The following is a 55,540-nucleotide window of genomic DNA, read 5'->3' as shown; positions in this document are numbered from 1 at the left end:
ACACAAACTTTGACGTCCTCAAGATCGGCGAATTTCAAGCTCTCCGCGACGGAAAGCGCCAGATCGTCACTGACCGTAAAGACATGCTCACTGTCTTCGGCGGTCGAAAAATCCGCCTCAACTGGTCACTCTGGCCTGCCGGGTTCTCCTGCCTCCACGAGGTAGAGCAGGGCGGGGCGTCCTATGTGCTCTCGTATGTAAATAAAGACCAGTTCACCGCTGAAAAGTCCGAAGGGACTATGCGGGAAAGCAAGTCAGAAAACTTCGCTACTGGTCTCTTCCGCATGAGCAAACGGCCCGGGATCGGGGAAAACTTCCTCATGCGCAAATTCGAAGCTCTCGAAGCCTCCGGCTCGGTGCTTCCCTCTCTCAATATCAGGATCCCGGGTCTGAAGGGCTATTGGCACCCCTCCGGCCTTTGGCGGAAGAAAGTCCTTTGGTGCCTTCTCGCTCTCAACACCCGCGCCCGTTGGGCGACTGGCTGCGATGCTGCCCAGTGGTCCTCTCTCCTTCGCAGCTGCGAAGATAACCAACCAGATTTGGACATTCTCCATGGCAAAATCGACGAAACGGAAAACCCAGAAAACCCCGACTATGAATGCCCGGTCGGCAACGCCCGCAAGCGCGCCGCGTGGAGCGCCGCTGAGCGCCCCCACGCCCATGTCTTCGATGATCGCTGCTGCTCCATGCTATGCGTGCCTCTCGGCTGCCACAGACGAACAACTCAAAAGATGGGGATCTTCCACCTCTGCGCGTCAGAGGGCCGCTCAGGCCAATTCTGGCGTGATACCGACTGGCCTCACGGCTCCCCCCTTCCTGAGGAAGCCGCCTGCATCGAATACGTCTATTCGTCATGACGCTGTTCTCAAGCGTCCAGATGATCGCTTAACGTGCAAATCTCGTCCTGACGATACCACCAGCAAAGCTGGCGGTGGCGGCTCTCGTCCGTTTGTTCCGTGGCGTGACCGTAAGTCATAAATCCCCTAGGGCGATTTCGCCCTCTCTGCAATGAAGCCTTGACCGGCTTCGCACTGCGGCGCCCGTTTCCTGATGGGCAATGCCAGGCCTTTGCTGGACAGGTTTCGTGCGCTTGGCCCCGTTTTCATCCTGGCAGGGGAATGGGATCGACCGGGCTGGACTCAGCGCTGGCGCAGGGCACGGCCGCGCTGATCAACACCAGCGTCGTCGCCGATCGCCATCACCCGGCGGTGGCTGCCATTCATGATCGCACCCCTCGGAGCAATATTCACATTTTTGCCGATCCGCACTGCCGACCAGAGCCGGGTCCAGGGCATGGTGATCGTACCGGGGCCGAACTGCACATTCGGATCGCCCCGGAGCGTAGGCCGCAACGGCGATGAAAGAATTGCTGATCAGCGCACGCGCCCGGTCAAGGACCACACCCGCAGCCTTGTCAAAACGGTATCGGGAGGCCACACGATCATGCGGGACAATCCGGATCATGGAAACCGGCTTCCCCCGTCGGAGACAACAAGCGCCCCGCTGGCCAGCGCATCATAGCAGCGGTCGCTCATGAAGCCCCGCGTCACCCGCTGCGGCAGATGGCTGTTCAGCAGGATGCGGGCGCCGACATAATCCCCGGCCTGCGCCTCAGAAGTCAGGTGCTCGCCCCGCCAGAGAGTGCCGACCACATCCTTCGAGCCCGCCCCCCAGATCTGACGCAAGCCCATGATCCTGCAGCTGTGCCGTGTGCTTCGCCGTGCCGATGAGCCGTGCCTGACAGCGCCGCAACATCCCGATCGGCGCAACGTTCGGCGGACTGATCATCCAGTGGAAATTGGCCATCTCCGCAACGGGCCCTTGCAGATGCTGGCCAACGATCTGCGAGAGAACCCTGACCCATTCATAGCATCTTAACCCGATACGTCCTGGAGCGCCCAGCCGCGCCCGCCGGCAGGACCAGATTTGAGGTCTTTGCGCATAGATCGGGCGCGATGGCAGGCCTTTGCACCCCTGCCCTCGGAAAATACCGACAAACCCATTATAATTCAATACACTACAAGGAAATGGTTGCTGTTTCGGCTTCGGTTGCCGGAATTCCCCTTAAGGCGTCTTTTGGTCGGTCACGCGCCCTGCCCTTGCGCGCGATGGTGGCGCATTTGCAAACCAGACACAGGCCGGGGTTTTATGCCCCGGCCATCGGGTGGCGCTTGAAAGCACAGCTGTCAGACTGACGGCTCCGGCCCCTCGAGCGAGACGGGGCCGAGAGTTGGCCAGAGATCTCCAGGACCGGGATTGGCCCGGTCAGAGCTGCCGCCGAAATGGGTCATGATGCCCCAGACTGCGTTCAATGCGGTCTGGACCGCCCCCTCGACCCAGGCCGGGGTCCAGCTGATGCCGTCCCCGGCAAGGAAAATGCCGCGCTGATCCGCCGGCATATCGGCCTGCATGAAATGCCGGTACATCCGCAGATTATAGCGGTAATGCCCGGGCAGCGCGCCTTTGAAGGCCCCGAGGAAATTGTCATCCGCCTCCCAGCTGACGCAGATCGGATTGCCGCGGATATGGCTGCAGATATCAACGCCGGGATAGATCCGCTCCAGCGCCGCAAGCGCCAGTTCGACCCGCTTTTCCGGCCCGTAAGGCAGCACCTTCAGCGCATCGGTCATCCAGCTGTAGGACAGGCAGATGACGGCAGGCCTGTCGGGCCCGTTGTCAAAGAAATAGGTTCCGCGTGTGTTCCGGTCGGTCAGGGTCATCGACAGTAGCGGCCGCCCGTCGGGACCGGTTTCTTTCCAGAACGGCCGGTCAACCATGACAAAGGTTTTCGCGGCCTGCATATAGCGGGTGCGGTCCAGCGCCATCCAGAGTTTCTGATCGAAAAGCGCCTCATCCACCGCAACCGAAGTGGTCAGAAGATGGCTCTGACAGGTCACCAGCACCGCACTGTAATCGCGCGCAACACCCCATTGGTCGGTGACGGTGAAGCCACCCTGCCCGCTTCGCGCGATATGCGTCGCGCGCCCCAGCGTCGCGCCTCCGTTCAGATCCGCCAGCGAGGTGCCCTCGGGCCAATGCGCCGCGCGCGCAGGCAGACGCCAGAGCCGGTGCAGCACCCCTTCGACCCCGCCGACGATATAGCGCTGATGGTCATCCAGTTCGAGCAGGTTCACCCGCAGGATCTCGAGCATCGAATTCGGAAAGTCACTGTCCCAGCCTCCAGTGCCAAACCCAACCTGGCCAAAGACCTCACGATGCCGGAAGCCAAGGCTCTGGAACGCGCTGGACGAGGTGACGAAATCGTAGAATGTGCGCTCATCCCATTTCGCGACCAGCGGATCCCAGATCGCCTTGAGCCGGACCACATCGCGGTCGCGCACGGCTTCTGTCAGGGCTGCGAAATCGGCATGTTCCTCAAGCGCGGCGCGGTAGGCAGCGGCGACTTCGTGATAAAGCTGCGGCAGATCCTCGGGGCCGCGGGCGAAATGCGTCTCGCCCTCAAGGTCAATCACCGTCGATCCGGCGGCCTCGGTCAGCGGATTGGGGAAGGGGCGGCTTTCGACCCCGAGGAGATCGACATAGTGGTAGAAGGCGCGCGACGAAACCGGAAAGCGCATGCCGCCAAGTTCCGCGATGATATCTTCGGTGCCCTCGAACAGCTCAGAGCGCAGCCGGCCGCCAAATTTGCCGGATTCGTAGATTTCGGGATGGAGGCCCAGCTTCATCAGTTCATAGCCCGCGATGATGCCCGCAGCCCCTGCCCCGATCACAGCGAGCTTTTCACCAAAGCGCGCCTGCGGCACGCTTCCAAGCCCGGCCGGATGCGTCAGCCAGTCATCATAGGCAAAGGGAAAATCTGGGCCGAAGGCGGTTACAGGCTTTTTCAGGGTCATGATATCAGGGACTTCCGGGCAGATGCTTTGCAGATTGAGGGAAACCAGGGCAGATTTGTAAAGACAGTAGCGGAAGTGGGGTTCGGATGAAGGTGGCACTCTGGCAGGCGAAGCCGACCAATGGGAACATTGAGGCGGCATTTTCGGCGATTTGCACGCAGTTGCAGGCGGCGGCAGCGGCAGGGGCCAAACTCCTGCTGGCGCCAGAGCTGCTGCTCCCGGGGTATAACCGGCCGGATCTGCATGAAAGTCTGTCTCAGCCGCTGGACGGCACATGGATCACCCGGCTGCGTGAGATGGCCGCGCGTGCGGGGTGCGGCATCTGCCTGGGCTGGGCCGAGCGAGACGGCGATACCGTCTACAACGCTGCCACGACGATCAGCCCCGATGGTGCGGTGCTGGCGCATTACCGCAAGGTCCAGCTTTTCGGCCCGATGGAGCGCAGATCTTTTCGCCCCGGCGGCCAACTGTGTCCGGTATTTGAGCTGGAAGGGCGAAAGTTCGCCATGCTGGTTTGCTATGACATTGAATTTCCGGCCCATGCGGCTGCCCTTGCCCGCAATGGCGCCGGGCTGATCCTGGTGCCCACGGCCAATCCTGTCGGCTTTGAACATGTTCAGCGCATCCTTGTTCCGGCCCGCGCGCATGAAGGCAATTGCACCGTGGCCTATGCCAATCTGACCGGGCCTGAAGGGGATCTGGCCTTCGGCGGGCTTTCCGTGATTGCAGGGCCGGACGGCCAGCCGCTTGCGACTGCCGGAGCCCGGGGAGAGGCGCTGTTGATTGTGGACCTCGCAGCGTCAGATGCGGTGCCAGAGGATCTGAGATCCGCGCAGACGGCGGATTTCAGGCCGGTCTGACGCTTCGGCACATGAAGCATGTTTACCCAGGTATACATAGCCCGCACCCCAAGTGTTTACCCCGGTATACATCTGGCCGAAGGCGCGGGTCTCACAAGGGAATGGAACACCCGAACGGGGTCTGAAATCCGCGACTCTGTCTTTCGCAGTACCGCGGTGAGATAGGCTCCGGGGCTGCGGATACGACCAAAGGCCTGCACAAGGCCGAGAACAACCAGCGCGCAGCCTTGCAGCCCAAACCGTTCTTTTGCAAGGCCCAGCACGGGATGCGACAAACCGATTGCCGGCGCCAGTGAATCAGAAAGCCGGATAAGATCAGACCAGCTTCGCGGTGGGCCTGGAGCGTAATCTTTCACCGCAGCTGCCATCTCCAGGCATTCATCAATGCTGATATCCTGTGGTTTCTGAGCAGAGTCAGAATCAAAGGTATCTTTTCCTGATCTCTGAATGTGCCGGTCATTCTGGCCGTTTCTGGCGGTCATTTCACCGGATTTTTCAGATGCAATATCGGGCTTTGTCACGTCGTGCGGCGAGTGGTCAGGCGCGCTGTCCTCCCGCAGGGGCAGGGACGCCACGATGGCCCGCAGCTCATCTGGCCCGAGCTTTCGGCGCAGCGCGAGGCGGGCCGTTTCCAGGAGTGTCTCGGCCAAAGCGCTGGTGCAGTGAAACAGCCGGTCGCGGATCACAGCGCGCAGGGCCTTCACTTCTGCAGCTTCCTGATGGCAGGTTTCAGCAAGGGCTTCCAGATGGGGATGCAGGTCGAACAACGGCGTGAGGCTGATACCATAGCTCAGCTGCACATCGGCCTCGGAATTGCGGATCTGATAGCGTTTGCCATTGGGGCTCGGCCTCTTGCTCACCAGCCCGACCGACCGGAGATGGTTCAGCCGGCGGCGCAGGGTGCGCTCATCTATGCCGTCACAGCGCGCGCTCAGAACCCGGTTCGAGGCGAAGACCATCCTCTGATCCGGCTGCGGATCCTGCGGCAAAAGGCTCAGGAGCCCGCGCAGAACCGCAATATCGCGGTCGCGCAGCTGAAGCCGCTCGCGGCAGATCCTTACCAGATCCAGCAGGTGCCAGCGCAGGTCGGGGCTTACTTTGCCTGTCCTCTGCGGCAGGGCATGGAGAGAAGGTGCAAAGGACCGGCGCCCGTCCCGGCGGGGCAGGGGCGAGTAAGGGATCTGTTCCATGATGTCATCGGGCGGAACGAGAAGACGGTCCGATTATGGGCCGCATGCCGGCTGGCACACCGGGAAAACGACAACAGTTTTCCAATCACCGCCTCAGCGATGTTGCATGTGATTCGGGCCTGCGCTAGAGTGCTCTTGCTAGACGTTAAGCATTCTCAGGGTTGGCGCCCTGTGGTTTGCACGGGCCTTCCGGGTGGTTTCCATTCGGAAGGTCTTTCTTTTTCCGACACTGCTCCTTTGTTGTTATCGTTGGGGTTTGGTGTGTCCGGTCAGCTGCGTTTCGCGCGCGCCGCCAGAAATTCTTCATAAAGGCGCGGCAGCAGATCCTGGGCCTCGTCATGCAGCCAGGCCGCGAAACCGGCATTGCCGGCCGTTGCCTCAAAGCTCATCCGGGCCTTTTGCAGCCGGACCGAGCCCAGCTCTGTCCCGTCACGGGCGAGGATCGTGGCGGCGCTGTCGGCAGCGGCTGCTTTTTCCGGTCGCGCTGTCGTCGGGATCGCCCTGACCCACGCCTCGAAGCGCTGATCCGAGGTCAGTTCCGGGGCAAACGGGGCAGGGTGGACCGAATCTGCCGCGATCTGTCCTTCGATGACCCGCAAGGCCAGATCATACCAGCGTTTCCAGCCGACCGAGGGGGCCGCGCCAATCCGTTCGATCACCTCACGCGGCAGCGCCTCGCGCACTTTGCGCATATGCGAGGTATGGCTGCGACTGACATTCAGCGCGTCCTGGATCACGCGGGCCTCATAGCCGGCCTCTTCAAGATCGCCGGCAAACAGCGCCTTTTCGATGAAAGACGGGTCTTTGCGGAGATTGTTTTCCTGGCCCTGAGCCAGCACCGCCTCTTCATCCGACAGCGTGCGGATCAGCGCCTTGACCGGCAGGTCAAGACCGCGGATCGCCGCCAGACGGCGCCGGCCATAGACCACCTGATAGCGCCCGCTGAGCTTTGGATGCGGACGCAGCAGGATCGGCACCTGCTGCCCGTGTTTCGCAATGCTCTCGCGCAGCTCGGCGATGTCGTCGCCCAGATCGCCAAGCCGGTCCCTGAGGCCGGTATCTTCGATCTGGGCCGGATCAATCTCCTGGACCGAGCGGCTGCCGATGCTGCGCAGATCATTGCGGATCGCTGCAATCGGGCCGCTGGCCTGAAAGACCTCGGGCATCTTCGCGGGCTCAGCCACGCCGGCTGGGCGCGGGGCAGGGGAGATGCCTTCGAACATGTTTTTGCGGGCCATGTCAGTTCCTTCCCCAGGCTCTGTGGATGTCTTGCTCCAGCTCGCGCGCGACCGCATTCACGGATTCCATCGCGCGGTCATAGGTATTGCGGTTCATGCTGCCGCGCCCGACCTCGAACAGGGTCTGATGCGTCAGCCCGGCATCAGAGATGGCGGTGGATTTCAGGAAAGTCTCGGTCATCACCCGTTTCCCGAAATTCGCGCGCAAAAGCCCGGCGACCTGGGCCTGCGGCCCGTCCGAGGGTTCGAACCGCGACACCAGGTAGCGCAGGAAATCGTAATCCAGCGTCATGCCCGCGTCCCGGATCGTGTCCAGGAGCGATGCCGCCATGGTCAGGAACTGCGCGAGCGAGGCCACATCGATGAAATTCGGCACCACCGGGATCAGGATCGAAGACGAGGCCACCAGCGATGAAAGCGTCAGAAAGCCCAGCTGCGGCGGGCAGTCAATGAAGACGATGTCGTAATTCGCCTCGACCGACCGGATCGCCTCCCGCAGCCGCAGATAGAACGGCGGCTCGGAACCCTGGCGCAGCGCATAGGGGGTCTCGGTCTCATATTCCGACAGGATCAGCCCGCCCGCCGCGATGTCGAGCCCGTGGAAATAGGTTTTGCGAATGACCTCTTCCATCGGCAGTGGGTCGGTATAGCGGATCGCGTCATAGATCGTGCCCTGATGCGAGAAATCGATCTCGGGGCGCAGGCCGGTCATCGAGGACAGCGAGGCCTGGGGGTCCATGTCGATCACCAGCACCCGGTAGCCATGCAGTGCGAACCACTGGCTGAGATAGGCAGCCGAAGTCGTCTTGGCCGACCCGCCCTTGAAGGACACGCAGGACAGGATCTGCAAGGGCTCCTGCCCGACCCGGCCGCGCAGGTAAAGCGAGGGGTCGCGGGTGGTGCGCGCCAGAGCCAGGCGGATCAGCCCGAGATCTTCGGCGGTGTAAAGCCTGCGGCCGCGTTCGTCCTGTGCCACATCGGGGATCTTGTCTTCGGCATGCAGCTTGCGCAGATGTCCGGGCGCGAGGCCAAGAAAATCGGCGGCTTCCCCCGAAGAAAAGCTGCGCAGATATTTCCGTGCATCCGGCGCAAAATTGCGCTCCAGATGCTGGCGGATGGAATCGTGCAAGGTTGCTGCATCGCCCTGGAGCTCTGCGAATACACGCTCTGCTGTCATGCAGCCCTCATTTGTCCTGTGCGGCGCAGTTTCTCTGCGCTCTGCCCCTTCTACAGGGATGCTCATAATGTCTGTAGCGCAAAAAACCGAAATTCTTGCATTTCTGCGCTACAGAAAGAAATGCGCCAGGAACGGGCGTCGCGCAAGAAAATTCTACACCTGGTAGCGCCTTCCCGGGCCAGCTTGTGGATAAATTGCGCCGCCCGGCAGTCATGTGGCCGAAATGTAACGAAAACAGCCCGGTTCGTCATCCCGACCTGTATCAATATCTTGTAGCATTGCCGCAGCCGCTGGCTGTCGGGTCAAAGCCGCGATTCGTAAGGCGGGCGAGAGCGCTCGCTGCCCGGCCGGTACCTGCTTTGGTCGGCACGCGCTCAATCGCCGGGTCTCGCCCGGGGTTTCGAGAGCAGTGATATCCCCTTCGCCCGCGCTCCGGAGGGTGGAACTGGCCCTGTCCGGCATGCTTGAAAGGAAGGGGGGGAACTGTTATCTTACCTTTGTCTTACATTGGAGCTTTGCTCATGCCGCGGCCACCTGCCACGACCACCACTCTTTCGACCAAAGGCCAGATCATTCTGCCCAAGGCCATCCGGCAGCGGCGGGACTGGGAGGTCGGCACCCGGCTGATCGTCGAAGAGACGGCAGAGGGGGTACTTCTGAAACGCGCGCCGGCCTTTGCCGCAACAAAGCCCGAAGACGTTTTCGCCCTGCTGCCCCATCGCGGCGATCCGAAATCGGTTGAAGAGATGGACGCGGCCGTGCTGGCCGAAGCGCGGCGGCGTCATGATCGCGATTGATACGAATGTGGTGGTGCGCTACCTGACCGGCGATCACCCCGACCAGTCGCCGCGCGCCCGCACCCTGGTTAACGCTCAGGCGGTCTTTGTCGCGGTGACGGTCATTTTGGAAACCGAATGGGTGCTGCGCAGCGCTTACGGCTATAAACCGGCGGAAGTGGCGCGCGCGCTTCGCGCCTTCGGCGGGCTTGCGACCGTGACCATCGAGGATGCGGTGATCGTCGCGGATGCGCTGGACCGGGCCGAACAGGGCATGGATTTCGCCGATGCACTGCATCTGGGAAAATCGGCGCAATGTGATGGTTTCGTGAGTTTTGACCGCAGGCTTGTCAAACTGGCGCAGGAGGCGGGGCTTTCAGAGGTGCAAAGCGCCTGACCCGCCGGGCGCCATCTCACGCTTTATGGCAATATGGGTGCGGTGGCGTTGGGGCCGGCGCGACCAGGGTATTGGAGCATGCCTATGACCATTACCCGCCGCAGGTCTCTCTGCGCCCTGCGACCGCAGGATCTGGCGAATGACCCGCGCAATCCGGGCATGCCGCTTGAGACTGCGATGTTCTATGGCCATGCGGTCAATCGCTCTGCCACAGAGCGCCGGGCCGCTTCGCTGGGGGCGCGCCGCACGGTCAAGAAAGAGTGTCAGGCCGCCTGGCTGATCAATGCGATCCGCCGCACTGATCTGACGACGCTCGTGGGCGACGATACTGCTGCGCGGGTCCGCCGTCTTTGCGCCAAGGCGCGCCAGCCGCTGGCCGCGCATATCACCAAGGGGCTGGGGATCGGGGATCCCGGGCTTACGACCGGCGCGGTCTGCGTTTATCCGACCATGGTCGGCGAAAGCCCTGCCGGGATCTGCCATCGACCGCATGGCAAAGCTCTATGTCGGTGGTAAACAGACGCGCCCCGACAGTGGCTATTCTTACCGTGTCGAGGGGCCGAAAGGCACGGTTGGCCTTGCGCCGCTTGGCAGCCGCAAGGATATCCGTAATGCGGCCCATGCTGCCAGGGGCAGGGGTGGGCAGACCGGGCATAATCGCGCCCAGGTGCTGTATTATCTGGCAGAAAACCTCTCGGTCCGCTCGGCGTGGTCGGGCTGGTCTGCCCGACAGCCCTGCCGCTTCTGGGCCTTGTTTCGCTGGCGGAGCATGACGATGTCGATGGACTCTGGTACTTCGGCACCGGAGAAGGGGCTAAGGCAGTCGAAATCGCTTCTGCCGGCAATCTGAAACAGACCTGGACCGAGGATGGCGCGGCCCGCAACTGGCTTTCATCCGAGGGTCAGGGCCGGCAGTTCCTGACCCGCGCCACACTGGTCAAAAACATCTGGGTTCCTTACGGCGAATGATTATCTTTGATTGTGACGGTGTGCTGGTCGACAGCGAGATCCTCTCGAATGCGATTGACGCAGAACTGATGACGACGGCTGGCTGGCCGATCACGGCGGCAGAGATCATCCGCGGCCATATCGGCCAGCCAAAAGCGGTGATCTGGGATCAGATCGCCGCGCTGCGGGGCGCGCCCTGGCCTGAGGGTCTGATACAAGAGGCCGATGCGTTGCTCCTCGCGCGGATGGAGACCGAATTGCAGCCGGTCGAAGGCATTCGGGCCGCGCTGGAGCGCCTGCCGGGGCGTAAAGCTGTAGCCTCGTCTTCGGCGCTGCCGAAACTGCGCCGCTCGCTTGAGATCTGCGGGCTGAGCGATTTTTTCGCGCCGCATATCTATTCCGCAAGCCAGGTGGCACGGGGTAAGCCCTTTCCGGATGTGTTTCTGTTCGCCGCCAGCCAGTGCGGTGTCGATCCGGCGGATTGCGTGGTTGTCGAGGACAGCGCCGCCGGGGTGAAAGCGGCGCTGGCGGCCGGGATGCGGGTGGCTGGCCTGACCGCAGGGCGTCATTCCTGGCCGGGACATGGTGACCAGCTTCTGGCGGCGGGGGCGGCGCGGATCTTCACCCGCACATCCGAGTTGACCGAGGCTGCGTTACGGGCGCTTTGACCCGGCGCGCTTGCGGGCCTCCGGCAGCACCCTGACCGAAGCGGCGAAAGCTCCGGGCCGCAGTTTACGGGTCGGATCCGGCCCATTGCACATCACTGCCCTCACGCTGACCCCAGGCCCCGGCTAACCGCCGGGGGGCCGCTTTTCGGATGCTGGCGGGATTTTCAGCACGCGCGGTCAGGAAAATGAAATTGCCTGTGCGGAAAACAAGCTGGAGATTGCGCTTGCCTTGGGAGAGGTATGACCCGCATCCGTCGGGCCAGTTTGTGTTGCAGGCCTGTGATGAGACCTGCGATGCCGGGGAGGGGGAGAAAAGACATGTCCTTGAGAGAACCGGCACAGGCCGGACGTCACCGCCGTTTCCGGCTGACCCAGGAGGGCGTGGTCTCACTGATCGCGCTGACGCTGTTTCTGGCTTTCGCCCTGTTTCTGAACAACTTCCTGACCCAGGGCAATCTGCTCACCTTGCTGAAAAACGTGGCCATCCTTGGCACGCTTGCGGTGGGGATGGGGATGATCGTTGTCGGGCGCGGCATTGACCTGACCATGGTTGCGGTCATGGTGGTGGGCGTGGCTTTTGCCATCTGGCTGTCATCGCAGGGCTTTGCCTTTGGTGAAGCGGTGCTGATCGGCGCGGCCCTGGTGGCGTTTTGCGGGCTGATCACCGGCATTCTGATCGCCATTGCCGAAGTGCCGCCGATCTTTGCCACCCTTGCCATGGCGTCTATCGTCTATGGCGGGGGCCGCGTCGCCTTCAGTTCGGATGTGCTTTATGCCCCGGCGGGGATCGGCTGGCTGGTGGCCATCGGCTCGGGCACCTTCCTGGGCGTGCCCTATTCCATTCTGATCCTTGCAGGCATCGCGGCGCTGGTAGCACTGTTCCTCAGCCTGACGCGGTTTGGCCGCTTCATCTATGCGACGGGCGACAATCCGCATGCGGCGCGGACCATGGGTCTTCCGACCCGGCCGGTGCAGATCAGCCAATATGTGCTGGCCGCGCTGATCGCCTATGCCGCGGGAATCCTGATGACCGGCCTCGTGTCCGGGATCAACACAAGGCTTTATAATTCCACGCTGATCTATGATGTGCTGCTGGTCGTGGTGCTGGGCGGGATCAGCCTTTCCGGTGGTCAGGGCGGCGTGCGCAACGTTCTTGTTGGCACGGTTCTGGTCGGCATTCTGATCAACGGCATGACGATCATGAATTTCAGCTATACCAGCCAGAACCTGATCAAGAGCGTGATCCTGTTGGTCGCGCTGGCGCTGGATGCGGTGATCAACCCCCGCGACGAGCAGACCTCGCAAAGCGGCGATATCTGACCCATCACGCAGACAAGAAAGTTTCAGGGAGGAGACACTATGAAAGTTCTGAAGAATACCACCTTCGCGGCACTGGCGGCTTCTGCGCTGCTGGCAGCGGTTCCGGCGCAGGCCGATGATATCGAACAGGTTGGTCGTGCCGCCTATCTGGAGGCCGTGACCGGCAAGAAGGTGATTTTCGTGCCGCTTTCGCAGGGGATGGATCTCAACCAGGCCTGGACCGCCGTCTGGCAGCGCCATGCCGCGCGCTATGGGTTCACCTTCGAAGTGCGTGACCCCAATATGGACACCGCCGCCGGCATCCGCGCACTGCAGGGTGCGATTGCCGAAAAGCCTGATGTGCTGATCGTGCAGAACCCCGATGTGCAGACCTATGCCCGTGCGCTGAAACAGGCGCAGGATGCCGGGATCAAGATCCTGCAGATCAATATGCAGTCGATCACACAGACCGACAGCTATGTCGGCAATGACTGGATCGAAATGGGCCGCCTGGAAGCAGGCGAGCTGGCCCGGACCTGCCTTGCCCCCGGCGCGCCTTCGGGCAAGATCGTCTGGCTGGCGGGCGTGCAGACCGGTGCCGCAAATATCTATATGCGTGAAGGTCTCAACCAGATCCTTGCGGAAAATCCCGGCCTCGAACTGGTCTCGGATCAGCCCGCTGATTACGACAGCGAGAAAGCCCGTCAGATCACCGAGACCGTGCTGCAACAGCATCCCGATCTCTGCGGGATCATGGGCATCTGGGACAATGCCGAAGTCGGCGCCGGTGCCGCCGTTCTGGCCGCAGGCAAACAGGATCAGGTGACCATCGTCACAAATGGCGCGGGCGCCCATACCGCATGCGAGAGCATTGAAAAGGGTCTGCTGGACGTGGTCTATAATTTCAACGCGCCGATCCAGGCCGAGATTGCCGCGCAACAGATTTCTGAATTCCTGCAAAATCCCGACCGCCCGGCCGGATCCGAGAAAACCGTCTTCTTCGGGCCGATCACCCGTGTCGACAAGAACAATGCCAGCGGTCGCAACTGCTGGAAAATTGACGAGCTGAAGTAAGGACCTGTCTGCAATGAGCCTCAGCGAAAGCCTTGTCCGGTTGCGGTACCGGGTTCTGCCCGATCACGTTCTGGGCGAGCTTCTCACCAAGAAATGGGTGGACAGCGCAATTCCCTTCACAGCCCTTGTGCTTGTGATTGCGATTTTCGCACCGATCGTGCCGCGCTTCTTCGAGTTCGGGACGATCTCACTTCTTTCCGGCGAGATGGCCGAGCTGGGGCTCGTTGTTCTGGGCCTGACCATCGTGATGATCTCGGGGGGGATTGACCTCTCGGTCGGGTCCACGTTTGCGCTTGCGGTCACCACCGCGCTTTACACCATGAATGTCATGGGGCTGAGCCTTGGCGGAGGGCTGGCCGCCACCCTGGGGGTCGGCGCGGTTTGCGGCGCGATCAACGGCTTCATGGTCGGTATCCTCAGGATGCGGGCCTTTCTGACGACACTGGTGACGCTGATCATCTTCCGGTCGGTTTTCGATATCGTCTTCCCGCAGATCTCGACCGATATCGTGATGAACTACCCGGATTCCCCGGCCTGGGATTTCCTTGGCATGGGGCATGTTCTGGGCCTGCCGACCCCCTTCTGGGTGCTGGCCGCGATTGCGCTGATCCTGCATATCGTGCTGTCGCGTGGCCGTTATGGCTGGCGGCTGCTGGCGGTTGGTGGTGCGCGGCGCTCGGCGCATAATGCCGGGATCAATGTGCGCTGGACGGTGTTTTCCGCCTATGTGATCTGCTCGGTTCTGGTGGCGCTTGGCGGGTTCCATTTCGCGGCGCGGATCGGGTCGGCTGCATCCGACATCGGCGCGGGGATGGAACTTCAGGCGCTGACCGCGACGGTATTGGGCGGCATTTCGCTGGGCGGCGGGCGTGGATCGGTCGCGAAAGCGCTGATGGGCGCGCTGTTCGTGCTGATCCTGTCGACGTCCTTGCTGGCGCTGGCCATTCCGGGCCCGGTCAATGCGCTGATCCTTGGCCTTGTGCTGGTCACCGCTGTCTTCCTCGACGTTCGCTGGGTGAAGAACCGCCATAAACTGCTGCGCGCGGTCTATATCTCGCCCACCTTCAACAAGCTGCCGCCGGCGATTTCCACGACCGAGGGGCCGCTGGTGCCGAATGACCGGCTGCGCGCGTCAGAGCCCATCGGCCTTGGCATCATGGATGGCGCGGAAGATGCGATTTTCGACCGCGAGGGCAATCTTTACACCGGCTCGCGCCATGGCGACATCATGCGCTGGTTCGGGCCGGATTATACCCGTTACGAGATCTTCGCCCATACCGGCGGCGCGCCTCAGGGCATGGCGTTCGACGCCGAGGGCAATCTTGCGGTCTGTGTCGGCGGCATGGGGCTTTACCAGGTCTCGCCCCAGGGCGAAGTCACGCTTCTGACAGCGGAAACCAACCGCAGCTGGACCTCGATCGCGGACGATTCCGTGATGAAACTGGCCGATGACTGCGACATCCTTCCCGATGGCCGGATCATCTTTTCCGAGGCCACCGTCCGGTTCGAGATGCATGACTGGTATGCTGATGCGCTGGAAAGCCGCGGCAATGGGCGGCTGATCGTCTACGATCCCAAAACCAGAACCACCCGCACCGTGTTGTCGAACCTGATCTTCCCGAACGGGGTCTGCACCTCTTATGACGGGGAATCCGTGCTGTTTGCCGAAAGCTGGGCCTGCCGGATCAACCGCTATTACTATGCAGGGCCGAAAAAGGGCAGGCTGGAACGCGTGATCGAGGGATTGCCGGGCTATCCGGACAATATCAACCGCGCCTCCGACGGCACCTACTGGCTGGCCCTGATGGGCTCGCGCACCCCGGCGCTGGATCTTTCGCTTGAGATGCCGTCTTTCCGCCGCCGCATGGCGCGCCGTGTGTCGCAGGACGCCTGGCTGATGCCGAACCTCAACACCGGCTGCGTGCTGAAATTCAATGAAAAAGGCGAGATCCTGGAAAGCTTCTGGGATCTTGGCGGCACCCGCCATCCGATGATCACCTCGATGCGCGAGCATAAAGGCACGCTGTATCTGTGCGGCATTTTCAACAACCGCATGGGCGCCCTGAAACTGCCCGGGGCGGATCAGGACTGGTGCGGCGTCGACAGCTATTGGGGGAAACCGAAATGAGCGCGATCCGCCGCTTTATCGACCGCCGCCTTGGCCGGGGCGAGGCCGCGATCACGGTACCGGTGCTGGATGGCCCTTTGCTGCCGAATGCGGGCCTCGATGAGGCGGCCGAGATCGCCTTGCTTAGGGATGCCGACAATCTCGTCGTGACCGGCAAGGGGCTGGTGGCGTCTTCAGGCCCGCGCGTGATCCGGGTTGAGACCGGCGAAGAGATCGCCGCTTTCGACACCGATGTTTCGGCGCTGGCTTATGGCAAGGGCATGCTTGCCGTGGGGCTTGACGGCAAGGGCGTGACCCTGCGCGGCGGCACCCATGACGGCAAAAGCTTTGCCACGCCGAAGAGCCCGAGCGCGCTTGCCTTCCTTGATGCCGATACGCTGCTGGTGACGGAAGGCGCAAGCCAGCGCCGCGCCGCAGACTGGCGCCGTGATCTGATGGAGCGGGGCCAGTCCGGTGCGCTCTGGCGGCTGAACCTCGCCACGGGCGAGGCGGTCAGGGTGCTGGGCGGTCTGGCCTGGGCGGGGGGCGTTGCCGCGACGGGGTCGCAAAAGGTCTGGCTTTCGGAAAGCTGGCGGCACCGTGTGCTGGCGGTCGATCTGAGCACCGGCAAAGCCGAACCCGTTCTGGAACATCTGCCCGCCTATCCGGCCCGGATCGCCCCTGCGGTCGAGGCGGGGTTCTGGCTCAGCTTCTTTTCGGTGCGCAATCAGCTGGTTGAATTCATCCTGCGCGAACCGGCCTATTGCAAACGCATGCTGGCCGAGGTGCCGGAGCCGTTCTGGATGGCGCCCGCCTTCGCCTCGGGGCTGTCCTTCTCCGAACCGATGCAGGGCAGCCAGCTCAGACGGATGGGCGTAACGAAACCTTTTGCCGAGACGCGGTCTTATGGGCTGGTGCTGCAATGTTCGCCGCAGATGAAACCGCTGCGCAGTTTCCATTCGCGGGCCGATGGTCAGGCGCATGGCTGTGTTTCGGTTGCGGAACAGGGCGATGATCTCTGTGTCGCCTCGAAAGGCCATGGCAAAATCCTGCGCCTTGACGGCGCCGCCCGGGGGATCTGATGGCGGGGGATCTGAAGATGGAAACCGTGGTTGAACTGCAAAATGCCACCAAAAGCTTCGGCGGCATTGCGGCGTTTCGCGACATGGATTTCACTTTGCGCAAGGGCGAGGTCCATGCGCTTCTGGGGGAAAACGGCGCCGGGAAATCGACGCTGACCAAGGTGATTGCCGGTGTCTACCGGCTGAGCCAGGGCCGCATGCTGCTGGACGGGCGCGAGGTCAGCTTTGCCTCGCCCGCTGAAGCGCTGAAAAACGGCGTCGTCATGGTGTTCCAGGAGACCAATCTGGTTCCCGCCATGACCGTCGCACAGAACATCTATCTGGGCGACGAAAAGATGTTCAACCGCCTGCGCGGTCTCTATATCGAGGCGCGGCAATTCCTTGTCGGCATGGGGTTTCAGGTTGATCCGACCGCCCAGGTCTCGACGCTGGGGGCGGCGCAAAAGCAGATGGTCGAGATCGCCCGCGCGGTGCATCACAATGCCCGTGTCATCATCTTTGATGAGCCGACCGCGACGCTGACACCCGAGGAAAAGCGCCATTTCTTCATGCTGATCGAGCGGCTGAAGGCAAAGGGTGTGGCCATTGTTTTCATCACCCATGCGCTGGAAGAGGCGCTGGAGGTCTCGGACCGCATCACGATCCTGCGCGACGGCCAGCTGGCTGCGACCGGCGCGGCACACGACTTCACCCGCGAAAGCATCGTCCAGGCGATGGTCGGGCGGACCCTGTCGGAAAGCCTGCATGGCAGCGTGAAACGCAAGCCCCGGCCTTATGGCGAAAAGGTTCTCAGCGTCGAGAACCTGTCCTGCGGCGCCATGGTCCGGAACTCGTCCTTCTCGGTCTTTGGTGGCCAGGTGACGGGGATTTTCGGCCTTGTCGGCGCGGGCCGGTCAGAGATGGCCAAGGTCGTTGCGGGCGTCCTGAAACGCGATTTCATGCATGGCGGCGAGGTGCGGCTGAACGGCAAACCGGTGCGCTACCGCGTGCCACGTCCGGCGATGCGCGATGGCATCGTCTACGTCACCGAAGACCGCAAACATGACGGGTTTTTCGAAACCATGACGGCGGGGCAGAACCTCCTGCTGGGGGAATTGTCGAAACAATCGAACCCGCTTTCCGTTGTCTCGCCGCGCCGTGCGCTGGAGCTGGCAAAGGAATGGGGCGAGCGGCTCCGGCTGAAGCAGATCTCGGACCGGGCGCGGATGATCGAACTGTCTGGCGGCAATCAGCAAAAAGTGGTGATCGCGAAATCGCTGATCCAGGAGCCGAAGCTGATCATTTTCGATGAGCCGACCCGCGGCGTCGATGTCGGCGCGATTGTCGAGATCCATCAACTGATCCATGATCTTGCCGATCAGGGGCTCGCGGTGGTGGTGATATCGTCCTATCTTCCTGAAATCATGGCGGTTTCCGACCGTATCCTGGTGGCCAAACGCGGCAAGATCGTCGAAGAGATGATGGCCCTTGACGCGGATGAAGAAAAGATCATGTTCGCGGCCGTTCACTGAGCCGCCCTGGCGCGGGGCGCGTATCAGCCCCCGCCGGCGGCGCATAGGCATCCGGATAGACGAAGCGGCGGCCAGGCTCAGAGACAGGGGTTTTCGGGAAAGGCTGACAGCAGCCCGCCCCGGGGCTACGATCTTGTCACAGGGGGGCCGTCATGGCTGCAAGCAATATCAATCTTAAATTGCTGCAGACCTTTCTGTTGGCGGCAGAGCATGGCAGTTTCCGCCGCGCGGCCGAAGAAAGCAACCGCTCGCCCTCGGCCGTGTCGATGCAGATCCGCGATCTCGAGGCGCAGGTGGGGATGAGCCTTTTCATCCGTACGCCGCAACGCGCCAATCTGACCTCGGAAGGGCGGGTGCTTTATGAACAGGTCAGCCATGCGATGGCCGAGGTGCAGGCCGGCCTGGCGCGCCTGTCTGAGGTCGCGGCGCAGCGGCGTGGCCATGTGCGGATAGCCTGTGCGCCCACCCTCGCCTCGACCCGGCTCGGGCGTATCCTTGCGACCTTCAAGCTGCGTTATCCGCGCAGCCTGGTGGATCTGAAGGAAACGCCGCCCAATGGCGCGCTTGCGCTTTTACAGGAGCAGGAGGTCGAGCTTTATATCGGGCCGGAAGTGCCCGGGCTCAGCGATTTCCAGTTCGAGCCGATCCTCGAAGACCATCTCGTCGCCTGTATCCCCGCCGATTTCGACGAGGGCGCGCAGCGTTTCATGCTGTCAGAGGTGGCGCGTTTCCCGCTGATCCTGCTGGACCGCCAGACCGCGATCCGGGCACAGATCGACCGGCTGGCTGCAGATCAGGACATCTCGCTGAACCTGCAATATGAGGTTCAGAACGCCTATACTGCGATTGCGCTGGCTTCGGCCGGGCTTGGTGTGGCGCTGGTGCCGGAAATTGCGGTGCCGATGATGCCGACGGCCGAATTCCGGGTGGTGCGGATCTCGGATCCGGGCTCGACCCGCGCGGTCGGGATCCTGACCGCGAAGGGCTATGTCCAGCACAGCTATTCCGAACAGCTGATCGAACTGATCCGCACCGAACTGGGCCGCATCTAGTCGGTATTGATCCAGATCGCCTTGGTCTCAAGATATTCGCTCAGGTGCTCCAGCCCGCCCTCGCGGCCATAGCCCGACATTTTCATGCCGCCAAACGGCACGGCGGGGTCGATGGCGTGATACATATTCACCCAGACCGATCCGGCACGGATGCGCCGCGAAAGTTTATGCGCGGTGCCCAGATGCGTCGTGAAAATTCCCGCCGCGAGGCCGTAGGGCGTGGCATTGGCGCGCTGCACCACCTCGTCCAGCGTGTCAAAGGGCATGGCGGAAATCACCGGGCCGAAGATCTCTTCGCGGGCGATGGTCATCTCATCGGTGACGCCACCAAAGACGGTAGGCGCGATGAAATTGCCGCCCTCAAGCCCCGGAAGCTCAAGCCTGTTGCCGCCGGTATAGGCCTCGGCGCCCTCTTCCAGGCCGGTGTGAAGGAACCCTTCGATCCGCTGGCTCTGCCGGGCCGAGATGATCGGGCCGATGTCGGTTTCCGGGGCGATCCCGTCGCCGATCCTGAGCTTCGCGGCATAATCCGCGACGCGTGTGACGAAATCGTCATGGATCTCGCGCGCGACAAACAGGCGCGATCCGGCGATGCAGATCTGGCCGGAATTGGCAAAGACCGCCATCGCGGCCACGGGGACCGCCTTGTCGATATCCGCGTCGCGGCAGATGATGACCGGTGATTTGCCGCCCAGCTCCAGTGAGACATGTTTCAGCGTGCCGGTGGCGGCGCGGGCAATGGCCTGACCGGTGGCGGTCGAGCCGGTAAAGACGATCTTGTCGACATCGGGATGTGCCGCCAGCGCCGCGCCGGCATCGGCTCCGGTTCCTGTCACCACATTCAACACGCCTTCAGGCAGGCCCGCCTCTGCCATCAGCCGTGCGATCATCAGCACGGTCAGCGAGGCTTCCTCTGACGGTTTCAGTACCACCGTGCAGCCGGTTGCCAGCGCCGGTGCGATCTTCCAGACCGATCCCGCAATCGGGGCATTCCAGGGGATGATCGCGCCGACGACGCCGATGGGCTCTTTCACCGTCTGTGACAGGATCTCGCCGGGAAAGGAATTCGGGATGGTCTGACCATGGATCGCCACGGCCTGACCTGCGTAGAACCGCAGCATTCCCAGGACGCGCCGTGAATTGCCCAGGGTGCGGGCAATCGGCATCCCCATATCCAGCGTGTCCGAAAGGCACAGATCTTCCCATTCCGCTTCGAACCGCTCGGCAATACGCAACAGAAGCGCCTGGCGTTCAAAGGGGGTGAATTTCGACCACGGCCCCTCAAAAGCGCGGCGTGCGGCCCGGACGGCGGCGTCGATATCGGCAGCGCCGCCTTTCGGGACGGTGGCGAGCAGGGCGCCGGTGGCGGGATTGCGGGCTTCCATCACCTCGCCCGAGACGGCGCCGACCCATTGGCCATCAAGGAACATCGGGCGGAAGCCGCCATCGTAAAGCGCGCGCGCGCGGCTGGTCCAGTCAGTCATGTCATTCCCTCCGGCCGGTCAGATCGCCGGGTCTCTGCGGCACAAAATACCCGGCGCGCGGCTGCGCTCAAGGAAGGAAACCTGATCGCGCGTTCAGATAATGCGGCTGTCACCGGCGCCGGCTTTCCCCCATTCTGCCGGCGTTTGGCGGGGGGGCAAAGCCCCGCGAAGGAGATATGATGCGACTGAGTGGTAAGATTGCTGTCGTCACCGGCGGCGGTTCGGGCTTTGGCGAAGGGATCGTGCGGAAATTCGTGGCCGAGGGCGCGAAAGTCGTGCTGATGGACCGCGATCAGGCCAATGCTGAACGGGTGGCGGAAAGCCTTGGCGCTGATTGCCGCCCCTTCATCGGCGATGTGGCAAGCGCCGAAGGCATGACGGGCGCACGCGATCTGGCGCTTTCGGTCTTTGGCGGGCTGAATGTGCTGGTCAACAATGCCGGCGTGGGCCATCTGCCAACCCCGCTTGATGAGCTGGGCGAGGCGAATTTCGACCGGATCGCCAATGTGAACATGCGCTCGATCTATCACGGTGCCCGGGCGATGGTGCCGCATTTCAAAGCGCAGAAAGCCGGTGCGATCCTGAATGTGGCCTCGACCGGCGGGGTCTCGCCGCGCCCCAATCTGACTTGGTACAATGCCTCCAAGGGCTGGGTGATCACTGCGACCCGCGCCATGGCGGTGGAGCTTGCCCCGTTCGGGATCCGCGTCAATGCGATCAACCCGGTGGCGGGCGATACGCCGCTTCTCTCCACCTTCATGGGGTCTGACACGCCCGAGATCCGCGCGAAATTCCTCGCTTCGATCCCGCTTGGCCGGTTCTCGACGCCCGAGGATATGGGCAATGCGGCCGCGTTCCTGTGTTCCGAAGAAGCTTCGATGATCACCGGCGTCGCGATGGAAGTCGATGGCGGGCGCTGTATTTGAGGTCTGATGATGAAAGAGACCTATGATATTGCGGTCGTCCCCGGTGACGGCATCGGCCCCGAAGTGGCGGCCGCCAGCGTCGAGGTGCTGCGCGCGGCCTTCGGGAATGACTGCCCGCTGCGCTTTGCCGATCATCCGGCGGGGGCCGAGCTTTATCGCCGAACCGGCGAGAGCTTTCCGGAAACCACCTTCCGCGCCTGTGCGGGGGCGGACGCGGTCTTACATGGCGCGGCGGGAATTCCGGGCGTCGTCCATCCTGACGGGACCGAAGCCGGGCTGGATTTCACGCTGCGTCTCCGGTTCGAGCTGGATCTTTACGCCAATATCCGCCCGATCCGGCTTTATCCCGGCATCCGCTCGCCGCTGGCGGACGTGAAGCCCGGAGATATCGATTACATCATCCTGCGCGAGAACAGCGAAGGGCTTTACGCCGCCCGGGGCGCCGGCGCGCAGCTGCGCGGCGAGATGGCGGTGGATACCCTGGTTCAGACCCGCAAAGGGGTCGAACGCATCGTGCGCAAGGCGTTCGAGCTGGCACGGGCCTCGAACGGCGCGCCTGCAGATGGCGTGAAGCGTGTCACCTGTGTCGACAAGGCCAATGTGCTGCGCAGCTATGCGTTTTTCCGCGCGATCTTTGACGAGGTGGCGGTGGAGTATCCGGATATTCAGACCGAGCATGGTCTGATCGACGCGATGGCGATGTATCTGGTCACAAAGCCGGGCCATTACAATGTGATCGTGACCGAGAATATGTTCGGGGACATCTTGTCAGATCTCGCAGCCGCGACGATTGGCGGCATGGGGCTTGCCCCTTCGGCCGAGGTTGGCGAGGGGCAGGGGCTTTTCCAGGCGGCACATGGCTCGGCCCCGGATATTGCGGGCAAGGGGGTCGCGAACCCCTATGGCACCGTGCTTTCGGCGGCGTCGATGCTGGAATGGCTGGCGGCGCGGCATGAAGACAGCCGCCTCTCGGCGGCCGCAACCCGGATCCGTACTGCCGTCAGCGCGGCAATTGCCGATGGGCTGATCAGCCGTGATCTGGGCGGCGACAGCGGCAGTGCCGCCATCACCGAAGGGTTGCGCGCCCGCCTGACCTGATCGGGCGCTGTTTGAAATAGCAGGGCGCGGGGGCCAGAGTCCGCGCGCCTTTACCTTATGCCTTGCAGGGCATTCCTGCCGGGTTCCGGCGGCTTAACCAGACCAGAGCCAGCCCCGCCGCCGCGGTCAACCCGCCCGCGACCGGCACTGCGCTATAGCCCAGATCCAGCGCGATCACCGCGCCGCCAAGCGCCGCTCCGATTGCATTGCCGAGGTTGAAGGCCCCGATATTCACCGAAGAGGCAAGGCCCGGCGCATCCGCTGCGGCCTGCATCACCCGCATCTGCACCGGCGGCACGATGGCAAAAGCGGCTGCCCCCCAGAGAAACAGTGTGATCGCGGCACCGGGAAGCGTTCCAAGGGCAAAGGGCGCGACCAGCATGATCAGCGAAAGCGTCGCGAGGAATGTCGCCGTTGCTCCTTCCAGCGACCAGTCGGCCATTCGGCCGCCCAGCCAGTTCCCGAAGGTGAAGCCCAGCCCGATCAGCACCAGCGCCAGCGTCACAAACCCGTCCGACGCGCCTGCCAGGGTCGCCAGCACCGGCGCGACATAGGTGTAAAGCACGAACATCGCGCTGGCCCCAAGCACCGTCGTGGCCAGCGCCACCAGCACCGGCGGCCGTGTCAGGACGCGCAGTTCACGCGCGATTTCGGGGCGTGCGCCGGCGCTGCCCTGCGGCAAAGCCAGCCACAGGGCGGCGATGGTCAAAAGGCCAAGGGCCGCCGTCCCGGCAAAGGCCTCGCGCCATCCGGTCACCTGTCCGATCCATGTTGCCACCGGCACGCCGCCGATATTGGCGATTGTGAGACCCATGAACATGGTCGCGACCGCGCTGGCCTGTTTCTCTTTCGGAACGAGGCTTGCGGCCACGACCGAACCCAGCCCGAAGAAGGCGCCATGGTTCAGGCTGGTCACCACGCGCGCGGCCAGCAGCGTCCAGTAATCAGGCGACAGCGCCGACATCAGATTGCCAAGCGTGAAAATCGCCATCAGCACCATCAGCGCCGTGCGTTTGCCAAAGCGCGCGAAAAGCAGCGTCATGACCGGTGCCCCGATCATCACCCCGAGGGCATAGGCGCTGACCAGCATCCCGGCGGAAGGGATCGAGACCCCGACCCCCCGCGCGATCACCGGCAGCATCCCCATCGGCGAGAATTCGGTCACGCCGATGGCAAAGGCCCCCACGGCGAGGGCCAGCAACGGCCAGTTCAGTTTGCGGTTTTCCATGGGCTATCCTCAGGCGGTCCAGTCAGGTGCCAGACCTGCGGGCGAGACGATGCGGCCATCGGCGCGGGCAAGGCCGCTGATCGCTGCCATCTCGGACCCGGTCAGCTCAAAGTCAAAGATGTCGAAATTCTCGGTCACACGCGCGGGGTTGGCGGTTTTCGACAGGGCGACAAAGCCTTGCTGGATCAGCCAGCGCAGCCCGACCTGGGCGGCGGTCTTGCCATACCCCGCGCCGATCCCGGCGATCAGCGGATCCTTTGGCACCGCGCCGTCGGCCATGCCAAAATAGGCGGTCAGGGATGTGCTGGTTTCCCGCGCCAGAGTGGCCATCTCTGACTGATCGAGCCAGGGGTGGATCTCGATCTGATTGGTCACGATGGGGGCTGCGCTGGCTTCGGTTGCCCTGCGCAGCTGGCTGCGGTTGTAATTGCTGACGCCGATATGGCGGGTCTTGCCCGCTGCCAGGGCCTCGTTCAACCAGTCGATCTGTTGCGCAACCGGCACCTGATCGCCGGGCCAGTGCGCCAGCAAAAGATCAACCTGATCGACTCCGAGCTTGTCGAGACTTTCATCGACCGAAGCCGCAAAATGATCTGCTGTGTAATTCGCCACACAGACCTTGGTGGTCAGAAACAGCTCGCTGCGCGGCAGGCCCGACGTCTTCAGCGCCTGGCCCAGCGATGCCTCGTTCTCATAGATCTGCGCCGTGTCGAAATGGCGAAATCCGGCCGCGATCGCAGCCGGGATGATGGCCTGCACCTCGGGGTCAGACATGCGGAACACGCCAAAGCCAAGCGCCGGGATCACAGCCCCATGGGTCTTTACAAATTGCATCCTGTTCTCCTTTGCCAGATCCATCGGGCGGCTGGCGTTGCCCCCAGATAGACCTGCTGCGAGGGCTTGATAATTCCTTCGATCTTCGCATCATCTGTGAAATTATTTCCTGGATGCGCTGAGAGGGGCAGGGGACGGGGATGGACAACCGCGCAGGCGAGATGCAGGTGTTTTTGCGGGTGGTTGAATCCGGCAGTTTCTCCGAGGCGGCCCGGCAGTTGTTCATGACCCCTTCCACGGTCTCGAAACTGGTCGGGCGGATCGAGACGCGGCTTGGCGTGCGGCTGCTTGAACGCTCGACCCGGCGGCTTTCGCTCACCGGCGAGGGGCAGGTCTATTATGAACGCAGCCTGAACCTGCTGGCGGAGATGGACGCGATCGAGGCCGATCTGCGCCAGGGCGCGGCCAGCATCACCGGCAAAGTACGGGTCTCGGCCTCGGTCGGGCTGGGGGTGGTGGCGATACAGCCATTGCTGCCGGAGTTCTGGCAGGCATATCCGAATATCACCCTGGATCTTTCGATCTCGGATGAGGTCGTGGATCTTTATCTCGACCGCACGGATGTGGCGTTTCGGGTGGGGCGGCTGGCAAGCTCGGGTCTGACCGCGATCCGTCTGGGCCATGCGGCGCGCAAAATCGTGGCCTCGCCCGACTATCTGCGCCGGCGCGGTGTGCCGCAAAGCGGTGCCGACCTGGCGGATCATGCCTGCCTTGGCCTTAATTTCCGCCGTTCATCGCCTGTCTGGCAGCTGAAGGAGGGCGCGCGGATCATCGACAACCGCGTGAATGGCCCGCTTCTGGCAAATAATGGCGAGACGGTGCGTCAGATGGCGCTGGCCGGAATGGGCCTTGCGCGGATGGGGGAGTTTCATATCCGCAAGGATCTCGCGCGCGGCACCCTGGTCGAGGTGCTTGCCGGGGCCGTCGACGGTGACAATGAAGATGTGCATGCCGTCTTCCCGGGCGGCGATCACATGCCGCGCCGTGTCCGCGCGTTTCTCGATTTCATGACGCCCCGCCTGCGCGCGTTTCTGGAACAGGCGCCGGGTTATCGCAGCAGCTGATACCGTATCGGCGTGGCATCCGCGTGACTGTGACAGGCTTGTCCGCCGGCAAAACCAAAGGCAAACTCCTCTTGCGAGGTAACCCGCGCTCACCCCTGGCGGCGTGACCCGGATGCCTTCGAAGTCAAAGCCTGTGCGGCATCGGCGAAAGGATTTTCGACAATGCCGCGGCGGTGGTTATCTTCGCCCGGCAGCAAGAAGGCGAAACGGCAGATCCGGCCGCGCGCCAGGCCGATGATCCGGTGCGCTGGCGGGTTGCCTGGGATCGGGCCAATACGCTGATCCGGGAAAGTCACAACCACGCGCTGAAGTGGCGCCGTGCCCTGCTGATCTGGCTGGACGAGGAAATGGTGTGGGTCGCGCCGAAACTCGGAACCAATCGCCAGCCGCCGGTGTTCAGCAATGCGGCTGTCCGGTTTTGTCTGATGGTGAAGGCCCTGCGCGGGCCTTTGTCCTGTCGCGCGGCCGGCAGATCAGCGTGCGTTGCTGAGCCGGTCGAGCAGCACGTCGAGCTCCGGGTCGCTCTCGGGGTGGATCAGTTCACCAGGCGCCGGGTAGCTGCCGCCGGCGACCTCGCTGCGAAAGGCGGTCAGCGCCCTTTGCCGTTCGGTGACGATCTGCTGGCGCAGGCTGGCCACATCCCCCCATGACCGGGCATGGCGTGGCAGGCGCGGGCTGTCGCCGATGATATCCGAGGTAAACAGGAACGCGACATCACCGCCCGGGCCAGAGCCAAGCGAGACGGTGACCAGTCCCGATTTGCGGGTGATCGCCGCGAGCAAAGGTGCTGCGACCAGCTCGGCCTCGACCGCGAAGGCACCGGCCTCTTCGAGACGACGGAAGCGATGCCAGAGCTCCTCTGCCTCGCCAGGCTCGCGCCCGACGCCACGGGTGCGGCCGGTCCAGGTGCTTTTGCGTGGCACAAAGCCCAGATGGCCCATGACGGGGATATCTTCGGCCGCCAGCAGGCTGACGATGGAAAGACGCCGCGCGGTGATCACCGCATCGGCACCATCGGTCAGCGCGCGAAAGGCGGTGCGCAGGATCTCATCTTCGGTAATCGCTTCGGCGAAGCCAAGCGCCGCCGTCACAAAGACCCGCTTCGATCCGCGCCGTACCGTTGTCACATTGGCGGCACGGCAGACGACCATCTCGATCCCGGCGGCCTCGGCGGCTGCGGCCTCTTCGGCGGTATCGGCGGTGACCTGGGCGTGGCGGGCGGGGGTGCCTTTCCCCGCCCGGAGCGAGCCGACCGTTACCATGCGCTCGGCCGGTTGCGCGGCCCAGTCAAAGATCTTCGGCATCAGGCTTTCAGCTTCCGCGCATATTCCGGCGGTGCGATCACGCCCGGCTTGTCGAACCATTTCGGCACATCTACGCCCGACCACAAGAGAATATTGCCCCAGGGGTCAAAAGCGCCGGTGCGCACGATCACTTTGGCCTGTGCCGCCATAGCACCCAGGATATTGGCATGGGTGGTCATCTCGTGATCGGCATCCGGGAAAAGGGTCTTCACCTTGTCCAGCAGCACCGGGTTATTGGTCGGCAGATTGTCGGCATAGCCCACTTTTTCCGCCACGAAATCCGAGGCGATCAGCGACAGAATCTGTCCGAGGTCTGGCAGGTCTTTCTCAATCGCGAGATCGACCCGCCAGGTGGTATCTGGGATCGGAAAGCCTGCATCACAGACGATCATCAGATCGCCATGCCCCATCGAGGCAATGGCGTGGTTCAGTTCGGCATTGAGGATACGACCGCGTTTCATTGGAGTTCCCTGGCAAAGGTTTCGATTTCATGGCGCCGCCCAAGGGATGGCACCACGCCGAGTTTCGTGCAGGCCCAGGAGCCGCAAAGCGTGCCATAGCGCGCGGCATCGGGGATGGATTTCCCCTCGGCCAGCGCCACGGCAAAGCCCGAACAGAACGCATCGCCCGCGCCCGTGGTATCGACCACGGCGACCTCGGGGGCGCGGATATGCAGGTCATGCTCGTCCGAGAGGATCAGAACGCCCTCGCGGCCAAGCGTCACCACCACGGTGCCAACGCCCAGACGGCGCAGACGGATCGCAAGGTCGCGCGAAGGGGTCGGGTCGTCAGGTTTCAGGCCCAGCAGAATCCGCAGCTCGCTTTCATTCGGGATCAGCACATCGACATGTTTGAAGATCGACGGGTGCAGCGCACGGGCCGGGGCCGGGTTCAGCACCGTCCGCGCCCCCGAGGCTTTGCCCAGTTCCATCGCGCGCGAGGCGGCGGCATCGGGGATTTCCAGCACGGTCATCACCACATCCGACATGGCCAGCCGGTCGGCGGATTTATCGACCTGGGCGGCATCCATCGCATTATTCGCGCCCATATCGAGGATGATGAAATTGTTGCCCTCGGTGTTGAGGATGATGAACCCCACCCCGGTTGCGCGGTCCGGCAACTCGGTCACATGGCGGGCGTTCACCCCTTCGGCGCGGTACATATCGGTGGCGATCTTGGCCAGTGCGTCATTTCCCACACAGGCGACCAGCGCGGAATCCGCCCCAAGCCGCGCGGTGGCGACCGCCTGGTTCGACCCTTTGCCCCCAGGCCCCATATCAAAATCAGACCCCAGAATTGTCTGGCCAAAAATCGGCAGGGTGGGGGTTCTGATCGTCATCCCAACCGCAAAACTGCCGACAACGGTAATAACCGGTTTCTTCATGCTGCCCCCTCCACTTCGGACAGATGCGCGGGCTGCACACTTGCCGCCATCATCAGATTTTGCTCGGAAATCTCTGCTCCGGTGAAATCGCGCGAGACCTCGCCATGCGCCATCATCACCACCCGGTTCGCGTGCAGCACCAGCTCCGGCAGTTCCGATGAGATCATCAGAACCGCGAGCCCCTCTTCGGCGAGGCGCTTGAGGATCGCGTAGATTTCAGCCTTCGCGCCGACATCGATGCCGCGGGTCGGCTCATGCAGGATCAGGACCTTCGGCTCTGACACAATGCCGCGCGAGAGGATGATCTTTTGCTGGTTGCCGCCCGAAAGCGTGCCCATCACCTGGCCCGGCCCGGATACGCGGGCGTCAAAGGCGCGGATCTGCTGACCTGCGGTTTCGCCGATCAGGGCATTCAGCAATACGCCGATCCTGGAATGGTGGTCGAGCGTCGAGGAGACCACATTCTGCGCGACCGACATCGACAAAAGCGCGCCGCCATTGCGGCGATCCGCCGGGATCAGCGCGATACCGGTGCGAATGGCAGCCATCGGCTTCTGCGCCGGCAGTGACTGGCCGGAAATCGTCACCGTGCCGGAACGCGGGCAGAGGCCGAAAATCGCTTCGGCCAGGATATCCTTGCCGCTGCCGGGAAGACCGCCGATCCCGAGGATCTCGCCGGGCCGCAGATCAAGCGAGATGCCGTTGATCTCGCCCGGTACCCGGAAGTCGCGCAGGGACAGAACAGGTGCCGTGTCGCGCGGTGGGTGGGTCAGCCCGTAAGGCGCGGCATCCCCCAGATCGCGCCCGACCATCGCGGCGACAAGATGCGGCACTTCGACCCCGGTCAGATCGGTGAGGCTTTCGACCAGTTCGCCGTCACGCATGACGCTGATCCGGTCGGAAAGTGCGAGAACCTCGCTCAGGTGATGCGAGATATAGACAATCGCCACACCATCCGCGCGCAGCTGGCGCATGATATTGAACAGATGTTCGGATTCATGCGGCGAGAGTGCCGAATTCGGCTCATCCAGCACCAGGACCCGCACTTTGCGGGCCAGCGCGCGGGCGATCTCGACCAGTTGCATCTGGGCCACTGACAGATCGCGCAAAGGTGTCGCGGGGTCGATATCCATCCCCAGCCGGGCGAGGATTGCACGGGATTGTCCTTGGGCGCGCGCCCGCCGGATCAGCTGCCAGGACGGGATCTCTGCGAGCGCCGGCAGCATTACATTCTCGCCGACCGAGAGATTACGGCACAAAGACAGTTCCTGGAACACCACGGCGATCCCGCGCCGCCGCGCGTCCAGCGGCGAGGACAGCCGCAGGGGTTTGCCATCCAGCATAAGCGTGCCCTCGCTTGGCGCCAGAACGCCCGCGAGAATATTCATAAGCGTCGATTTTCCCGCGCCATTCTCACCGATGACGGCATGGATCTCGCCCGGGTTCAGCGACAGCGACACATTCGAGAGCGCGCGCACACCGGGGAAAGATTTGCCGATCCGCTGAAAACTGACGACGGGGGACGTGTCCATCTGCATTCCGTGCCGATCTGTTCAGAAACTGTCCGGGAAACGTCCCGGGCCCTGACGGGCCCGGGACGCTTTGATCAGTTCAGGTCTGCGATATTTGCAGAGGTGAAGATGCCGACGCCGGTGTCGAGATCGTCAATGGTCTCGCCGTTGAGAAACTTCGCCAGCAGATCAACGGCGGCAAAGCCCTGGGCTTCCGGAGCCTGGTCGATGGTCGCCTGGATTACCCCGTTCTCGACAAACTCGACCGTCTGATCAAGCAGGTCGAAACCGACGATCTTGACCTCGCCCGCGCGACCATTGCGATCCACCCAGGAACCGGCTGCCGGAGTGGTGCAGCATTCAAGGCTCAGAAGCCCCGAGATTTCCGGGTTGCCGAGCATGGCGTTTTCAATCGCGGCATACATTTCCTGCGGGTCAGTGCCGGTATTGACGGTCTGCACCACCTCGGCTGCGGGGCAATCGGCCGCCATCGCCTCGCGCGCGCCGCTTTCGCGGTCGAGCGACCATTGCGCTGCTGCGTCCAGCGTCAGGATCAGCAGCTTGCCTTCGGGATGAACTTCGCACATCAGCTTGCCGGCTTCGCGGCCCGACTGGATCAGATCCTGGCCGGCGAATGCGATGCGTTTGCTGTCGGGATTGTCGGTGTTGTAGGTGATGACCGGGATCCCGGCCTCGACCACGCGGTCGATGATCGGTGCCAGCGCATCGGTCGAGACCGAGGAAATCGCCAGCCCGTCCATCGTGTCGAGCAGCGCCTCGATCTCATTGATCTGGCCATCGGCATTGGCGCCGACCGGGCCGATGAATTTCGCTTTGACCTTGTCCAGCGCATCGCCGCGCTCGACGCCCGCGCGGATCTGCGGCGCGAATTCATTCGAGACATCGTGATACGAGACAAAGATGTTCAGTTCTTCGCCCGCAGCCACCTTTTCAGCGATCCGCGGCGCCAGTGCGAAATCCTTGACATTGATTGGGTCAGCCCCGGCCAGCATCGGCCAGGAAAGCCCCGCGACCAGCGCGGTTCCAAGCAGTTTTTTCATCCTAGGTCCTCCCTCTTTGTTGTTTTCGATCATGCCCTCCCGCATGATCGCCCCGTTCGGGGTCTTCAGATCCGGCGTTCCCGGATGGTCCATTTATCAATGGCGACCGCGACCACGATGACGAGGCCGATCAGGAACTCCTGGGCAAATGGGGAAACCCCGGTCAGCACCAGCCCGTTGCGCAACACGCCGATGATCAGCACACCAAGGATGGTGCCGATGATGGTGCCTTCGCCGCCCGCAAGCGATGTGCCGCCGACAATGGTGGCCGCGATCACATCCAGCTCCAGCCCCAGTCCGGTGCGCCCGGCCTGGCCCGAAGGCAGGAAGGCAATCGACAGGATGCCGGCGAAGGCGGCAAGGCCACCCATCAGCGCGAAGGCTGCGATCTTGACACGCTCGACCGAGATCCCGGAGACGCGTGCCGCCTTTGTTGAACCGCCCACCGCCAGCACGCGGAACCCAAATGAGGTCCGCGCCAGCAGGAACCAGCCCGCCAGCGCGATCAGGGCAAAGAACACAAGCTGCATCGGAATGCCGGCAGCCGAGCCCTGACCAAGGAAGGTGAACTGCGCCAGCACATCCGGCGCGGCGCCATTTTTGGCATTGACGGTCACCGGGCGACCATCCGTCAGGATCAGCGCCGCGCCGCGCACCATCGACAACATGCCCAGCGTCGCGATCAGCGAAGGCAGCCGCCCATAGGTCGACAAAAGCCCGTTGATGATGCCGATCACAATCCCGGCCAGGATGCCCAGCACCAGGGCCGCGAAAAGCCCGTAGCCGGCGACGATCACCATGCCGGTCACGAGGCCGCAAAACGCATAAATCGACCCCACCGAGAGGTCGACTTCGCCCGAGGCGAGCACGAAAGTCATGCCGACCGCCATGATCCCCAGAAGCGAGACCTGACGCCCGATATTCAGCAGATTGTTGGTTGTGAGAAAGCGGTCATTGAGCAGCGTCAGCGCAATACACATGACCAGAAGGGCCAGCGCGACGCCGGTTTCGCGCCCGCCGAACCGCAGGAACCGCTTTTTTGCCGCTTTTGCGGCAGGCTGTGCCAGAGACCCTGTCATCAGCTTCCTTTCCGGGATGGCCGCAATCAGGGCCTTTCTGGGATGGCGAATGGCCCGCCGTCGCGGGCCACAATGGCTCAGGAGAACCGAAGTCAGGCAGCCATGAAGCTGCCGGCAGGAACCGGCTTCATCTCTTCGTAATTGCCATATTCGCGCAGACGGGCGAAGGGCGCATTCGAGACGGCGTTATAAGAGCAAATGTAACCCCAGCGATAGGTGTCGCTGTTATTTGCATCCGAGCGGTGCAGCAGATTGCCGTGGAACACCAGCGCGTCACCGGCTTCCATCTCGACATAAAGATGCTCGTAACGCTCGATGGCGGCCTCGAGATGGGTGCGCGCCACATTGGTCTGGCCGTCTTCGCGGACGTGGTCGAGACGACCGAGCTTATGCGTGCCGCTCAGCACCTGGAGGCAGCCGTTTTCTTTGGTTGCTTTGTCGAGCGAGATATAGATCGACAGCATATCGGGGCGCAGGCAGCCATTATTGTACCAGTAGCCAAAGTCCTGGTGCCATTCCCAGGCACCGCCCTCGCGCGGCTGTTTCATGGTCATCTTATGGCTGTAAAGGTAGGCCTCTTCGCCCAGAAGTGCCTCGGCCTGCAACACCATGCGCTGGTCACGGGCCAGAAGCCCGTATTTGTCATCGCCGGCGGTGTTCCACATTTTCAGAAGCGTGCTTTTGCCATCGCGGTCACCCTTGGCCATGACACTGCCTTCGCGGGCTTCTTCTTCAAGCTGCTTGCGGGCGTGGTCGCGGAAATTGGTGACTTCTTCGGCTGAAAGCAGCCCTTTGACGATATAGAAGCCATCTTCCGCATAGCGGTTCTGCTGGTCCCTGGTCGGCATGAGCATGACCCGGCCCTCCCTCTGTCTTCGAAATGAAATCCGATCCTCCGAACCGCGCGCCATGGCTGCAGCGGCCCCTCCTGTGGCGGTTATGACCTGTCGCGCGTCATTCTAAAATGGACTCTCAGATCAATTATTTGTATAAAACGCGCATGATTCCGCCCCACGAAAAACGAACGGTTTTTGTCGAAAACCTGCATACGCTGCCGGATCCCCGCTGGGACGGCGCGCTTGCCCGAGTGGCCCGGGCGGGCCATGTGATCTGCGGCCCGGATTATGCGATCAGCCGGATGTCTTCGCCGGGTTTCGATCTGCTTTACTGCCGGGAAGGGCAGGGGACGATCCGCATCGGCGAGGAGCTGCGCCGGATCGGTCCCTCGACCTGTGCGGTGATTGCGGGTGATCAGCCGCATGGCCATTTCGCTGACCGACAGGACCCCTGGGTGCTGTACTGGCTGCGCATCACCGGGGCCGAGGCGACAGAGATGGTGCGCCTGCTGTTCGGCCCCGGAGGGCGGATCCCGATTGCGCGCGGAGCGGCGGTTGCCGACTGGTTTTCCCGTCTCTTTGATCTGATGCGCGAGCGGAGCAAGAACCAGGACCTGCTGATCAACCGGCAGATCGCCGAACTCTGGTCGCTGCTGAACGCCGAACGGCTGGCACTTGAAAGCGACCGCCTGCCGCCCGCGCTGATGCGCCTGATCGCCGCGATGGGTGCCCGCCCCGAGCTGCGCTGGACGGCGGAAGACATGGTCGCAACCGCCCGGATGAGCGCGGCACAGCTGCGCCGGCTGTTCAGCGCGCATCTTCAGACGACACCGCGCGACTGGCTGCGGCGGCAGCGGATCCAGCGTGCGCAGGATCTGCTTTTGCGCCAGGGGGTTACGGTCTCGGCGGTGGCCGATGCCTGCGGCTTCAGCGACATCTACCATTTCAGCCGCGAATTCCGCCGGGTGGTCGGCCTGTCACCGACCGCCTGGCGTCAGTCAGATGGCGGCGGCGGTCTGTAAGGCTTTGTCGTCATGCCCGAGGATGCCGGGCAGCACCGCCGCCAGCCGCTCGATATCCGCGCCGGTTGTGGCATGTGAAGTGACCAGCCGGATCGCGGTCTGTCCGTCTGACCGGGCAATCAGATAATGCGCAAAACCGGCCTGGCTCAGGGCCTCGCTCTGCCCGGCGCTGGCGGCAAAAAACAGCATATTCGCCTCGACCGGATAAAGCGGGGTGTGACCTGCGGCCCTCATAAGACCGGCAAGCTGGCTCGCCATGGCATTGCTATGCGCGGCCAGCCGCAGCCAGAGGTCATTTTCCAGCCAGGCGTCGATCTGGGCCGAAAGGAACCAGAGCCGCGATGCCAGATGGCCGGCGCGTTTCATCAGCCGGTCAAACCCGGTCGCCTGGTCTGGGTTGAAGATCAGAACCGCTTCGGCTCCTGTCGCGCCGCTTTTTGTCGCGCCAAGACAGAGGATGTCGACACCCGCGCGCCAGCTCAGATCCGCCGGCGTGCTGCCGGTTGTCGCCAGGGCATTGGCGAAACGGGTGCCATCCATATGGACGCCCAGCCCGGCCGCCCGTGCCGGATCGGTCAGCACCCGGATGTCGGCGGTGCGGTAGGCGGTGCCCAGTTCCGTGCACTGGCTGAGCGACAGCACGGCCGGGCGCATCCGGTGTGGATCCCGGCTGTCATGAAGGGGCGGCAGCGTGTCGGGTGTGATCCTTCCACCCGTACCCCCGACAGGCAGCAGCCGGGTCCCCGACTGGAATTCAACCGCGCCGCATTCGTCGAGATTGATATGAGAGTCGCGATGACAGATCACTTCGGCAAAACGTGGCGCGAGCTGTGTCAGGGCCAGCGCATTCGCCGCCGTGCCGGAAAACAGCGGAAAAAAGCGCAGATCGCGATCAAAGATCTCGCAAAAGCGGCGTTCGACCCTTTGGGTGATCTCATCCGTGGCATAGGGCGAATGACCATGGCGCAGGACCGGCGCGAGGGCATCGAGCAGTTCCGGCGATGGCGGGCAACTGTTATCAGACCGGAAGTCAATCATTTCAGTGCCTTGATTCCCGCAAGGACAGCCGCGCGCGGTGTCTCCTCCAGCAAATGGAACAGGCAGTCGCCAGGCAGGCAGCGCCCCATCGCGCGCGTCACCGCAACGATCCCGTCGCTGGCGAAATGCAAGGCGACCGGGGCGTCTTCCGGGCGTTCCGGCCGGTGGATCCAGCCGGCAGCCTGGCCCTTTTCCACCACATCGCCCGGCGCTGCCAGGGGCTCGAATACGCCTTCGCCCGGGGCATAGGTGAAATGGGCTTGCGTGTTGAAGACGAAGCGGGTTGCGATTTCCGCCCGCCATTCCGCAGCCATTTCGAGGATGCCGAGATGATCGAGGAGGCGGTAGATACAGCGCTCGGCCACATTCAGATCGGCGGCATTCAGCGCCCCGCCGCCGCCAAATTCGCCCGAGAGATGCATGACCCCCTTGCGCAAAGCCGCCCGTCCGGCGACGGGCGCGGCAGGGATCCCCGCCTGCGCCCAGGACAGGGGCGCGTTCATCGCCTCAAGCGCGGCGAAGGTTCTGGCCGCCATCACGGGATCACAGCTCAGATCGGCATAGGAACAGGAAAGATGGCGCAGCGAACTGCCCCCCGAATGCAGATCCAGCATCACATCGCACAGCGGCAGCAGCTCTTCAGCGATGAAAGCCGCGATCTGCCCGGTTGGGGTGTCGGTATAGTGATCCCCAAAGCTGCGGTTGAGATTGCCACCATCAAGCGGAGAGGTGCGCTGGCCCGCGACAACAGCTGGCAGATTTGCCGCCGGCAGCACGAGGATCCGGCCCCTGATGCGGCTGACATCGAGGCTGCGGACCAGCCGCGTCAGAGCAAGCTGCCCCTCATATTCATCCCCATGCGAGCCCGCCATCAGAAGGATCGTCGGCCCCTCGCCATTGGCGAAAACCGCGAAAGGAATAGCGATTGTGCCATAGGCGGAACGATGGACAGAATGCTCGACACGGATCCAGCCGACCTGGCGCCCCTGGGCGGTCAGGTCCGGCTCACACCAGACGGAGGTGAGGGACATGCAGTTCTCCGGTTATGAGGACGGTGACCGGGTTTCCGGTCACCGGAACGGTCCGGGCGGCACGCGATGCGCCCGGAGCCCTGGCGCGGCGGTCAGCCCTCCAGCCAGATCCGCTCGATGATGCGGTCGCCCGAGAGGTCTGCAACATTGCTTGGCTCAAACCCTTTGACCCGCACCGATTTTGCATCGAGGAAATCGGCAAAGACCGGGATCGCGCTTGGCCCCTCATTGTGCAGGATCGCCTGCATCTCGCCATAGATCTCTTTGCGGCGGTCGAAATCAAGCGCGGCCTTGCCCTCGGCCAGCAGGGCGTCAAAGCGCTCATTCGACCAGTAGCTTTCATTCCAGGACGATCCGGTGCCATAGATCAGCGAGAAGGTCTGGTCGATCGGGCGGTTCAGCCAGCTTGAAACCGCGAAAGGCTGCTTCATCCAGGCGTCGTTCCAATAGCCATCCGCCGGGCGGCGTTGCACATTTATCTTCAGCCCCGCTGGCCCCGCCTTGGCGGCATAGACCATCGAGAGGTCAATCGCCTCGGGCAGCGCCGCCTCAGATGTATAGAGGTCGATGCTGAAATCCTCCATCCCGGCGGCTTTGAGATGGAATTGCGCGCGTTCCGGGTCGAACAGGCGCTGCGGCAGGTCTGCATTGTAATAGGGGCTGTCGGGCGAGATCGGGTGATCATTCCCCAGCGAGCCCAGCCCGCCCATCACCAGATCCAGCATCGCCTGGCGGTCGCAGCCATACATCAGCGCCTGGCGGATATGATTGTTGCTGGTCGGTTCCTTGTCGGCGGCGCAGATAAAGGTCCAGTGGACTGCCCCGGGAGAGCGCACCAGTTCCAGTTTCGGATTGTCGCGGATGAAAGGCACGACCTTACGGTCGACCTGATTTATCACGTCGATCATGCCGCTCTGCAACGCCGCCAGCCGCGAGGTGCCGTCATTGATCACATGGATCACCACCTGATCGACATGCGCGCGATCAGATTTCCAATAATCCGGGTTGCGTTCCAGCACCGCCCGCACGCCAGGGTCAAAACTGACAAGCCGGTAGCCGCCGCTGCCGGTCAGGTTCGGCCAGTCGGTAAAGCCATCGGGCACAATCATCGCGTGATAATCGGCGAAGACGCGCATGAATTCAGCATTGGCGCTGTCAAGCACCACCGTCACCTCATCCGGCGCGGTCACCTGAATGTCGCTGATCGTGTTGAACAACGATTTCGCGCCCGAGGTCGTGTCTTCGCCGCGATGCAGATTGACCGAATAGACCACATCAGTGGCATCAAGTGTTTTGCCGTTGTGGAAGGTGACGCCGCTGCGGATCTTCAGAACCCAGGTGATGGCATCGGTGCTGTCCCAGCTTTCGGCCAGTTCGGGCGCCAGCGTGCCATCGGGCAGCACCTCGACCAGCTGGTTGCAGACCGCAACCCCGATCACCCGCTGGACCTGCTGGGTAAAAGCGCGTGGGTCGAGTGAGTTGTCGGTGCTGCCCCCGGCCATCCCCAGATTGAACACGCCGCCTTTGACCGGCGCCCCGCTTTCGGCGCGGGCCATGCCAAGCGGCAGCAATAGACCAAGTGCAGAACCCGCCGCCAGAAAGCCGCGACGGTTCAGGCCAGAGCGCGGGCCGGTGAGAGGGAAAGATGTCATCTGATTGTCCCTGTTGTCATTTGTTTTGATTGTTCAGATCGCGTTCATCGTCGCTCAGGCTGCGTTCGGTATGCTCCTGCGCCGCTTTGACAGCGGCCCCGGCATCGCCTGCGAGGATCGCGTCGATCATCGGCTGATGCCATTCGATCAGATTGATCCGGGATGGCCAGTTCAGCTCTGACCAGCGATAGAGCCATTCGGTATGGCCCGAGATCGCCTCATATTGCCGTTTGAGAAGCCCGTTCCCGCAAAGCGCGACGATGCCACTGTGAAAGCCGAGATCGGCCTTGACCCGATCCCCGGCGATCCCGGATATCTCTGCGGCTCTGAGCTGCTGGCCCAGTTCGGTCAGCCTGTCGGATTTGTCCTGATCTATGGAACTGGCAAGCAAGCGGACCGCCAGTTCCTCCAATGCGCCGCGAAGCTGATAGCTTTCGCGCAGAACTTCCGGATTGACCTCTTTCACCGACCAGCCGGCATAGGGGCGTCGGACCAGCAGGTTTTCGGTTTCCAGAGCCGCGAAAGCCGCCCGGACCGTGCCGCGCGCCACCTGGAGAGAATTCGCGATTTCCTGTTCGGTCAGGCGCTGCCCGGCCGCCAGCTCGCCCGCAACAATCATGTTGCGCAGGTGCGAAATCGCCCGGTCCGTAAGACTTACTTTCTCGAACAGCATGAAAGTCCTCCCGATTCCCCAGAGGATAGATGATTGTTAACAATCAGCAACGCAAATTTCGGCGGGAGGGAGTTTTTTGCTGGGTTTCCGGCTGCGGCGCCTGGTTTTCGGGCAGGCTGCCAGGCCCCCGGACCCCGTGGATTGCTCTTTCTTTCACCCGGCCCCGGCACGCCGGGACGTCAGGCTTGCAGCGTTCAGGATTTCCAGTGCTGCGGGCCTTCGCTGAGGCGGCGCACGATGTCTGGCAGGTTTCCGTCGGCCAGGCTTGCAAGGCTGGTTTCATCCAGCACCTCGCGGATCGCGGCGCGAAAGGCGATCCAGACATCCTGGAGCGGGCGGCTGCGGGCATTGTAATCGACCGACTGGGGCGGCGTGCCGCGCACCAGGGCGATCTCGCCCTCGATGGCGCGGATGATTTCACCGACCGAGATCGTGCGCGCCGGACGGGCCAGCCAGTAGCCGCCCTCGGTGCCGCGCTGGCTGTGCACCAGCCCGGCCCGTTTCAGCTCATTGAGGATATTGACGAGGAAGTTCAGCGGCATCGCCTGCGCACGGGCGATGGTTTCGCATTTCAGCGGCTCCTCGCCATATGCGGCCAGTTCGATCATCGCACGCAAAGCGTAATCGGTCCTCGCGGAGATATGCATCGGCCGAGACGCCCTTCCTGATAAGATCGGTTATATTGGACACTTCGCGGGTGTCGCGACCGGATCACCTCATGATTCCACAGTGAGCTGATGATGTAAAGCTTAACAGGCTTTCTGTTGCGGGCCGTGTTTCTGACTGAAATTTTCCAAAACACCCATGCCAGAAACATGGTCTGTTCCAATCTTCACTCACCTTGTTGACAAGTATTGTTATGAAGATGACTTTGCCCGCAGCAGTCCGGATCAGGCCGGTTTGAACCCCCGGTGCCGGATATAAGGAGCGAAAATGGCGGCGATTCCCCCCCTTGTCGATGGTGACTGGCTTGAGGCCAGGCTCGGTGATCCCTCTCTCAGGATCTTCGATGCGACCACGGTTCTCGCCTTCCCCGAAGACGGGCAGGATGGCTATTACACGCTGTCTTCGGGGCGCGATGCCTATATTGAGGAACATATCAGCGGTGCCGCTTTTGCCGATCTCCTGCTGGAGCTGACCGATCAGCAGGCGCAACATGCCTTCACCGTATTGCCATCCGCGACATTTGCCGGGCGGATCGGTGCGCTCGGGGTCGGGGATGACAGTGTCGTGGTGGTCTATGACCAGTTCGATCCGGCCCGCAATCCCGGCGCCTTCTATCAGCATTGGGCGGGGCGGCTCTGGTGGCAGCTGCGGCTGGAAGGCTTTGACAATGTGGCGGTGCTTGACGGCGGCCTTGCGCAATGGCGGCGCGAGGGGCGGCCGGTTGAATCGGGTGAAACCCATTATCCGCCCGCGACGTTCACCGCCCGCCGCCGCCCCGAGCTGATCGCCGACAAGGCGCAGGTGCGCGAGGCGATCACGCGCGATGATATCCTGCTGCTGAACACGGTTGATCCGGTGACCCATGCGGGCGGGCGCACCACCTTTTCGCGCCCCGGTCATATCCCGAACAGCCGCAATGTCTGGTATGAGGATATTTTTGACGCAGCGACCGGCAAGCTGAAATCTCCTGACGCGCTCCGGGCGCATTTCAGCCGGGTGGGCGCGCTCGACCCGTCAAAGCGCACCATCACCTATTGCGGCAGCGGCATCGCGGCCTCGGTCGAAGCGCTGGCGCTGGCCACGCTCGGGCGGGATGATGTGGCGGTCTATGACGGATCGCTGACCGAATGGACGGCGGATCCTGATCTGCCGCTTGAGACCGGCGCATAGGTCCGGGCCTGACCACAGACAGGGGCCGGAGCACAGACAGGGGCCAATCCCTGACGCCCCTTTCCAGACAACCATCAAACCAAAGGTAAAATGATGACCAGAGTTTCTCGTCCCACTGTGCGTGGGCTCTCCAGACGTGCGCTGTTGCAGACGGGGGCCGCCGCGGCCCTGCTACCGGCGCTTGGTGCCGGCGCGTTGCGCGCCCAGACGGTGCAGCGGATCGGGTTCACCCCTTTCAGCTATGCCGCAACGCTTTCGGTGCAGATCGCCGAGGCCTTCAATGCCGCCGCGAAACAGCTTGGCATCGAAGGCGAAAGCTTTGACGGCCAGTCTGATCCGTCGATCCAGGTCAATGGGCTGAACCAGCAGATCGGGCGCGGCTTTGGCGGCATCGCGCTGGAGGCGGTCGATGGCGGCTCGATCCGGGGTCTTGCGCGGGTGGCGGAAGAAAACAAGGTCTGGCTGAGCCATGTCTGGGGCAATGCGCCCTGGTTCACGCCCTGGGATGCCAGCGAATATTACAGCCTGCATATCCAGCCGAACGAATATGAAGGCCTGGGCCAGGTGACCCGTGTCCTGATCGAGGCGCTTGGCGGCGAGGGCACCATCGTGCGGGTCGGCGGGTTGCTGAATGACAGTTCGGATGTGGTGCGCAGCGCCGGTGCCGATAAGGTCATCGCAGAATATCCCGGTATCACCTTTGCCGGTGAACTGCCCGGCGACTGGACGCCGGAGCAATCGCAGAAGGCGGCGGCTGCGCTCCTGTCGCGCTTCCCCGATACCCGTGGCATCATCGCGCAGAATGACGATACCGCGACCGGCGTGATTGCGGCGATCCGGGCGATCGGCAAGGTTCCGGGCAAGGATATCCTGGTCGTCGGCACCAATGGCACGCTTGACGGGGCGCGCCGGATCAAAGAGGGCACGCAGCTGGCCTCGGCTGCGAATAATCCGTCCTTCATCGGCTATACGCTGGCCGCGAACCTCTATGACCGGCTGAACGGCTGGACGCCCGAGCCCCTGGAACGGGCTCTGACCTTCCGCGCCGAGATCCTGACCAAAGACAATATCGATGCCTATATCGAACGTTATATCGACGCGCCGGTCGAGACCCATTTCGATGCGACCAAAATCTCGCGGGTGAAAAGCCCCGAAGACTGGGATCCGCAATATGAACTGATCCCGAGCGATATCGACGAGCAATGGATCAATCAGCCGAAGCCGGAGGGCTATACCTATCCCGAGGCCTATGTGAAGGGCCGCGAAGACGGCTCTTATGAGCGGATCGTCCAGCAGTTCAAAGATCACTACAAGATCAAGCTGCTCGACAAATCCCCGCTGGCGGGCTGAGCCGATGGCCCCCGCATCCCCTTTGCTGGAACTGACCGGCATCGCCAAAAGCTATGACGGCCACAGGGTGCTGACCAATGTGTCACTTTCCCTCAGGCGCGGTGAGATCATCGGCCTTCTCGGCGAGAATGGTGCGGGGAAAAGCACGCTTCTCAATATCCTCTCCGGCGTTGTGACCAAAGACGCCGGAGAGATCCGCAGGAATGGGAAACCCATTGTGCCGCGCAGCTATCGCGAGGCCAATCAGCGCGGCATCTTCCGTGTCTTCCAGGATCCGGCGCTGATCGGCACTCTGACGGTGGCGCAGAACCTCTGGTTCGGCTGGGAGAGCCTGTTTCGCAATGCGGCGGGCCTTCTTGACAGGCGCGCCATGGAAGAGGCGGCGCGCGAGGTGCTGGCCTCGGGCAATCTGGCCTCTGTCCCGGTGACGAAACGGGTGGGCGATCTGCCCCCCGGCCTGCGCCAGAGCCTCGATATCGCGCGGGCTGTGGCGCTGGCGGACCGGCTGGATATTCCCGATCCGGTGATCCTCTTCGATGAGCCGACCACCGCGCTTGACCAGAGCCATGAAGAGAATTTCCTGCATCTGCTGGACCGGCTGCGTGGCCGGGCAGGGGTGGTCTTCGTCTCGCATCGTCTGGGCGAGGTTCTGCGCAGCTGCGACCGGGTCGTGGTGCTGAAAGACGGCGATCTGGTGACGGATCAGCCGGTTCAGGGCCTGACAGAGCCTGACCTGCACCGGCTGATGGTCGGGCGCGAGCGCGGCGCGAATTATTATCTCGGCGATCTGCAAAACGGCGGCCTTGCCCGGGCCGCCCGGCTGGAGGTGGATGGTCTGCGGCTGGCATCGGGGGTCGGGCCGCTTGGCTTCAGCATCAGGCCGGGGGAAGTCGTCGGCATCGCCGGGACGGACGGATCGGGGAAACGGCGGGTGGCCCAGGTGCTGGGCGGTGACCTTGAACCCGATGAGGGCGAGATCCGGGTCAATGGCAGGCGGATCGGGGCCGGCAGTGATGCGGCTGTCAGCGCCGGGATCGCCTTTGTTCCGGGCGACCGTCAGGCCGAGGGGCTGATCACCGGCGCCAGCCTGATCGCGAATTTCCAGCTGCCGTCGCTGCGCGATCTTTTCGCAACGAGGCTGGGGGTCTGGCGGCAGGCAACAGCCCGCGCGGCCGCAGAACGCCGTTTCCAGGCGCTGGAGGTGAAGGCACCCGAAGGCATCGACAGCCCGGTTTCGGCGCTGTCGGGCGGCAATCAGCAAAAGGTCCTGCTGGCAAAATGGCTCGAACGGGCGCCGCAGGTTCTGGTGCTGGAAAACCCGACCCAGGGCGTCGACAGCGGCGCGCGCGAGGCGATCTACCGCACCATTCGCGAGGCGGCGGCGGCGGGCATTGCCGTATTGATCGTCAGTGATGACCTGCCCGAGCTGATCGGCCTCTCGGACCGGATCCTCGTGATGGTCGAAGGCAGGATCACCCGCGATATCGCCGCGCCGCCGCAGGCGAAACCGGCAGAGGCCGATATCGTCGCCGATATGATCCCGGCGGGTCTGTCACCAACCGCAATTCCGTCAGTGACCCCGCCAGCACCGCTGGCGGCGCTGGCCAGTGTTTCAGGAAAACTCCATGTCTGACCATAGTCTTACCCTGCAGCCTGCCCGCCTTTGGCTGAGGCAGCTGCGGCCGGGGGATCTCTTGCCGGTTGCTGTGCTGGCGGCGCTGATCCTTTTCTTCGCGCTGCGGGCGGACTCCTTTCTCAGCCCGGCCAATCTCCTGATCATGAGCGGGCAGGCCGGGATCCTTTTGCTGGTGGCGCTTGGCGCGACGCTGGTCATTCTTATGGGCAGCATCGACCTCTCGGTCGGCTCGATCATCCTGCTGACAGCGGCGATCCTGTCCCGGGTGGTGAATTTCGGGGTCACTGCGCCGATCCTCATCATCCTCGTCGTGATCCTTGTCGGCGCGCTGGCGGGGCTGGTGAACGGGCTGATCTTCACCTTCGGCAAAGTGCCCTCGTTTATTGCCACGCTTGGCACGCTTTCCTTCTTTGCCGGGCTGGGGCTGACGGTGATCGGCGGGCGCTCGATCTATTTCGACGCGCCGGGGGTGCTGTCGCTTTCCATCGGGCAATGGATTCCGGGCGTGCAGAATTCGGCAATGATCGGGCTGATCGCGCTGACCCTGGTGGCCCTGATCACCAACCGGACGCGGTTCGGTCTTTATATCTATGCGATCGGCGGCAATGAGCGGGTGGTGCGGCTGTCCGGGATCGCGCTCAGGCGGGTGAAGATCCTGGCCTTTGTCACCTCGGGGGTGACGGCGGCGCTGGCGGGGCTGCTGATCTCGTCGCAGCTTGGCTCCAGCGGGCCCTCGCTCGGCTCGACGGCCCTGCTTGATTCCCTCGCAGCGATTGTGGTCGGCGGCACCGCGCTTTCGGGGGGCGTCGGCGGGGTCGGGCGCACCTTTCTCGGCGTCCTGATCATCACCGTTCTGGTCAATGGGCTGAACCAGATGGGCGTCCAGGATTTCGCCCAGACCATGATCAAAGGCGCCGTTATCGTGCTGGCCGCGATCTTCACCATGGCCTCGCAACGCGGCCTGACCCTCAAATGAAACGGGAGGCCAATGTGCCGAAACTCTATACAAATTTCGAATCCGGCAACAGCTATAAGATCCGGCTGTTCGCCGCACTCGCCGGGATCACGCTTGAGGAATATGAGGTCGATCTGCCGGGGGATGAACATCATGGCCCGGCGTTTCTTGCGATCAATCCGCGGGGCGAGGTGCCGGTTCTGGTCGATGGCGACCGCATCTTCCGCGATTCCGCCGCGATCCTGACCTGGCTTGCCGGCACCTATGCGCCCGAAGGCTGGGGTGGCAGGGATACGGGCGAGCAGGCCGGGATCATCGACTGGCTCGCCTTCTCGGCCAGCTGGATCCAATATGGTGTCTTTACCGCCCGCGCCATTGTCTCGTTCAGAGGCACCTATAACGGCGTCGGCTTCCAGCAAGAGGCGGTCACCCTGAACGAGGCCCGCATCCGGGGTCTGAAATCGCTTGAGATCCTCGAGACCGCGCTGACCGGGCAGGACTGGCTGGTGCTGGGCCGCCCGACCATTGCCGATATCTCGGTCTTTCCCTATGTCGCCCTGGCCCCGATGGGGGATATCCCGCTGGAGCCCTATCCGGCGATCCGCGCCTGGATCAGCAGGATCCGCGCCCTGCCGGGGTTCATCACAGTGATCGGGCTGGATGATCCGCAATATCGCCGCAAGGACCGACCGTAACGATCCTCGGAAATGCCATGGCGCGGCGGAGGTCTTAAACGACGCCCCGGCGTAGATTTCGGGACCAGCGGGTCAGATCAGCGCCACCCGCTGCGCCAGCCCCACCCACCAGGCCGCGCCGACCGGCAGGAGGTCTTCGTTAAAGCGGTAGCGCGGGCTGTGCAGTGCCGGCCCGGGGCCCGCACCGAGAAAGCCGTAGCAGCCCGGGCGTTTCTCCAGGAAATAGGCGAAATCCTCGGAGGCCAGCGAGGGTTTCGGCGCGGGATCGACAGAAGCGGGCCCAAGCATCCGGAGCGCAGTCTCGCGCGCGAGACCGGCTTCCTTTGCGCTGTTTTGGGTGACGGGATAGCCGCGGTGATAGTCGAGCGTGATCTTCAGATCGAGGCTCGCGGCCAGCCCGGTGCTGATGCCCCGCATCCTCGTCTCAATCAGGTCACGCATTTCGGCGCTGAGACTGCGGGTGCAGCCACGCATCACCACGGTTTCCGGCAGAACATTATAGGCCTCGCCGCCATGGACCTGGGTGACCGAGACCACCGCGCTGTCCAGAGGATCAGCATTGCGTGCCACGATCCCCTGCAAGAGCTGATGCAGCTGGCTTGCCCCCAGCAGGGCATCGCGCCCCAGATGCGGCATTGCGGCATGGCAACCCGTGCCGGTCAGGGTGATGTCAAAACGATCGACAGCCGCCATCTGCGCGCCGTCACAGGCGAGAAAGCGGCCAAATTCCAGCCCCGGCCAGTTGTGCAGCCCGTAAATCTCCGGGATATCAAACCGCTCAAGCAAGCCGTCGCGGATCATTGCGGCCGCCCCGGCGCCGGTTTCCTCGGCGGGCTGAAAGATGAAGACGACATCTCCGGGCGGGGGCGGGGCCTTTGTCAGATGCCGCGCCGCACCCAGCAGCATCGCCATATGGCCGTCATGCCCGCAGGCATGCATGACGCCCGGCACGCGCGAGGCCCAGTCAAGGCCGCTCGCTTCCTCAATTGGCAGCGCATCCATATCGGCCCGCAATCCGATCGGAGGCGCCAGCCCCTGGCCTTTCAGCACCGCAACAACGCCGGTGCCGCCGATGCCGGTGACCGGCTCCAGGCCCATCTCGCCAAGCCGCGCCGCCACGAAGGCCGCGCTTTTATGCTCCTCATAGCCAAGCTCCGGCATCTGATGCAGCGCACGCAGCCAGGTGCGCATTTCGGCAGCGCCATCGGCAAGGGAGGCGGGCAGGGCAACGGTCATCGGTGAGGTCTCCGGCAGGAAAACAAGTGCCCCGCCAGAGGTGCGGCATCGCATCTGCGACGGGGCAACTGCGACGGGGCGAGGGCGCACAGGCGCGCCGCAGGCGGCCGTTTGCGGCTCAGTTCAGCTCATCCAGCGATTTGGGCAGGTCGGGCATCTCGTTGCCGATCCATTTCAGATAGATCGCGCCGAGGCTGCCATCGGCCTCCATCCCGGTGATCACCTCGTCCAGCTTTTCCACCAGCGCGGTATTGTCCTTGTTCACGCCAATGCCGGCATAGGTGCTGGCCATGACATATTTGATTTCCAGATTGCGTGCGGGGTTCTGGCGGATCACTTCCATCACGATGGCTTCGCCGGTGGGGATCATGTCGACCTGGCCGGTGACAAGGGCGACCGAGGTCGTCGCATCATCGTCAAAGCGCTGGATATTGGTGCCGGCGGGCGCGCCATTGGTGATCAGCGGATCCATCATGGTGCCGCGGGTCACGCCCACAACCCTGTCGCCGATGGTTTCATTACTGGTGACATCAAGATCCTTCGGCGCCACCATGACAGTGCGGAACACCAGATAGGGGCGGGTGAAGCCAATGGCCTCGCGGCGTTCGGGCGTGATGCCAATGGTTGCGACCACGGCGTCAACCCGGTTCGAGATCAGATAGGGCACACGGTTGGCGCCGGTCAGGACCACCAGCTCGACCTCGACCCCGAGGCGCTTGCCGATTTCCTGGGCCACATCGATATCAAGGCCGACGGGCTGGTTCGCATCGCCGATCAGGCTATAGGGCGGCAGGTCATTCTGCACGCCGATCACGATCTTTTTCTTTTCCAGAATGGCCGGCAGATCTTCTGCCACAGCCATTCCCGCCCCGAGAACCAGGCCCAGACTGACCATGGCACCGGCTGCAACCTTGCTGAATTGTCTGATCATCTTAGTCTCCATCTTCCCTGTTATTGGTTGTCAGCGGACAGCAGAAAGAAACTTCTGCAGCTCGGCGGTCCGTGGCTGACTGATCGTTGCCTCTGCCGGGCCGACCTCGTGCAACCGCCCCTGATGCATGAAGGCAATGCGGTTGGCGGCCCTGCGGGCAAAGGCGATCTCATGGGTCACCAGAACCATGGTCAGGCCCTGTTCCGCCAGCTCGCCCAGCACCGTGAGCACCTCGCCCACCAGTTCGGGGTCAAGCGCCGCCGTCACCTCGTCAAGCAGCAGGATCTCGGGCTGCACGGCAAGGGCGCGCGCGATGGCGACGCGCTGCTGCTGGCCGCCCGAGAGATCGCGCGGATGGGCGCGGAATTTGTCGGCCAGACCGACGCGTTCCAGATAGCGATGGGCAAGCTTCAGCGCCTCTGCTCCGCTCGCCTTGCCGGTGACGCGCGGCGCAAGCGCCACATTGTCTTCTACCGTCATATGCGGAAAGAGATTATAGCCCTGAAAAACGATGGCGACCTTGCGGCGCAAAGCGCGCAGCTTTGCCTTTTCATAGCTGATCGGTGTGCCGGCAATTGTCAGGCTGCCGCCCGAAATCTGCTCCAGCCCGTTCAGACAGCGCAGCAGCGTGCTCTTGCCAGAGCCGCTTTTGCCGATCAGCGCAATCACCTCGCCCGCAGCAATGGACAGCGTGGCATCATAGATCACCTGATGGGTGCCGTAGGATTTCGTGACGGCGTTCAGTTCGATGAGTGACATGGGCCCTCTCTCAGAGCTTCAGCTTTTCGAGGCGCTTCGCCGCGAAGGACATGGGCAGGTTGATCAGCAGATAAAGCGCCGCGACGATGCCAAAGACGCGGAAACTGTCGAAGGTGGTGCCATTGACCATCTGGCCGGCCCGCATCAGCTCGACAAAGCCGACCATCGAACAGACCGAGGTGGCCTTTACCAGCTGCACCAGAAAGCCCACCGTTGCCGGGGCCGAAAGCCTGAGCGCCTGCGGCAGGATGGCAATGCGCAGCATCTGAAAGCTGGTCATGCCGAGGCTGTCGGCGGATTCCCACTGCGCGCGCGGAATGGCAAGCAGCGCCCCGCGCCAGATCTCTCCCAGAAAGGCCGCAGCAAAAAGCGACAGCCCCACGGTGCAGGCAACGAAGGGTGAGACATTATAGCCGGTCCGGGCGATGCCGAAATAGATCATGAAGATCACGACAACCAGCGGGATGCCCTGGAACAGCCGGATCAGGACAGCCGAGGGCAGGGAGATCCAGCGATTGGGAGAGCTGCGCAGGACCGCGACCAGCAGTCCCAGAATGCCGCCAAAGACCATCGCGGCGAGGGTCAGGGCCATCGTCCAGCCCAGGCCCTGAAGGATCAGGATCATATGATTCTGGCTGAATTCACGCATCAGACAACATCCTGCATGCGGCGCTCGCTGCCCCAGCTGCCGCTGACACGCCGGCTGATCAGGGCAAAGAGCCCGGCAAAGACCGAAGAGAGCGCCAGATAGATCACGGCCACGACAACATAGACCTCGAACGGACGAAAACTGGTCGAGGCGAGGTTCGAGGCTTCGTAATTCAGCTCGGGAATGGCAATGGCCGACAGGAGCGAGGTGTTCAGCATGATGATGATGAACTGGCCGCTCAGCGCCGGAAGTGCCGCGCGCAGCATCGGCCGCGCTACGACATGGCGGAATTGCTGCAGGGCGGTGAAGCCAAGTGAGTCGCCGGCCTCAAGCAGGCCTTTCGGAATGCCGAGCATCCCCGAGCGCAGGATCTCGGTCGCATAGGCCGCGGAATTGAAGGTCACGATGATGATAGCCGCGACATAGCCCGGCATCGTCACTCCAAGTTTCGCGAGGCCGAAATACAGGAAAAAGGCCTGCAGCAAAAAGGGCGTATTGCGGACAATCTCGACAAAGATCTGGCTGGGGATGGTCACCCAACGCCCCCAGGCCATGCGGCCAAGGATGATCAGCGCCGCACAGGCGATGCCGATGACAAAGCCCCCCACCGCGTAGAGCACGCCGCGCAGGGCCCCGCCGACAAGCAGCGGCAAATGGTCGATGACCACACCAAATTCCACCGTCACCTCCCGGTTCATTTTTTGAAACAGAATTGTTGACGTGCATGATCTAGTCAAGCAAAACATTACAAGAATAATTTTTAGGACGGGAAGATGCTTCGTCAGGGCTACTACATCGTCTCGGCAGGTGGCGCAGGGATCGGTCTTGCAATCTGTCGTGAAATCGCGGCTCAGGGTGGGACGGCCGTGGCGCTGGACCCTTTCAACGCGCCTGCCGAAACGGGGGCAGGGATCCTGCATTACCCCTGCGATGTAAGCGATTCCGGGCAGGTCGAGGCGCTTGTTGCCGAGCTCTCCTCTGGCCCTGTGCCGATCGAGGGGCTGGTAAATTGCGCCGGGATCGCAGGGCCGACCGGTCTGATCGATTCCATCTCTGCCGAAGACTGGGAACGCGTGCTCGGGATCAACGTGATTTCCGCCGCGATTCTGATCAAGAACGTTTCATCCGTAATGAAGAAGCAACGGCGCGGGGCGATTGTGTCGATTTCCTCGGCCTGTACCCGCAACGGTTTTCCGCAGCGCGCGCCCTATGTCGTGTCGAAGGCCGCGCTGGAAATGCTGTCCGAGACCATGGCGATGGAGCTTGGCCCCTGGGGCATCCGCTCGAACGTGGTGGTGCCCGGTATCGTCGAGGGCGTCAGGATCGAAGCCGTGGCCCAGGCCCAGGCCGATACCCGTGGCATCAGCTTTGACGAGGCCATCGCGGAATTCACCGCGCGCACCTCGCTGAAAGCCATGGTCAGCGGCGAGGACATCGCGAAAAGCGTGCGTTTTCTTCTGTCGGACGAGGCGCGTCATGTCAGCGGCCAGAAACTGGCCGTCTGCGGTAATTTTGAGGGCTATTCCAGCGAAATGGTCGCCCCCTTCGCCCGCGTCTGAGCGGTAAAACGTCTGATCCCGCGCTTCGCCGCAACAAGGAATGCCGAATGTTCAAGTTCAATAAGACCATCATCAGCTGCGCGGTGACGGGGGGTGTTCATACCCCGAGCATGTCGCCCTATCTGCCGATCACTCCGAAACAGATTGAGGATTCCGCTGTCGAGGCCCATGCCGCAGGCGCCGCTGTCGTGCATCTTCACGCCCGTCTGGATGATGGCCGCCCAACCGCCGACCCGGCGGTTTATGGCCAGTTCGTGCCGGGGATCCGGGCGCGTTGTGATGCGGTCGTCAATATCACCACCGGCGGCGCACCCGGCATGACCATGGACGAAAGGCTCGCCGCCGCGCGTGCGATGTCACCCGATATGGTCTCGCTCAATATGGGCTCGATCAATTTCGGCTTTCACCTGATGGCGGGCAAGAAAAAAGACTGGCAATATGACTGGGAAGAGCAGTTCCTGCTTGAATCCAAGTCGAAATATTCGGTCAATTCCTTCCAGGTGCTGGAAGATATCGTGACTGAACTCGGAGCCGAGGGTGTGGTCTTTGAATGTGAATGCTATGATATCGGGCATCTCTACAACCTGAAATATCTGCGCGATCAGGGCATTATCCGCGGCCCGATGATGGTGCAGTTCATCTTCGGCTTCCTTGGCGGTGTCGGCGTCCATCCGAGCCATCTTGAGCATTTCTACGAAACAGCCGAGCGGTTGTTCGGGGATGATTACTATATGTCGGTGCTGGCCGCCGGCCGTCAGCAGATGGCCTTCGGCACGGCCTCGGCCTGTCGCGGCGGTGGTGTCCGGGTCGGGCTGGAGGATGCGCTCTATATCCGCAAAGGAGAGCTCGCGAAATCCAATGCCGAACAGGTCAATCTGATCGCCGAGATCCTCGACAAGCTGAACATCAAACTGGCCAGTTCGACGGATGTGCGCGAGGCCTTCAATATGCGGCCCCGGATCGGCGTGGTGGCATGACCGCGGCCCGCCATAGCCGCGAGGCGTTACTGCGCTTTGCCGACCGCGATGCGATGGGCCATGTCAACAGTCTGAAACTGGCAGAGCTGATCGAGGATGCACGGCTGGATTTTCTGGCCGGCATTCCGCAGGCCCCGGATGTCGAATGGCGCCTGGTCTCTTTGCGCGTCGATTTTCACGCCCAGCCGGTCGCAGCGCGCCGCCTTGTCACCCGTTCCGTGGTCAGCCGGATCGGCAACAGCTCTTTTGACATGTCGCATGAGATCTTCGAAGATGACCTTCTGGTCGCCTCGGGTCTGTCGGTTCTGGTGCAGGTCGATCCGCGCAAAGGTGTTTCATCAGCCCTGCTAGGGGCACAAAAATCCTGTCTGACCTGACACCCGGAAGTGAGTATGGCACCGCGAAAGATCGAAAAGGCCCGCCCGCCCCAGCTGCGAAGCCTGATGACCCGGCAAAAGCTGATCGATGCCGCCATCGAGCAGCTTTGGGAAAGCGGCTATCAGAAAGTCACCATTGCCGCGATCTCGGCCCGGGCCGGGGTGACCCATGGCGCCCATCTGCATCATTTCGGCACGCGCGAGGATCTGCTGGCCGCGTCGGTTGATGCCCTGTTCCAGCGCAGTGTCGCGGAATATGAGGTGCGCATGGCGGAACTGCCGCGTGATATGCCCGCCCGTGCCGATGCCGCACTGGAGCAGCTGCGCCTTGTCGCCATGGGGCGCATTTTCGAAGTGGTGGGGGAATTGTTGCTGGCCGCGCGCACCAATCCCGAGCTCGGCACACGGATGCATCACTATGCGATCTCGCAGCGCGCTTTGCAAAAACGGATGTATGAACTGGCCTTCGGCGCGGCGGCCTTGCAGGACAAGCGCATCCTGCTTCTCCTCGACGGGACTTTTGCGATTTTCCTGCGCGGTCTGGCGACCCTGAAAAAGACCCGCAGCGCGGCAGAACTGGAAGAGGCCTGGCTGGCCTGGAAGACCACCGCTTTGCCGGTTCTTCTGGCGCATCTTGCCGAAATCGGGGCGGCAGAACCGCAATCCGCTCAGATCTGACGCCAGCGGCATATCTTCCCTGCCGGGATCCGCCTTTCGCACGCAGTATCTGGCATCTGTCGCAGGATGCAGGCCCCCGGCGCGGTCTTCGGGGCAGGGATCGCACTCAAAGCAAGAATGCGACGTGATCCAACTCTGCCCGCGTCGCGTATTCCGATGGATGCGGTTGACAGCACGGGGCAGACCATGGGCCAGGCCATTCTTCTTTACGCGGTGACGGCAGTGGTCTTTCTGGGCCTCGATATGGCTGGCATCCGCTACATTATCCGTCCGATATTCGAGACCCATATCGGGCATCTGCTGGCCGCGCCGCTCCGGCTGGGGCCTGCGGTGGTTTTCTACCTGTTCTATATAGCGGGGCTGTTGTTCTTCGTGTCTTTGCCCGCGCTGAAAGCCGGGGCACCGTTGCAGGCCCTGGCATTCGGGGCGCTGCTCGGGGCGATGTGCTATGGCACTTATGAAATGACGAATTACGCCACGCTGGCAGACTGGTCCTGGCAACAGGTGCTGGCCGATGGGCTCTGGGGCACGGTTCTGACCGGCTTTGCGGCCTGGGCCGGGGTGGCGGCGCTCAGCGGTCGCCTGGCCTGAGCCGCCCGGTCAACCGCAGCGAGAGCGCATAGGGCAGTGCCCTCAGACATTTGATCGTCCGGGTGAACCTTTTGGGAAAATGGATCTCAAAGGCACGCCCCTTCAGACCACGGATCACCTCCTGCGCCGCCTCTTCCGCTGTGAGCATCGCGGGCATAGGGAAGCTGTTCTTCGCGGTCAGCCGGGTCGCGACGAACCCGGGGCAGACAAGCCGCACGTCGACACGCGGCGCCAGTTCGGTTCGCAGGGTCTCGGCCAGGTTGTTTACCGCAGCCTTGGTCGCACTATAGGGCTGCCCGCCCGGCAGGCCGAAATATCCCGCGACCGAGCCGAAGAGGACCAGTTGCCCGCCATCGCGCAACAATGGTGGTGCGAGGCGGGCGATCTCGAAACTCCCCAGCAGATTGACCGCCACCAGCCGCGCCGTGGCCTCCGGGTCCAGATCGGAAACCCGGCCCGGATCATAAAGCGCGGCGGTGCAGATCACCGCATCGAGGCTGCCGGGTGTAAGACCGGCCGCCACATCCGCGAGCGCCCCCGGTGTGGCCAGGTCGAGGGGGAGAACCTTGGCCTCATGGCAACCGGCTGCCAGGAATTCCAGCGCGGCCTGATTGCGCGCCGACAGGATCAGTCGCGCGCCCTCTTGCGAGAGCGCCCGGGCAAGGGCCGCGCCGATGCCCTCGCTCGCGCCGATGATCCAGACCGTCTTGCCGGCAAAGCCCATCGGATCAGATCCTGAACAGCGGTTGCAACAGACGCGGGATCATCGCGCGAAACCGCAAAGGCGCATCGGTCGCGGCCAGACAGATGCAGGGCCCGTCCGGCCCGGCGACCGGCTGATGGTCGATTTCATCATGCGCAATTTCCACATCACCGGGGCCGAAACGGCCCTCACTGTCGGAAAAATCACCCTGCAGCACCAGGGTCAGTTCCAGCCCGCCATGGCTGTGTGCGGGCACCGCCCGCCCCGGCGGGATATAAAGCAGCCGGAGCGAGCCCTGGCTGTCGGCCGACAGGATCTGCTGGCGGATCCCACCGCCCAGCATTCGCCATTTTGGCGGCTGGCCACCAAGCGCCTGCATGACAGCAGCGGGAAAAATACCTGAGGCCGTCGACTGCAGTGGCGGCGGCGACGCATCGTCCAGCGCGGCCAGCAGGCGATCCTGCGCCCCCGCACTGAGGGGGGCGGGGGCAAGGCGGTCAAGCAGGCTGCCCCCCAGCATCTCGGCTGCCTCTGCCCGCGCCCGGCAGGCATCGCAGAGCGAGAGATGCGCCGCCACAACCACGGCAAACGGGTGGCCAAGACTGCCGGTCACATAGGCGTCGAGCAATGCGTCTGAAATATGATGCGTGATGGCGGTCATGGCTGCCTCAGATCGTTCAGGTCGCGCCGCAGGCGGTCCAGCCCCAGCCGGATCCGCGATTTTATGGTGCCAAGGGGCAGCCCGGTCATTTCGCTGATCCGGCTATGGGGCATATCCTCGAAATAGGCCTGTTCCAGCACCCGGGCCTGATCCGGTGACATCGCATCAAGAGCCCGGCGCAAAAGCGCAGCCTCCTGCCCGAGGGCGAGGATCTGTGCGGCATCGGGCTCAGAGCCTTCGGGTTCGATCAGCGCATCGGGTTCGGGTGGCGGCTTGCGACGGATCAGGTCGATATGGCGGTTGCGCGCGATGCGGTAGATCCAGGCGCTGGCCTCGGCCCGGTGCGGATCGAACTGCGCCGCCTTGTGCCAGACCGCCAGCATCACATCCTGCACCACATCCTCGGCGCTGCCATCGCGCAGGCCGCCACGCATCAGCATGGCTTTCAGCCGGGGGGCAAAATGCTGGAACAACAACAAAAAGGAGGCACGGTCGCGCTGGTCGCGCACCGCAAGCAACCACAGGGTCGGATTGGTCTCGCCCCCCATGTCTGGCGCAGCGTCTGGTGCTGTGTCTGATGACAAAAGCCCGCTCTCCTTCGCGGTCGTCCGGGCGCCTCCATACGGCAGTGCAACGCCCGGATCGGGCGCGGTGATCACATTCAGCGTGCTGCGGCTCTCTGACATCATGGGTTGGATACGCCCGCGCCGGTGCAACAGATCACCGTGCAGTGAAAAATGCAATTCCGGCCGGGCCTGGTGATCCGGGACCAGCACGGCTGCGTAATCACAGACAGACAAGCTGAGGGGGCGGATGTGCCTTTTGACCTGACACGCAACGCACCACAGAAGATCGCCATCATCGGCGGCGGGATTTCTGGCCTTGCAGCCGCCTGGCTGCTGTCGGGGCATCATCAGGTCACCCTGTTCGAGGCCGCACCGCGCTTTGGCGGGCATGCCCGTACGGTGATGGCGGGCAAGCGGGGCGATGTGGCGGTGGATACCGGGTTCATCGTTTTCAACTATGCCAATTATCCGCATCTGACCGCGCTGTTTCGTGATCTTGATGTGCCGGTGCAGCGCAGCGATATGAGCTTTGGCGTCTCGCTGGGGAATGGCGCGGTTGAATTTGCGCTGCGTTCGGCCAATGCGCTGTTCGCGCAGCGCTCAAACCTGCTGCGGCCGGGCTTTCACCGCATGATCCGCGATATTCTGCGCTTTAACGCGCGGGCAACGGAGACGGCAGCGGGGCGGGCTGACCTCACCATCGAAGCTCTGATCACGGAGCTCGGCCTCGGAACCCGCTTCCGGGACCATTACCTTTATCCCATCTGCGGCGCGATCTGGTCGACGCCGGCGCGCGATATCGGTGCCTTTCCGGCGGGGCCCCTGTTGCGGTTTCTGGGCAATCACGCGCTGATGTCAAAGGGCGGGCAACATCAGTGGTGGACGGTCTCCGGCGGCAGCGTGAGTTATGTGACCCGGCTCAC

57 protein-coding genes and 1 pseudogene (1 of these 58 cut by a window edge) are annotated in these 55,540 nt (G+C 62.9%); 29 read left to right on the top strand and 29 right to left on the bottom strand.

Going from position 1 to position 55,540, the window contains the following annotated elements; all coding sequences use genetic code 11:
* Positions 1-857, top strand: the 3' portion of a protein-coding gene (locus BLW25_RS21860; protein ID WP_092904135.1) for a rolling circle replication-associated protein. 493 nt of this gene lie to the left of the window's left edge; only the last 857 of its 1,350 coding nucleotides appear in the window; the start codon falls outside the window, past its left edge; it ends in the stop codon at positions 855-857.
* A gap of 282 nt (positions 858-1,139) precedes the next feature.
* Here BLW25_RS21860 and BLW25_RS21855 read toward each other — a convergent pair whose 3' ends face one another.
* The 3 genes from BLW25_RS21855 to BLW25_RS21845 form a co-directional block, all read right to left on the bottom strand.
* Entirely contained in the window at positions 1,140-1,352 is a 213-nt protein-coding gene (locus tag BLW25_RS21855; RefSeq protein ID WP_143040589.1) for a hypothetical protein, read from the bottom strand.
* 108 nt (positions 1,353-1,460) lie between these two features.
* The gene (locus BLW25_RS21850) at positions 1,461-1,685 is read right to left on the bottom strand and encodes a CgeB family protein (protein WP_143040588.1); all 225 of its coding nucleotides are present in this window, start codon (positions 1,683-1,685) and stop codon (positions 1,461-1,463) included.
* A gap of 501 nt (positions 1,686-2,186) precedes the next feature.
* Positions 2,187-3,854 carry a flavin monoamine oxidase family protein gene (locus BLW25_RS21845; RefSeq protein WP_092904129.1) on the bottom strand — a complete coding sequence of 556 codons (1,668 nt, stop codon included), beginning with the start codon at positions 3,852-3,854 and terminating at the stop codon, positions 2,187-2,189.
* 86 nt (positions 3,855-3,940) lie between these two features.
* Here BLW25_RS21845 and BLW25_RS21840 point away from each other — a divergent pair, with 86 nt between their 5' ends.
* Positions 3,941-4,714: a nitrilase-related carbon-nitrogen hydrolase gene (locus BLW25_RS21840; protein ID WP_092904127.1), complete on the top strand. Its 774-nt coding sequence runs from the start codon at positions 3,941-3,943 to the stop codon at positions 4,712-4,714.
* A gap of 56 nt (positions 4,715-4,770) precedes the next feature.
* Here BLW25_RS21840 and repC read toward each other — a convergent pair whose 3' ends face one another.
* The 3 genes from repC to repA form a co-directional block, all read right to left on the bottom strand.
* A complete protein-coding gene (gene repC / locus BLW25_RS21835; protein WP_092904125.1) occupies positions 4,771-5,904 on the bottom strand; it encodes a plasmid replication protein RepC in 1,134 nt (377 codons plus the stop codon).
* Between the two features lie 269 nt (positions 5,905-6,173).
* Entirely contained in the window at positions 6,174-7,142 is a 969-nt protein-coding gene (gene repB / locus BLW25_RS21830; RefSeq protein WP_171909707.1) for a plasmid partitioning protein RepB, read from the bottom strand.
* A 1-nt stretch (position 7,143) separates the two neighbouring features.
* Positions 7,144-8,319 carry a plasmid partitioning protein RepA gene (repA, locus tag BLW25_RS21825; RefSeq protein WP_092904121.1) on the bottom strand — a complete coding sequence of 392 codons (1,176 nt, stop codon included), beginning with the start codon at positions 8,317-8,319 and terminating at the stop codon, positions 7,144-7,146.
* A 521-nt stretch (positions 8,320-8,840) separates the two neighbouring features.
* Here repA and BLW25_RS21820 point away from each other — a divergent pair.
* The 11 genes from BLW25_RS21820 to BLW25_RS21770 all read left to right on the top strand — a co-directional run bounded on the left by BLW25_RS21820 (position 8,841) and on the right by BLW25_RS21770 (position 19,233).
* On the top strand, positions 8,841-9,116 hold the full coding sequence (locus BLW25_RS21820; RefSeq protein ID WP_092904423.1) for an AbrB/MazE/SpoVT family DNA-binding domain-containing protein: 276 nt from the start codon (positions 8,841-8,843) through the stop codon (positions 9,114-9,116).
* Complete coding sequence (locus BLW25_RS21815) at positions 9,103-9,492, top strand: type II toxin-antitoxin system VapC family toxin (protein WP_092904119.1); 390 nt, start codon at positions 9,103-9,105, stop codon at positions 9,490-9,492. The genes BLW25_RS21820 and BLW25_RS21815 overlap by 14 nt, the downstream gene beginning before the upstream one ends.
* Before the next feature lie 84 nt (positions 9,493-9,576).
* Positions 9,577-10,008, top strand: a complete 432-nt coding sequence (locus BLW25_RS21810; RefSeq protein WP_216279477.1) for a hypothetical protein — start codon at positions 9,577-9,579, stop codon at positions 10,006-10,008.
* A 192-nt stretch (positions 10,009-10,200) separates the two neighbouring features.
* Entirely contained in the window at positions 10,201-10,461 is a 261-nt protein-coding gene (locus BLW25_RS24785; protein WP_216279476.1) for a hypothetical protein, read from the top strand.
* Entirely contained in the window at positions 10,458-11,108 is a 651-nt protein-coding gene (locus BLW25_RS21800; RefSeq protein ID WP_092904117.1) for an HAD family hydrolase, read from the top strand. Before BLW25_RS24785 ends, BLW25_RS21800 begins: the two co-directional genes overlap by 4 nt.
* A gap of 318 nt (positions 11,109-11,426) precedes the next feature.
* Entirely contained in the window at positions 11,427-12,428 is a 1,002-nt protein-coding gene (locus BLW25_RS21795; protein ID WP_092904115.1) for an ABC transporter permease, read from the top strand.
* 39 nt (positions 12,429-12,467) lie between these two features.
* Positions 12,468-13,481 (top strand): sugar ABC transporter substrate-binding protein, encoded by a 1,014-nt coding sequence (locus BLW25_RS21790; protein ID WP_092904113.1) that lies wholly within the window; start codon positions 12,468-12,470, stop codon positions 13,479-13,481.
* A gap of 13 nt (positions 13,482-13,494) precedes the next feature.
* Positions 13,495-15,609 (top strand): ABC transporter permease, encoded by a 2,115-nt coding sequence (locus BLW25_RS21785; protein WP_092904111.1) that lies wholly within the window; start codon positions 13,495-13,497, stop codon positions 15,607-15,609.
* Positions 15,606-16,670 (top strand): hypothetical protein, encoded by a 1,065-nt coding sequence (locus BLW25_RS21780; RefSeq protein ID WP_092904109.1) that lies wholly within the window; start codon positions 15,606-15,608, stop codon positions 16,668-16,670. Before BLW25_RS21785 ends, BLW25_RS21780 begins: the two co-directional genes overlap by 4 nt.
* Positions 16,670-18,181 (top strand): sugar ABC transporter ATP-binding protein, encoded by a 1,512-nt coding sequence (locus BLW25_RS21775; protein WP_253188617.1) that lies wholly within the window; start codon positions 16,670-16,672, stop codon positions 18,179-18,181. Before BLW25_RS21780 ends, BLW25_RS21775 begins: the two co-directional genes overlap by 1 nt.
* 152 nt (positions 18,182-18,333) lie before the next feature.
* Complete coding sequence (locus tag BLW25_RS21770) at positions 18,334-19,233, top strand: LysR family transcriptional regulator (RefSeq protein WP_092904107.1); 900 nt, start codon at positions 18,334-18,336, stop codon at positions 19,231-19,233.
* Here BLW25_RS21770 and BLW25_RS21765 read toward each other — a convergent pair.
* Positions 19,230-20,717 carry an aldehyde dehydrogenase family protein gene (locus BLW25_RS21765; protein WP_092904105.1) on the bottom strand — a complete coding sequence of 496 codons (1,488 nt, stop codon included), beginning with the start codon at positions 20,715-20,717 and terminating at the stop codon, positions 19,230-19,232. The two genes, BLW25_RS21770 and BLW25_RS21765, sit on opposite strands and share 4 nt — an antisense overlap.
* Before the next feature lie 179 nt (positions 20,718-20,896).
* On the opposite strand from BLW25_RS21765, the gene BLW25_RS21760 reads away from it, so the two are divergent.
* Both BLW25_RS21760 and BLW25_RS21755 read left to right on the top strand, forming a co-directional pair.
* Positions 20,897-21,643 (top strand): glucose 1-dehydrogenase, encoded by a 747-nt coding sequence (locus BLW25_RS21760; protein WP_092904103.1) that lies wholly within the window; start codon positions 20,897-20,899, stop codon positions 21,641-21,643.
* Between the two features lie 9 nt (positions 21,644-21,652).
* Entirely contained in the window at positions 21,653-22,741 is a 1,089-nt protein-coding gene (locus BLW25_RS21755; protein WP_092904420.1) for an isocitrate/isopropylmalate dehydrogenase family protein, read from the top strand.
* 55 nt (positions 22,742-22,796) lie between these two features.
* Here BLW25_RS21755 and BLW25_RS21750 read toward each other — a convergent pair whose 3' ends face one another.
* Positions 22,797-23,969, bottom strand: a complete 1,173-nt coding sequence (locus BLW25_RS21750; protein WP_092904101.1) for an MFS transporter — start codon at positions 23,967-23,969, stop codon at positions 22,797-22,799.
* Positions 23,970-23,978: 9 nt separating this feature from the next.
* Positions 23,979-24,803, bottom strand: a complete 825-nt coding sequence (locus BLW25_RS21745; protein WP_092904418.1) for an aldo/keto reductase — start codon at positions 24,801-24,803, stop codon at positions 23,979-23,981.
* 140 nt (positions 24,804-24,943) lie between these two features.
* On the opposite strand from BLW25_RS21745, the gene BLW25_RS21740 reads away from it, so the two are divergent.
* Positions 24,944-25,867: a LysR family transcriptional regulator gene (locus BLW25_RS21740; protein ID WP_092904099.1), complete on the top strand. Its 924-nt coding sequence runs from the start codon at positions 24,944-24,946 to the stop codon at positions 25,865-25,867.
* A 278-nt stretch (positions 25,868-26,145) separates the two neighbouring features.
* A pseudogene (locus tag BLW25_RS25120) lies at positions 26,146-26,313 on the top strand (transposase); the annotation flags it as partial.
* A gap of 27 nt (positions 26,314-26,340) precedes the next feature.
* On the opposite strand, the gene BLW25_RS21730 reads toward BLW25_RS25120, so the two are convergent.
* The 7 genes from BLW25_RS21730 to BLW25_RS21700 form a co-directional block, all read right to left on the bottom strand.
* Positions 26,341-27,171 carry a 3-methyl-2-oxobutanoate hydroxymethyltransferase gene (locus BLW25_RS21730; protein WP_092904095.1) on the bottom strand — a complete coding sequence of 277 codons (831 nt, stop codon included), beginning with the start codon at positions 27,169-27,171 and terminating at the stop codon, positions 26,341-26,343.
* Positions 27,171-27,632, bottom strand: coding sequence for a D-ribose pyranase (gene rbsD / locus BLW25_RS21725; protein ID WP_092904093.1), 462 nt, complete (start codon positions 27,630-27,632; stop codon positions 27,171-27,173). The genes BLW25_RS21730 and rbsD overlap by 1 nt, the downstream gene beginning before the upstream one ends.
* Positions 27,629-28,555 (bottom strand): ribokinase, encoded by a 927-nt coding sequence (locus BLW25_RS21720; RefSeq protein WP_092904091.1) that lies wholly within the window; start codon positions 28,553-28,555, stop codon positions 27,629-27,631. Before BLW25_RS21720 ends, rbsD begins: the two co-directional genes overlap by 4 nt.
* Positions 28,552-30,087 carry a sugar ABC transporter ATP-binding protein gene (locus BLW25_RS21715; RefSeq protein WP_216279475.1) on the bottom strand — a complete coding sequence of 512 codons (1,536 nt, stop codon included), beginning with the start codon at positions 30,085-30,087 and terminating at the stop codon, positions 28,552-28,554. Before BLW25_RS21715 ends, BLW25_RS21720 begins: the two co-directional genes overlap by 4 nt.
* Positions 30,088-30,161: 74 nt before the next feature.
* Positions 30,162-31,127, bottom strand: coding sequence for a sugar ABC transporter substrate-binding protein (locus tag BLW25_RS21710; RefSeq protein WP_216279474.1), 966 nt, complete (start codon positions 31,125-31,127; stop codon positions 30,162-30,164).
* A gap of 65 nt (positions 31,128-31,192) precedes the next feature.
* Complete coding sequence (locus tag BLW25_RS21705; protein WP_092904087.1) at positions 31,193-32,206, bottom strand: ABC transporter permease; 1,014 nt, start codon at positions 32,204-32,206, stop codon at positions 31,193-31,195.
* Positions 32,207-32,298: 92 nt separating this feature from the next.
* Entirely contained in the window at positions 32,299-33,060 is a 762-nt protein-coding gene (locus tag BLW25_RS21700; RefSeq protein ID WP_092904085.1) for a phytanoyl-CoA dioxygenase family protein, read from the bottom strand.
* Positions 33,061-33,206: 146 nt separating this feature from the next.
* Here BLW25_RS21700 and BLW25_RS21695 point away from each other — a divergent pair, with 146 nt between their 5' ends.
* Positions 33,207-34,064, top strand: coding sequence for an AraC family transcriptional regulator (locus BLW25_RS21695; protein ID WP_171909706.1), 858 nt, complete (start codon positions 33,207-33,209; stop codon positions 34,062-34,064).
* Here BLW25_RS21695 and BLW25_RS21690 read toward each other — a convergent pair.
* The 5 genes from BLW25_RS21690 to BLW25_RS21670 form a co-directional block, all read right to left on the bottom strand.
* Complete coding sequence (locus tag BLW25_RS21690; protein ID WP_092904081.1) at positions 34,041-35,102, bottom strand: threonine aldolase family protein; 1,062 nt, start codon at positions 35,100-35,102, stop codon at positions 34,041-34,043. The genes BLW25_RS21695 and BLW25_RS21690 overlap by 24 nt on opposite strands.
* Entirely contained in the window at positions 35,099-36,133 is a 1,035-nt protein-coding gene (locus BLW25_RS21685; RefSeq protein WP_092904079.1) for a succinylglutamate desuccinylase/aspartoacylase family protein, read from the bottom strand. The genes BLW25_RS21690 and BLW25_RS21685 overlap by 4 nt, the downstream gene beginning before the upstream one ends.
* A 92-nt stretch (positions 36,134-36,225) precedes the next feature.
* Positions 36,226-37,785, bottom strand: a complete 1,560-nt coding sequence (locus BLW25_RS21680; RefSeq protein ID WP_092904077.1) for an ABC transporter substrate-binding protein — start codon at positions 37,783-37,785, stop codon at positions 36,226-36,228.
* Positions 37,786-37,801: 16 nt separating this feature from the next.
* Entirely contained in the window at positions 37,802-38,458 is a 657-nt protein-coding gene (locus tag BLW25_RS21675) for a GntR family transcriptional regulator (protein ID WP_092904075.1), read from the bottom strand.
* A gap of 194 nt (positions 38,459-38,652) precedes the next feature.
* Entirely contained in the window at positions 38,653-39,105 is a 453-nt protein-coding gene (locus BLW25_RS21670) for an RrF2 family transcriptional regulator (RefSeq protein WP_092904073.1), read from the bottom strand.
* Positions 39,106-39,391: 286 nt separating this feature from the next.
* Here BLW25_RS21670 and BLW25_RS21665 point away from each other — a divergent pair, with 286 nt between their 5' ends.
* From BLW25_RS21665 to BLW25_RS21645, 5 genes are all read left to right on the top strand, one after another.
* The gene (locus BLW25_RS21665) at positions 39,392-40,294 is read left to right on the top strand and encodes a sulfurtransferase (RefSeq protein WP_092902811.1); all 903 of its coding nucleotides are present in this window, start codon (positions 39,392-39,394) and stop codon (positions 40,292-40,294) included.
* A gap of 93 nt (positions 40,295-40,387) precedes the next feature.
* The gene (locus BLW25_RS21660) at positions 40,388-41,644 is read left to right on the top strand and encodes a sugar ABC transporter substrate-binding protein (RefSeq protein ID WP_171909705.1); all 1,257 of its coding nucleotides are present in this window, start codon (positions 40,388-40,390) and stop codon (positions 41,642-41,644) included.
* A 4-nt stretch (positions 41,645-41,648) separates the two neighbouring features.
* A complete protein-coding gene (locus tag BLW25_RS21655; protein ID WP_092904069.1) occupies positions 41,649-43,277 on the top strand; it encodes a sugar ABC transporter ATP-binding protein in 1,629 nt (542 codons plus the stop codon).
* Complete coding sequence (locus BLW25_RS21650) at positions 43,270-44,256, top strand: ABC transporter permease (protein ID WP_092904067.1); 987 nt, start codon at positions 43,270-43,272, stop codon at positions 44,254-44,256. The genes BLW25_RS21655 and BLW25_RS21650 overlap by 8 nt, the downstream gene beginning before the upstream one ends.
* Positions 44,253-44,930 (top strand): glutathione S-transferase family protein, encoded by a 678-nt coding sequence (locus BLW25_RS21645; protein WP_092904065.1) that lies wholly within the window; start codon positions 44,253-44,255, stop codon positions 44,928-44,930. Before BLW25_RS21650 ends, BLW25_RS21645 begins: the two co-directional genes overlap by 4 nt.
* Before the next feature lie 72 nt (positions 44,931-45,002).
* Here the strand turns inward: BLW25_RS21645 and BLW25_RS21640 are convergent, their stop codons facing one another.
* The 5 genes from BLW25_RS21640 to BLW25_RS21620 all read right to left on the bottom strand — a co-directional run bounded on the left by BLW25_RS21640 (position 45,003) and on the right by BLW25_RS21620 (position 49,191).
* A complete protein-coding gene (locus BLW25_RS21640) occupies positions 45,003-46,166 on the bottom strand; it encodes a M20 aminoacylase family protein (RefSeq protein WP_092904063.1) in 1,164 nt (387 codons plus the stop codon).
* A 118-nt stretch (positions 46,167-46,284) separates the two neighbouring features.
* Entirely contained in the window at positions 46,285-47,097 is an 813-nt protein-coding gene (locus tag BLW25_RS21635) for a transporter substrate-binding domain-containing protein (RefSeq protein ID WP_171909704.1), read from the bottom strand.
* A gap of 30 nt (positions 47,098-47,127) precedes the next feature.
* Complete coding sequence (locus tag BLW25_RS21630; protein ID WP_092904059.1) at positions 47,128-47,856, bottom strand: amino acid ABC transporter ATP-binding protein; 729 nt, start codon at positions 47,854-47,856, stop codon at positions 47,128-47,130.
* A 10-nt stretch (positions 47,857-47,866) separates the two neighbouring features.
* The gene (locus tag BLW25_RS21625; RefSeq protein WP_216279473.1) at positions 47,867-48,505 is read right to left on the bottom strand and encodes an amino acid ABC transporter permease; all 639 of its coding nucleotides are present in this window, start codon (positions 48,503-48,505) and stop codon (positions 47,867-47,869) included.
* Positions 48,505-49,191 carry an amino acid ABC transporter permease gene (locus BLW25_RS21620; protein ID WP_171909703.1) on the bottom strand — a complete coding sequence of 229 codons (687 nt, stop codon included), beginning with the start codon at positions 49,189-49,191 and terminating at the stop codon, positions 48,505-48,507. Before BLW25_RS21620 ends, BLW25_RS21625 begins: the two co-directional genes overlap by 1 nt.
* Positions 49,192-49,278: 87 nt before the next feature.
* On the opposite strand from BLW25_RS21620, the gene BLW25_RS21615 reads away from it, so the two are divergent.
* From BLW25_RS21615 to BLW25_RS21595, 5 genes are all read left to right on the top strand, one after another.
* Entirely contained in the window at positions 49,279-50,064 is a 786-nt protein-coding gene (locus BLW25_RS21615) for an SDR family NAD(P)-dependent oxidoreductase (protein ID WP_092904055.1), read from the top strand.
* 47 nt (positions 50,065-50,111) lie between these two features.
* Positions 50,112-51,041, top strand: coding sequence for a beta-keto acid cleavage family enzyme (locus tag BLW25_RS21610; RefSeq protein WP_092904053.1), 930 nt, complete (start codon positions 50,112-50,114; stop codon positions 51,039-51,041).
* Positions 51,038-51,418, top strand: coding sequence for an acyl-CoA thioesterase (locus BLW25_RS21605; RefSeq protein WP_092904051.1), 381 nt, complete (start codon positions 51,038-51,040; stop codon positions 51,416-51,418). Before BLW25_RS21610 ends, BLW25_RS21605 begins: the two co-directional genes overlap by 4 nt.
* A gap of 15 nt (positions 51,419-51,433) precedes the next feature.
* On the top strand, positions 51,434-52,096 hold the full coding sequence (locus BLW25_RS21600; protein WP_092904049.1) for a TetR/AcrR family transcriptional regulator: 663 nt from the start codon (positions 51,434-51,436) through the stop codon (positions 52,094-52,096).
* A gap of 186 nt (positions 52,097-52,282) precedes the next feature.
* Entirely contained in the window at positions 52,283-52,687 is a 405-nt protein-coding gene (locus BLW25_RS21595) for a DUF2177 family protein (RefSeq protein ID WP_092904412.1), read from the top strand.
* Here BLW25_RS21595 and BLW25_RS21590 read toward each other — a convergent pair.
* The 3 genes from BLW25_RS21590 to BLW25_RS21580 are packed head-to-tail and all read right to left on the bottom strand — an operon-like array spanning position 52,668 to position 54,740.
* Positions 52,668-53,411: an SDR family NAD(P)-dependent oxidoreductase gene (locus BLW25_RS21590; RefSeq protein ID WP_092904047.1), complete on the bottom strand. Its 744-nt coding sequence runs from the start codon at positions 53,409-53,411 to the stop codon at positions 52,668-52,670. The genes BLW25_RS21595 and BLW25_RS21590 overlap by 20 nt on opposite strands.
* Positions 53,412-53,415: 4 nt before the next feature.
* A complete protein-coding gene (locus BLW25_RS21585; RefSeq protein WP_092904045.1) occupies positions 53,416-54,051 on the bottom strand; it encodes a ChrR family anti-sigma-E factor in 636 nt (211 codons plus the stop codon).
* A complete protein-coding gene (locus tag BLW25_RS21580; RefSeq protein WP_253188616.1) occupies positions 54,048-54,740 on the bottom strand; it encodes a sigma-70 family RNA polymerase sigma factor in 693 nt (230 codons plus the stop codon). Before BLW25_RS21580 ends, BLW25_RS21585 begins: the two co-directional genes overlap by 4 nt.
* 126 nt (positions 54,741-54,866) lie before the next feature.
* Here BLW25_RS21580 and BLW25_RS21575 point away from each other — a divergent pair.
* The coding region (locus BLW25_RS21575) for an FAD-dependent oxidoreductase (RefSeq protein WP_253188615.1) at positions 54,867-55,540 on the top strand (674 nt) is incomplete at its 3' end.

Origin of the sequence: Rhodobacter sp. 24-YEA-8 (genome assembly GCF_900105075.1) — a bacterium.
Classification (GTDB): domain Bacteria; phylum Pseudomonadota; class Alphaproteobacteria; order Rhodobacterales; family Rhodobacteraceae; genus Pseudogemmobacter.
The sequence above is the reverse complement of the archived record's forward strand: the minus strand, read 5'-3'. Positions and strand labels throughout refer to the sequence as shown.

Bases quoted from the DNA above. Each gene is read 5' to 3' on its own strand.
- BLW25_RS21740 (WP_092904099.1), top strand. From the start codon at position 24,944: ATGGACAACCGCGCAGGCGAGATGCAGGTGTTTTTGCGGGTGGTTGAA.
- BLW25_RS21820 (WP_092904423.1), top strand. From the start codon at position 8,841: ATGCCGCGGCCACCTGCCACGACCACCACTCTTTCGACCAAAGGCCAG.
- BLW25_RS21700 (WP_092904085.1), bottom strand. From the start codon at position 33,060: ATGCTCATGCCGACCAGGGACCAGCAGAACCGCTATGCGGAAGATGGC.
- BLW25_RS21645 (WP_092904065.1), top strand. From the start codon at position 44,253: ATGAAACGGGAGGCCAATGTGCCGAAACTCTATACAAATTTCGAATCC.
- BLW25_RS21755 (WP_092904420.1), top strand. From the start codon at position 21,653: ATGAAAGAGACCTATGATATTGCGGTCGTCCCCGGTGACGGCATCGGC.
- BLW25_RS21785 (WP_092904111.1), top strand. From the start codon at position 13,495: ATGAGCCTCAGCGAAAGCCTTGTCCGGTTGCGGTACCGGGTTCTGCCC.
- BLW25_RS21670 (WP_092904073.1), bottom strand. From the start codon at position 39,105: ATGCATATCTCCGCGAGGACCGATTACGCTTTGCGTGCGATGATCGAA.
- BLW25_RS21750 (WP_092904101.1), bottom strand. From the start codon at position 23,969: ATGGAAAACCGCAAACTGAACTGGCCGTTGCTGGCCCTCGCCGTGGGG.
- BLW25_RS21760 (WP_092904103.1), top strand. From the start codon at position 20,897: ATGCGACTGAGTGGTAAGATTGCTGTCGTCACCGGCGGCGGTTCGGGC.
- BLW25_RS21630 (WP_092904059.1), bottom strand. From the start codon at position 47,856: ATGTCACTCATCGAACTGAACGCCGTCACGAAATCCTACGGCACCCAT.
- BLW25_RS21600 (WP_092904049.1), top strand. From the start codon at position 51,434: ATGGCACCGCGAAAGATCGAAAAGGCCCGCCCGCCCCAGCTGCGAAGC.
- BLW25_RS21615 (WP_092904055.1), top strand. From the start codon at position 49,279: ATGCTTCGTCAGGGCTACTACATCGTCTCGGCAGGTGGCGCAGGGATC.
- BLW25_RS21635 (WP_171909704.1), bottom strand. From the start codon at position 47,097: ATGATCAGACAATTCAGCAAGGTTGCAGCCGGTGCCATGGTCAGTCTG.
- BLW25_RS21675 (WP_092904075.1), bottom strand. From the start codon at position 38,458: ATGCTGTTCGAGAAAGTAAGTCTTACGGACCGGGCGATTTCGCACCTG.
- BLW25_RS21605 (WP_092904051.1), top strand. From the start codon at position 51,038: ATGACCGCGGCCCGCCATAGCCGCGAGGCGTTACTGCGCTTTGCCGAC.
- BLW25_RS21720 (WP_092904091.1), bottom strand. From the start codon at position 28,555: ATGAAGAAACCGGTTATTACCGTTGTCGGCAGTTTTGCGGTTGGGATG.
- BLW25_RS21685 (WP_092904079.1), bottom strand. From the start codon at position 36,133: ATGTCCCTCACCTCCGTCTGGTGTGAGCCGGACCTGACCGCCCAGGGG.
- BLW25_RS21775 (WP_253188617.1), top strand. From the start codon at position 16,670: ATGGCGGGGGATCTGAAGATGGAAACCGTGGTTGAACTGCAAAATGCC.
- BLW25_RS21610 (WP_092904053.1), top strand. From the start codon at position 50,112: ATGTTCAAGTTCAATAAGACCATCATCAGCTGCGCGGTGACGGGGGGT.
- BLW25_RS21770 (WP_092904107.1), top strand. From the start codon at position 18,334: ATGGCTGCAAGCAATATCAATCTTAAATTGCTGCAGACCTTTCTGTTG.
- BLW25_RS21625 (WP_216279473.1), bottom strand. From the start codon at position 48,505: ATGCGTGAATTCAGCCAGAATCATATGATCCTGATCCTTCAGGGCCTG.
- BLW25_RS21765 (WP_092904105.1), bottom strand. From the start codon at position 20,717: ATGACTGACTGGACCAGCCGCGCGCGCGCGCTTTACGATGGCGGCTTC.
- BLW25_RS21840 (WP_092904127.1), top strand. From the start codon at position 3,941: ATGAAGGTGGCACTCTGGCAGGCGAAGCCGACCAATGGGAACATTGAG.
- repB (WP_171909707.1), bottom strand. From the start codon at position 7,142: ATGGCCCGCAAAAACATGTTCGAAGGCATCTCCCCTGCCCCGCGCCCA.
- BLW25_RS21665 (WP_092902811.1), top strand. From the start codon at position 39,392: ATGGCGGCGATTCCCCCCCTTGTCGATGGTGACTGGCTTGAGGCCAGG.
- repC (WP_092904125.1), bottom strand. From the start codon at position 5,904: ATGGAACAGATCCCTTACTCGCCCCTGCCCCGCCGGGACGGGCGCCGG.
- BLW25_RS21815 (WP_092904119.1), top strand. From the start codon at position 9,103: ATGATCGCGATTGATACGAATGTGGTGGTGCGCTACCTGACCGGCGAT.
- BLW25_RS21705 (WP_092904087.1), bottom strand. From the start codon at position 32,206: ATGACAGGGTCTCTGGCACAGCCTGCCGCAAAAGCGGCAAAAAAGCGG.
- BLW25_RS21710 (WP_216279474.1), bottom strand. From the start codon at position 31,127: ATGAAAAAACTGCTTGGAACCGCGCTGGTCGCGGGGCTTTCCTGGCCG.
- BLW25_RS21590 (WP_092904047.1), bottom strand. From the start codon at position 53,411: ATGGGCTTTGCCGGCAAGACGGTCTGGATCATCGGCGCGAGCGAGGGC.
- BLW25_RS21580 (WP_253188616.1), bottom strand. From the start codon at position 54,740: ATGATGTCAGAGAGCCGCAGCACGCTGAATGTGATCACCGCGCCCGAT.
- BLW25_RS21595 (WP_092904412.1), top strand. From the start codon at position 52,283: ATGGGCCAGGCCATTCTTCTTTACGCGGTGACGGCAGTGGTCTTTCTG.
- BLW25_RS21795 (WP_092904115.1), top strand. From the start codon at position 11,427: ATGTCCTTGAGAGAACCGGCACAGGCCGGACGTCACCGCCGTTTCCGG.
- BLW25_RS21690 (WP_092904081.1), bottom strand. From the start codon at position 35,102: ATGATTGACTTCCGGTCTGATAACAGTTGCCCGCCATCGCCGGAACTG.
- BLW25_RS21845 (WP_092904129.1), bottom strand. From the start codon at position 3,854: ATGACCCTGAAAAAGCCTGTAACCGCCTTCGGCCCAGATTTTCCCTTT.
- BLW25_RS21660 (WP_171909705.1), top strand. From the start codon at position 40,388: ATGACCAGAGTTTCTCGTCCCACTGTGCGTGGGCTCTCCAGACGTGCG.
- BLW25_RS21640 (WP_092904063.1), bottom strand. From the start codon at position 46,166: ATGACCGTTGCCCTGCCCGCCTCCCTTGCCGATGGCGCTGCCGAAATG.
- BLW25_RS21680 (WP_092904077.1), bottom strand. From the start codon at position 37,785: ATGACATCTTTCCCTCTCACCGGCCCGCGCTCTGGCCTGAACCGTCGC.
- BLW25_RS21655 (WP_092904069.1), top strand. From the start codon at position 41,649: ATGGCCCCCGCATCCCCTTTGCTGGAACTGACCGGCATCGCCAAAAGC.
- repA (WP_092904121.1), bottom strand. From the start codon at position 8,319: ATGACAGCAGAGCGTGTATTCGCAGAGCTCCAGGGCGATGCAGCAACC.
- BLW25_RS21695 (WP_171909706.1), top strand. From the start codon at position 33,207: ATGATTCCGCCCCACGAAAAACGAACGGTTTTTGTCGAAAACCTGCAT.
- BLW25_RS21780 (WP_092904109.1), top strand. From the start codon at position 15,606: ATGAGCGCGATCCGCCGCTTTATCGACCGCCGCCTTGGCCGGGGCGAG.
- BLW25_RS21790 (WP_092904113.1), top strand. From the start codon at position 12,468: ATGAAAGTTCTGAAGAATACCACCTTCGCGGCACTGGCGGCTTCTGCG.
- rbsD (WP_092904093.1), bottom strand. From the start codon at position 27,632: ATGAAACGCGGTCGTATCCTCAATGCCGAACTGAACCACGCCATTGCC.
- BLW25_RS21745 (WP_092904418.1), bottom strand. From the start codon at position 24,803: ATGCAATTTGTAAAGACCCATGGGGCTGTGATCCCGGCGCTTGGCTTT.
- BLW25_RS21810 (WP_216279477.1), top strand. From the start codon at position 9,577: ATGACCATTACCCGCCGCAGGTCTCTCTGCGCCCTGCGACCGCAGGAT.
- BLW25_RS21650 (WP_092904067.1), top strand. From the start codon at position 43,270: ATGTCTGACCATAGTCTTACCCTGCAGCCTGCCCGCCTTTGGCTGAGG.
- BLW25_RS21800 (WP_092904117.1), top strand. From the start codon at position 10,458: ATGATTATCTTTGATTGTGACGGTGTGCTGGTCGACAGCGAGATCCTC.
- BLW25_RS21585 (WP_092904045.1), bottom strand. From the start codon at position 54,051: ATGACCGCCATCACGCATCATATTTCAGACGCATTGCTCGACGCCTAT.
- BLW25_RS21715 (WP_216279475.1), bottom strand. From the start codon at position 30,087: ATGGACACGTCCCCCGTCGTCAGTTTTCAGCGGATCGGCAAATCTTTC.
- BLW25_RS21730 (WP_092904095.1), bottom strand. From the start codon at position 27,171: ATGCCGAAGATCTTTGACTGGGCCGCGCAACCGGCCGAGCGCATGGTA.